We start from the raw sequence: 57378 nt of genomic DNA, 5'->3' as shown, positions 1-57378 counted from the left end.
ACTTTTTATCAAAAGATTATGGATGTCCTTTCTTTGTTAGGAGGAAAAAGGCATGACTTTTCGTCAGTTCGCATTTAATAATATTTTTCGCAATAAGCGTACATATGCTGCTCATTTTTTAAGTAGTGCATTTTCTATTATGATTTTCTTTACGTATGCTCTTTTATTATTTCATCCTGATTTACAAGGTGAGTTGAAATCGACAAGTGCAACAATAAGTGCATTTGGTACATTGGGATTTTCAGTTTCGCAAGGATTGATTTTTGTATTTTCATTTTTCTTCATTTTATATTCAGTTAGTTCGTTTTTAAAAACGCGTAAGAAAGAATTTGGCGTTTTAATGATGCAAGGTATGTCAATGAGACAGCTTAAAAAGTTATTGTTAATTGAAAATATGTTAATTGGTTTTGGTTCAATATGTATAGGTATTCTTATTGGACTCATATTTTCTAAACTAGTTTTATTAATAAGCGCAAGTGTATTAATGATTAGTAACGGCTTGCCTTTTTATATACCAGTACAGGCTGTATTATTAACAATCATTACATTTCTGTTCTTATTTTTAATTGTTTCGCTAGTAACATTTAAAATGATAAAAGTTACAGAGCTTGTGGAACTGATTCAAGCAGGAGAAAAGCCAAAACCTGAACCAAAATCGTCAATTTTATTATCAATTTTTTCTTTATTTAGTATAGGGTATGGCTATATTTTAGTATTTCGCTTTATCCCAAATCATAGTTTTATTGTGCTAGGAATAGGAGTATTCCTGGTGATTATTGGAACGTACTTTTTATATACACAGTGTAGCGTTTATATATTGCATCTTGCTAAAAGGAGAGAAACTTTCTTTTTAAAGAGAACAAATATACTAACATTTTCAGAATTAATTTATCGTATGAAAGATAATGCAACAATGTTTTTTATAGTATCTATTATATCAGCAGTTGCTTTTACAGCAATTGGCACGACAGCTGCTCTTGGAAATAAAGATTTAGTAAGGATGACGAATCCGTATACATTACTATACATGGCTCCTGAAAACAACAAAATAGCGGATAAACATCTCTCTATTATAAAAAACCATCTGGCTGATGCTAATATTCCGTATCGAATGGCTTCATCTTCATATATATATACAGAAAGTAATGTATATGTAATGAAATTAAGTGAATATAACGAACTTGCGAGAGCGCTAGGGTATCAACAAGAAACGATTGAAAAAGAAGATGAAATGTTATTAATTCCTGGAATGGTATCACAAAAACAAGAATTTAAAAATGGTGATTATAAGAAGAATATTGAAGTCATTCAAGGCGATTGGACAAAGACATTTCATGTGAAAAAAACTGTCGATAATTTAGTTTTGCCACATGATACGAAAGGGATATATATTGCTATTCAAGATCATGTATATGATGGAATTCCACTTAATAGTGGTCCAGATAATGAAGATATTATTCAATATCGTACTTACGGATTTGTTGTAGATGATTGGATAAAAACGAAAGAGGTTTCAAACCAATTAAATAATATATTTGATCAAGAACCTAGAGATATACATTTTGAATTTAGAGCACTAACAATAGAGTTGTTAAGTGCAAAACAAACGAATGGGTTATTACTTATGGCTAGTGTTTTAGTCGGAATCGTTTTCTTCACATTTGCTGCTAGTTTTATTTATTTCCGATTATATACTGATTTGAATCGTGATCAACAGCAGTATAAAATGATTTCGAAAATGGGGTTAAGTAAACGGGAGCTAAAGAAAGTTGTAACGAGACAGTTATTATTAATGTTTTTCTTACCAATTGTCGTTGCAGTAATACACACTGTAGTCGCTTATATGGCATTACAACAATTAGTCGATTTTTCTATTCTAAATAGCTCTATCGTCATTTTAATTTCATTTATATGTATACAAGTTTTATATTTCTTTATAACTCGTTGGCGTTATTTACAAAAGCTTCATAAGACAATGGAACAATAGAGAAAATCAGCAAGTAAGATTGCAGAAAAGCATGTAAAAAAACAATTTGAAGTTATGGAAGGAACTGTGATGAAAAAACAATTATCTATTTTCATATTAAGTATATTATTGTTATTAAGTGTAAGTGCATGCTCTAAAAACGAAAACAGATTTCCAGTTAACGGTGTGTTAATCATTGGAGATGAGAATCATACTGGAGCAATTATGAATCGTTATAAGGAAAACACGAAAGAACAGGAAGCTTTTGCAGTGAAAACAGGTAGATTTGACCAAAAAAGGGTTCTGATAATAAATGAATCTACTGCACAAGCGATGATGAATGCAAAGCTTTTTCGTAAACGTGATCAAGCATCCCTTTCTAAAACGTTAGATACGTTGCCGAACTTTCCAAAAGAAAGTTCCCTATTATTTATAAATGAAGAAGAAAAGAATATAAAAAGTATTGAAATAGAAGGAAACAAGATACCTGTTACATATGGTAGTGATGCTTGGCTTGGCAATAAACGTGACTATGGAGCACTATGGTATATCGTTGTGGCGAAAAATAGTGTGTATAAAGAAATAAAAGCAAATGAAACGAATATGCAACTTCTACACTTGAAAAAGTCATTAGGTGATGAAAACCCTAAAATATCGACAGATAATACGTTGATTAATGAAAAAGTAAAAGTAAGAAAGTTAATTGAAGGTTATAGAGATGAGGTATCAATTCAGTTTGTAACGATTGGAGAAAAATCTTAAAAAAGAGCTCGAGGTTGATGGATACTTTATCAACCTCGAGCTCTTTTTAATACCGTTTAAATAACTTACATTACTTCATTTAATCGAGTCTCACTCGTTTCTTCAATCGCATTTGAATTTTGAACTGAATTATTTTGTGCTTCTTTTTCTTTACGAGCCTTTTGTAGCATTTCAAGGATGATCCATAAGGGAACACCTTTATCCTTTAACATCTTCCATAAATCTAATTCATTAAATTTATGCTCAGGCTGTTTCATTTCTTTTTCAGATAAACGAATATCAAACTTGATAGGATCATTTATTTTCTTACTTTCAAGTTTAGTAGAAGAGATAGTATTATGCTCAAGAGTAGATGGAGTTATTTTAGTAGGTTGAGACAATGTATGAATATTTGATCCGATTTGCATGATTTTTCCTCCTTTTCAAGCAATGAGATTAGTTTTCTTATGGTTTTTAAATCTTTTTAACATGAGGAAACTATATCTAATTATAAATCTAAATAAATAGATTTACAAGTTATATTGTAAAAAGTAAATACTCACTTGAATTAATATTTATCAACATTTTTATATGTTTTCTATATATACAACGTATATAAAATACTTTACATTATGTTTAAGTTGTTAAATTATTCTGTTAATTTCTTAAAAAGAAAAATGTAAACGTTTTATTAGGGGGAGAAAGTATGGGGAAGTTATTTTTAAAAATATGTTTTTTTGCATTAGTGACCGTATGTTCATTCGCAGCGAAAATATCATACGCTGAAGAGAGGCAACAAAATAATTATCCTATCATATTGGTGAATGGATTTGCTGGATGGGGTAGAGAAGAAATGCTTGGCGTAAAATATTGGGGTGGTGTTCATGATATACAGGAAGATTTGAAACGAAATGGTTATACGGTACATACCGCAGCTGTTGGACCTGTTTCTAGTAACTGGGATCGTGCATGTGAATTGTATGCACAAATTAGCGGTGGGACAGTAGACTATGGTGCAGTCCATGCTGAGAAACATGGACATAATCGTTTTGGCAGAACTTATAGTGGTTTTGCGCCGAATTGGAGTGAAACAAATAAAGTTCATTTAGTTGGACATAGCATGGGTGGACAAACGATTAGAACATTAGTACAGCTATTAAAAGAAGGTAGTTTTGAAGAAAAGAATTATGTGAAAAATCACCCAGACACCAAAATATCACCACTATTTGAAGGCGGAAAATCATATGTTCATAGTGTTACAACATTAGCAACCCCTCACAACGGTACAACACTTGCGGATGGGAGTCTTCTACTGCCGTTCGTTAAAGATTTACTCATTACAGCTGCAAGCTTTGGAGGAAACAATAATTTATCATTATATGATTTTAAATTGGATCAATGGGGTATAAAGAAGAATGCTGGAGAGTCCTTTTTCCAATATAGTAATCGTATTCTAAATAGTTCACTTTGGAAAAATACAAAAGATATAAGTCAGTGGGATTTAAGTACAGATGGTGCAAAGGAGTTAAATAATTGGGTAAAGACGCAACCAGATGTGTATTATTTATCCTATAGTGGACATGCATCACAAGCAGCACCTATAACAGGTTTACATTTGCCTCATATAACGATGAATAAAGTGTTAATGGGAAATGCATTTTTCTTAGGTTCTTATGCGAGATATGAAGAAAACCGTCCGCTAGTTGATACTTCTTGGTGGCAAAATGATGGTGTAGTAAATACAAATTCCATGATTGCACCATCTTCTAATGTTGCTGTAAATAATAATGAGTCATTACAGGTTGGAAAATGGAATCATATCGAAACGAAAGCGAATTGGGACCATCTCGACATGGTAGGGTTAAGTGTTTCAGACTCGTTAGGTTTTTCTAGCATTCAAGAGTTTTATAGAACAATTGCTGAAAAGCTATCACGTTTACCGAAATAGGTAATAATAAAGCGCTCTCGATGGAATTCGAGAGCGCTTTATATTATATTGAAAGAGGGATTTGGTAGAAAAATATGGGGGGATATTATGAAAATTCAAGTTGTATTATCAGGATACGGAACAGTAGGCAGAGAGTTTATAAAATTATTAAATGAAAAATATTCATATATATATGAAACATATGGGATTCAATTAGTTGTAAGTGGCGTATTAGGGAGAAATATTGCAATACATAATGAAGAAGGCTTATCTCTTCATCATTTATTGATGTATGGTGGCGGTACCGCTGCAATTGAAAAATATTTAGAGTATCATCCGAAGGAACGTGCAACAACTAGCATAAGTGGTACTGTATTGGTAGAATCAACGGTTACAAATCTTAAAGATGGAAATCCAGGGAAACAATATATGAAACAAGCGATTGAGAAACAGATGGATATAGTAGCAATTTCTAAAGGTGCGCTCGTTACAAACTGGAGAGAAATAAATGAAGCAGCAAGAGGCGCAAATGTACGAATTCGATATAGCGGTGCAACAGCCGCTGCACTACCGACACTAGATATTGGACAATTTAGTTTAGCCGGTTGCAGTATTGATAAAATAGAAGGAATATTAAATGGAACAACTAATTATATTCTTACGAAAATGTATGAGGAAGATATGACATTTGAAGAAGCGCTGAAAGAAGCACAAAATAAAGGGATTGCTGAGACAAACCCTATATTAGATATAAGTGGTTCAGATAGTGCGTGTAAATTGTTACTTTTGACTAACAGCTTAATGGAAACAGAGAAAACACTTACTGATATACATATAAAAGGAATCGAGCACGTTACAAAACAGCAAATACAAAATGCTAAGAAACAACATAAAATTATTAAATTAATAGCATCAATATATAAGGATGAGGGTGGCAATGTGAATTTAAGTGTTGAACCGTGCGAAATAGAAAAAGATCATCCGTTAGCAAATGTAAATGGGACCGAAAAAGGAATTACATTCTTTACAGATACGATGGGACAAGTTACTACAATTGGTGGGGCTTCTAATCCACGAGGCGCTGCAGCTGCAGCTTTAAAAGATGTAATAAACTTATATCGAAAAGATTTGTAAGACCGTACCGCCCTTTATAAAAAATACATATGCCGTGGACCTTTTGAGAATGAAATAAATATGCAAAAATGATTGCAGGGGGTAAGAAATTGTTTAAGGATTTTAAAGTTGTTAAAGAACGTCCCGTTTATATTCAGTTGAAAGATTATTTGAAGAAGATGATTATGAAAGGGCATTTGCTCGGGGATCAAAAAATCCCATCAACAAGGGAACTAAGTGAATTATTAAGTGTGAGTAGAAACACTGTACTCGCTGCTTATGCAGATTTAGAGCAAGAAGGACTCATTTATGCAGTTAAAGGAAAAGGGAACTTTGTTGCGAAGGTGGATATATCTAACACTTCGTCTGTTGAAATAGATTGGAAAAAGAAACTTAATACAGTGACCGCATTAGCGGATGAATTAGATTTAATGAAACATGGTGTTCGTTGGGAAAAGGGAATGATTGTTTTTAATAGTATAGCCCCGGATGAGAAGCTATTTGATGTTGAAAATTTCAAAAGAGCTTTTCTTACTCGTATGTCCATTGAAGGAGACATCGTATTGAACTACGGATATGCAAAGGGATATAGACCGTTAATGAATTATTTACTTCATTACATGGAAATGAAAGGTGTAGACATTTCCAATAAAGATATTCTAATTACAAATGGATTTACAGAAGGATTGGATATTGTACTCTCTTCTTTATCAAAAAAATCCGGTCGTGTCATTTGTGAGAATCCAACTCACCACGCTGCACTTAAGCTTTTCCGTTTACATGGACTTGAAGTTCATGGGATTGATATGCATGAGGATGGTATTGATACGAATGAAGTTGAAAAAAGTTTGCGTGAAAAAGATTTTGATTTTGCTTATTTAATTCCTTCTTATCATAATCCAACCGGTATTGTTACGAGTTCAGAGAAAAGAACGGAATTGATGAGGTTATTCTCAAAATACAAGGTTCCTATTATAGAGGACGGATTTAATGAAGAATTACGTTATTCAGGTTCACATTTAGCTCCATTATTAACTTTTGCTGGAGCTGGCAATAATGTGATTTATATTAGTAGCTTTTCAAAGGTACTTTTCCCTGGTTTACGTGTAGGCTGGATTATTGCAGATAAAGAGCTGATTCATTATTTAGAAAGCGTAAAAAGAGCAAGAACGATCCACACATCTACGTTAGATCAAGCTGTTCTGTTTCAATATTTACATGAGGGATATTTTGAGAAATATTTAAAAAAGGCAAGATCTGTTTATAAGAAAAAATATGAGTTAGCTGTCGGGGCATGTAACCAGTACATTCCTTTTAAAAGAATGACTGGAGATGGTGGACTGCATTTATTTATAGAGCTAGAAGAGCATATGAATGCCCGCACACTTTTACAAAAGTGTTATGAGAAAGGCGTTACGTTTTCACCTGGAGATGTTTTTTACTCTGATGGAGAAGGAGCGAACACTTTCCGATTAGGGTTTTCGCGCTTGAAAGAAGAAGAAATAGTTCGGGGAATTAAAATAATTGGTGATACATTAAAAAATGAAATTTGGAGTTGAGAAAATGAAAATCGGTGTTATTATGGGCGGGGTATCGTCTGAAAAACAAGTTTCAATTATGACGGGGAATGAAATGATTGCTCATTTAGATAAAAATAAGTATGAAATAGTTCCAATTACATTAAATGAAAAAGTGGATTTAATTGAAAAAGCGAAAGACATTGACTTTGCGTTGCTCGCATTACACGGAAAATACGGAGAAGATGGGACAGTTCAAGGAACACTGGAGAGTTTAGGGATTCCTTATAGCGGAAGTAATATGTTATCTAGCAGTATATGTATGGATAAAAATATTTCGAAAAAGATTTTACGTTATGAAGGTGTAGAAACACCAGATTGGATTGAACTTACAAAAATGGAGGATCTAAATCTTGATGAGTTAGATAAGTTAGGATTTCCATTAGTAGTAAAACCAAACTCTGGCGGATCGAGTGTCGGAGTGAAAATCGTTTATAATAAAAATGAATTGATCTCAATGCTAGAAACTGTATTCGAATGGGATTCTGAAGTAGTAATTGAGAAGTATATAAAAGGTGATGAAATTACATGTTCAATTCTGAATGGAAAACAGTTACCTATAGTTTCAATTCGACATGCAGCCGAGTTCTTTGACTACAATGCAAAATATGATGATACTAGTACAGTTGAGGAAGTTATCGAACTTCCAGCAGAAATTAAGGAACGTGTAAATAAAGCGTCACTTGCTTGTTATAAAGCATTAAAATGTAGTGTTTATGCAAGAGTTGATATGATGGTGAAGGACGGAATTCCATATGTAATGGAAATTAATACATTACCAGGGATGACACAATCAAGTTTATTGCCAAAAAGTGCAGAAGCAGCGGGGATTAGTTATAGCAAACTATTAGATATGATTATTGAAACATCATTAAAAGTTAGAAAAGAAGAAGGGTTTTAAGGGAATTATATAACGAATTTTTTTGACAGTTTCACGAAGTATGCTATGATGAATACATTATAAAAACAAAATATTTATCCACTAGGGGGGCCTCTTATAGGCTGAGATCAAATGTGATTTTGAGACTCTTAGTACCTGATCTGGTTAATGCCAGCGTAGGGAAGTGGGAAAGACGTTGCTATTTAATGAGTAAATAAATACTGTCGATTTCACTTTCTTTACGCCTGTAAAGAAAGTTTTTTTATTTTACAGCTTTAATAATTGTGGATAAATACTTATATTTTATACATTATTGGAGGGATTTAAATGACTTTTTCACAATCATTACGTAAAGAAGTAGATTCAATTTGGGAAGCGAGTTTTAACCATCCTTTTGTAAAAAAACTTGGTGAAGGAACGTTAGATTTAGCTAGTTTTCGCTATTATGTGCTTCAAGATTCATATTATTTGAGTCATTTTGCTAGAGTACAAACATTAGGAGCTGCAAAAGCTCTTGAATTAGAAACGACAGCTCGTATGGCACACCATGCCCAAAATACATATGAGGCGGAATTATCATTACATGAGAATTTTGCGAAGAAATTAGGGATAACAAAAGAAGAAAAAGATAATTTTATCCCTGCTCCAACTGCATACGCATATACTTCACATATGTATCGTGCTGCGTACGAAGGACATTTAGGCGATATCATTGCAGCAATTTTACCTTGCTATTGGTTGTATTATGAAATTGGCGAACGCTTAAAAGAGTGCCAGCCGGAAGAGCAAATTTATGACGAATGGATTTTTGCTTATGGATCTGATTGGTTCCGTACGCTAGTTGAAGAGCAAATTACACGTTTAGATACTATCGCTGAAAAAGTAACAGAGGCAGACCGCAAACGTATGAAACAGCATTTTATTATTAGCAGTCAATATGAATATTCATTTTGGGAAATGGCTTATACATTAGAAAAGTGGCCAGTGGATACAGACGTAAAAGACGTAATTGGATAAAGAATAGAAGTAATGTTATAGATAGGTATGGATCATACCTATCTATATATTTTTTCTTGTCAAATTTGCGTAAAGTCATTAGTGCTACGGATATGGCGAAATAGAATATCGATAATTTAGCTCATTTACTTGTCTACGCATTAACTGGATAAACTTCTGTCACATTTATTTTACAATCAAAGAACGTAAATGTTGGTGGTATGAAGTTAAATAAGAAAAGAAACCCGAGCTGTTAGCTGTAACGGAGTTGTTTTTTCTTTGCAGGAATTTCTAAATTATCATGGAGTGTTGTTAATACGATATGCAAATATGCATATCGTATTTTTTTTGAGCTCTTTATGTGTTAAAATCAGATATAGAGATATGGAAATATAAAGAAGCAAAAGCAGGAATATCCAATGAATTTTGAGAGGTGTTATATGTTTACAAATAAGAAATTAATTCGATTTGGTTTATCGTTATTTGTATTTTTAGGGATAATTAATTTTACAATCAGCTATTTCCAAACATATCTTGAAACAGCAGCAGATATTAAATGGATAATTCCAGAAATTTGGAAAACCATTTTGCTAGATGTTCCTCAAGGGATACTTGTTCTTTTAGGCGCAATTGCTTTATATGATTTCACAAAAGAGGCATCACAAAAAGACGCATCAATCTAAGTGTGTCTTTTTTCTATTAGGAATTTCATAGAGAGTTTTACTGGAGAAATAGAATGAAAAGCCCTAATTAGGGCTTTTTTTGTTGGAATTTCTTATCCGTCATAGAAACCGGTCACTTGGAGGTGTTATAGCGAAAGCCATTTACAGTACAGAAAAATCTAAGCAGCAGACGGAAATATATAGGATATGGCATCATAATTATTGAGAAATTAATTGAACTTAGTAAGTATGAAGATATGACGCTAGAATTCATATTTTTTAATTTTTATTTATCCCGCTATTTGCCGGGCAGTAAGCCCCCCCCTCAAAATTCAGCGGAAGCAAAGAAGTTAGGTAGGGGATGAACAAAACCCCACTGATTAAAGTTTCACTTTATAAAAATGAGCCCATAGTAAAAATAGGTATATGAACAAGGTGCATCATCTAGTGATAAGTCATACTTTGTTGGTGTACGTATTGAACTTAGTTTATAGCGCTATTTCTACTTAGATGTAACGAACAGGAATATAGGGAAGTATCGATGAGGTTGTATTTTATAAACGGAGGTTATGAAAATGAATCAGTTTCAACAAGAACTACAAGCGTTAAGCCTTAATGATTACCGGTCTGGAAATATTGTCTATTGGGACCAGCAAAACCAATATCCATATTACTATATTGAAGATGCTGCTCGTCGCTGTGGCGGTTGTGGTCGTTGTGGCGGTTGTGGTGGAGGTCGTTGTGGCGGCTTCCGTTGTGGTGGCTTCCGTTGTATTGGTTGCTTCGGTTGTTTTGGTTGCGGAGGCTGTGGCGGTTGTGGCGGCTGTGGTGGTTGCTCTAACTGTTTTGATGGTTTTACTGATACTACCGGTACTATTGTAACGTATGAATATTGATAACATCTATCTTGCTAGTTGCGGGCAGTAACATCCCCAAAAAAATTCAGCGAGAGCAAAGAGAAGTTAGGTGGCGGACTGCCCATAAAAGCCCGATTGGTGAGAGCTGATTAAAGTTTCACTTTATCAATAAAAAAACATTAGTTATATGTACGTGCCGACAAAGAATATAGCCATTTTTAATGGATATATTCAATCATTCAAGTGAAAGAGTAACAATAAGATATATAGATGTAATCAAGATGTGATGGATAAAGCAATGACTAGATTTAAAATCTAATCATTGTTTTTTTCTTATGGTTTTGTCATTAAATATCTGTCTAGTTTAGGCATTGCTTCCTTCTAGCTAATGATTTTATTACAACCGTGTAAGGTTAATGTAATGTTAATCGATAGTAAATGAAGTTGCTTAAGTGTATTTTAAATAAGATTAAAAAGTACTGTTTATCTACAAAATAATAGGGTAAATACTATGTAATTAGGAAGTGTATGAATATGGTTGAACTAAAATCTATTTTCCATTCGTATAAACTAAAGAGAAAAATAGCTAAAGATTTATACGGAAAAAGAGATGAATTATCACTGTTATTAAATGAATTTAATAATATGAAATGTACAGTAACATCTGAAAAGAAGAAAAATAATATATTATCTCGTTTGCAACTAATTTATCAAAATATGAAATTAGATAAGCAGTATCCTCTATCAGTTGCTTTTGATAGTAAATTATTGGAGCGATTAGAAAAAGAACCTCTACATACTATTGAGGATGGTGTAACATGTTTACATCTAATGTTAGATGTGAATTATGAGAAAATAAAACAATATGGTTCGAGTACAAGTAGGTCATTTGTTCCATTATCGCAGTCTTCTATTTGTCTTGCTGATTGTATTTGTTTAACAGGAGTTGTAGTAGGTTTACTAGGAGCAATTTCATTTGGGGGATTACTGTTATCTATATGTTCAATTACATAAAGGTTGATATTTGTAAAAAGGGCACCGAATTAAGGTGTTCTTTTTTGGTTTTTTTGTAAAGATATTGTAAATGATAAGTACAATGCATTAAGTGTAATGTATAATTCGAATGTATCAAAATTAAAATATAGTAGAGGTGTTATACATGATAATTACTTTGAATTTTTAAAAGAGTTGGTTTGATAATAATTTATGTAGATAAACAGTTTTTACGTTTCTTTTAAATACTTGGTTTAAATGGATTAGATTAAGTAACTATTGTTCTAGCTTTTTGATAATCAAGACAACTGAAGAAAGGAAGGAATCATTTTATGAAAAAATTAAGGCTGCTAACATTTGAAAATATAGTAGAACCCCTTTTAAATGAAAAGGTATCATTTATATACTTTCCTATTGAATGGCTGGACATCGTAGAGATACATTATAAGACATTTTTATTAACGAGTAAGTTGAAACGTTTGAATGAAAGATTGTATGATATGTTTTCGGATATATTGTTTATTCAGCATAACCCATACGTATTAAATGAAAATACACCATGGATTGTATCGAAAGAACCTATTAGACAAGAGCAGCTCGATTATATTTTTCAAAGTTGGTATGAGATTATTCATGATTGGAAACCAAATAGATTAGTAGAACCACCAAAATATGAATGGCAATCCGATTTGATTTCTAATTTGCCAGTACTACATGATAATGAAACGTATTCTAAGTGGGTGCCCGCTTTAATCTCACATATTTTTTGTGAGCGTCCTATATATTTAAAAAATACAAATGAAGAAGAAATCTATTTTTCCCCTCTTAGATCACAAAATATTTGTGAGGCGATGTCAGGGCCGATAAAAGATGAAAAAACACAAGATTTTTTCTCCTATGTATATCGATTCGAATGCATAACCCGCGGTGGTGAGAACGCTCCATTATTAAATATTTCAATAGGGATTCGGAGATTTTATCAAGAATATAAGATGTTAGGTCAAACAAACCTTGATATGACAACGTTTGTTTGGCTTTTTTTGATAAAATGCAAACATTTTGCAAACATAGGTTATCCAAAGATACTTTTACCGAAGTTTTTAACAGCTTCTTCCTGCATATTCGGTAAAACATGAGAATAGACACTTAATGTCATTGAAATATCTGTATGACCTAATCGCTCACTGATGATTTTAGGGTTAACTCCTTGTTTCAATAGTAGAGTGGCGTGTGTATGTCTTAAATCATGGAATTTAATTTCTTTTATACCTACTTTGTGTGTCATCCTAATGAAACTTTTTCTGAAATGTGCTCTTTTTATTATTCTTCCAAACTCATTACAATTTATTAAATCTTGATCTAGATAAGCAGAACCAAACCTTAATTTCTCTTTATTGATTAAAATTTTATGCCTTTTTAAGGCTGCTATTGTTTCATTTGGTACAGGAATTGTACGTTTTGATGAATTTGTTTTTGCCGTTTTTTTGATTTTATTGTCATGACCGGATGTTTGATTTATTGTAACAGTATGTTTTTCAAAATCAATATCCTGCCATCGTAACCCTAGAACTTCTCCCAGACGCATACCTGTAGTTATTGCAAGTAGATACCCAATGTGATATCGTGATTCTTGTGAATGAGCTAAAAACTTTTTTACTTCTTCCTCTGTCCAAGTCTGGATAGGGGTTTTTTCTTTTTTAGGTATCTCAGCAAAATCTGTTGGATTTCGAGAAATAATATTTTGTTTTACGGCTAGGTTTAAAGCGCTCTTTAAAATTCTATGCATAAGCAGAATAGAATTGTTTGCAATCCCTTTATCTATCGCAGTCTTATAACATTTTTGAATGTGTATAACATTTAGTTTATGGAGCGCAACCATTCCTATACTAGGTATAACATGTTGGTTGATAAATGCCTTATAGCCAGCAAAGGTACTCTTTTCTATGCTCATACTTTTAATTTCTAGCCAATGATTTAGATAATCTTTTAACGTAACTTTAGATGGTTCTATAAAAGTTCCTTCATTCAACTCGGTAATCTTCTTTGCCACATCAGCCTGTGCTTCTTTTTTTGTCTTATATCCAGAAAACCACTTCTGTCTTCTTTTTCCTGTCTCTGGATCAGGACCGATATCAATAACGATACAGTATTTATTTCCTCTTTTTCGAATATGTCCTTTCACTTAAAACACTCCTTCATTTGTTTTGAATCATGTTGTATAAGTCTAGTTGTAATTTTGCTGCTATGAAAATTACATGTTTGGACATATCAGCGATGGATATATTTTACCATATATGAACAGAATTGATTATTTAATATATTTGTTGTTTTTTACAAAAATTAATTTTATAAAAGAATTTTGTATATTTAAGGAAATATTTTCATTTAGAATATTTTATTTGGAATAGTACATCTTATATATATCATATTTTGTACAATTAATATTTTCTTAATTGAGAAATGATTTTTATTTGGAGTGAGATATATGGAGAGGAAAAAAAAATGGGAAGGATTAAACTCTAAAAATCTATCTGCTAGTTCAATGGATTCGAGTTTAATAGGACCGACATTGCCACCGATTTCCTCATTTACTCTACCAACGGGAGCAACAGGTCCAACAGGTCCAACGGGAGCAAGTGGAGCAACAGGTCCAACAGGTCCAACGGGAACAAGTGGAGCAACAGGTCCAACGGGAACATGTGGAGCAACAGGTCCGACAGGCCCAACGGGAGCAACTGGAATAACAGGTCCAACAGGAGCAACTGGAGCAACTGGAATAACAGGCCCAACAGGTCCAACGGGAGCAACTGGAATAACAGGTCCAACAGGAGCAACTGGAGCAACTGGAATAACAGGCCCAACAGGTCCAACGGGAGCAACTGGAATAACAGGCTCAACAGGTCCAACGGGGGTAACCGGAATAACAGGCCCGACAGGTCCAACGGGAGTAACAGGAGTAACAGGTCCTTCAGGAGGCCCGGCAGGTCCAACAGGTCCAACAGGTCCAACAGGTCCTTCAGGAGGTCCAATAGGTCCAACGGGAGCAACTGGAATAACAGGCCCAACAGGTCCAACGGGAGCAACTGGAATAACAGGCCCAACAGGTCCAACGGGGGCAACTGGAATAACAGGCCCAACAGGTCCAACGGGAGCAACTGGAATAACAGGCCCAACAGGTCCAACGGGAGCAACTGGAATAACAGGCTCAACAGGTCCAACGGGAGTAACCGGAATAACAGGCCCGACAGGTCCAACGGGGGTAACCGGAATAACAGGCCCAACAGGTCCAACGGGATTTGAATCTGCATTCAGAGCTTTCAAATCTACTGATCAGTCCGTTACTGCTAATACACTGTCTATAGTAACATTTGAAACTACACAATTCGATTTAAATGGTGAATATGATGGTGTATCAACATTTATACCGCAACAAGATGGAGTATATTTAATTATTACTACTATAATTTTTAGTCCTACTGATGATACTCTAAATTATGTGACGGAAGTATTTATAACAGTTAACAGTGCTTTAATAGCAGGAGATGATAGCTTTTTTGGTGGAAATACTGGGCTTTTAAATGCGGTAACAGTTTCTACCATTGTACAATTGAATGCAGGGGATATGGTGCAAGTCCAAGCCGGTAGTACCATAGATGGCGTTATTGCATCTCCGCTTCTTACAAATTTTCAAGCTGCGAGGTTTCCATCACCAGTTCCAAATACACTTTTCTTGTTAAATAATGTATCTGCAGATTGGAGTAAAAGGCCGTTTAGCAGAAAATCATAATTATGTTCATTTTAAAAATAGCGTGAAGAAAATGATGAATTTAAATTAATATTGTTTATTAAGAATAAGAAAAGCCACTTAGGTGAGTGGCTTTTCTTATTTTTAAATTATGGGATATACATGTAAAACTAAGCAATCCTCTACATATAAAGTTTGAGTTAAAAGAAAAATGTAATTAGTGTGGTTACAACGAAAAGGATTATCAAATGCAATATTGCATAATTTATTTGAAAGGGTAAAAAACTAGGTGTTTATAACTATATTTAACTTTCTCAAGTTTTTTCAGAATATGAGAGAATAGCTGTTTGGGTTATTTGTGATAGAATATTCTTAATAATATAATTTGATGGAACGAAAAAGACCCATAGCGTGTGTAATTGTGCTGGGAACACTTTTACACCGTTTGCCCTAATTGTAGTAGGGAAAACATTTGCCATGAGCCTTTCAGTTACGACTATACGTAACATATACGGCTAGTATAACACAACTTTTAGATGTAATTCATCATTGAGGTGCGTTTTCAAGATAGGGAAGTGTGTCTTGTTCCAATAAGGGGGACAAAACATGTGGAAAGCTCTAAATCAAATTGAAAAAGAGTTATGTGCAGCTGGAATAAGGAAAAATAAACTAGCAGATTATTGGGGAGTTAAGCCTAGTACTGTTACAAAAATTTTTAAAGGTAACACAGACATGAGTTTTGGCTTTCTTTCCAAGACCATCATCCTATTAAACAAAGGCATACAGGTTCAAGAAAATTTATTAACAGATTATATACATATAACGAAACCAAAATCAGAAAACTTACGTGAGGCAATGGAGGATTTAGCTTTAAGAGGAAAGTTTAATCTATTAATTAATATTATAAATAGTGAATCACAATCAAAGGTAGCAGAAAATAGAGAATTCGCTAATGTGTATCGAATTATATATAGACGATATATAGGTGAAATTGATGCTACACAGTATCATAAGGCATTAAGCTTGGAAAGTAAATCAATAAAAACTTCAGAGATGGAGGTGTTAATTGAAATTTTATTATGCCAAGCGCAATATCAATCGGGTAACTTTACTTCTTTAAATGAGCGGTTAAAATCTCTTGAAATGAAAATAAATACAATAAGTAATAGGTACATTCGAGAATGTTATAAATTACGATATAAAGAGGCCATTGCCGTTACTTCGTTGCAGGGTGGTGAAGTCATTGAAGCAAGGCATGTTAGTAAGGAACTATTAGATGATCTTGAATGGGATAACTTTTTTTCTTTTCCAAAAGTAAATGCATATTTAAAGTTAGGAGAATCGTATATTTTTTCAGCGAATGAATATGAAAGGGCGAAATATTATTTGGAAAAGACCTTAGAAGTGATAGGGGATAGTAAGACTAATGGAATTGAGAGAAAAAGAAAAATGGTGCAACATACATTATCATTTCTAAAGATTCATCATGATAAAGAAATTAGTAGCTTAGATGTTGTTCATTCAGGTGAACTAGCATATTTAAGGATTAAACAAGGTAAGAAGATGGAAGCGAGAAAACTTTTGGATCAATTAAAAGAGAAGAATGGAAGATTAACAGACATACAGACTGCATATTTAGGTTTAACATATGAAGGTACTAAAAAAGAAGAGTTAATGAAACGATCTCTTTTGATGTGTCAAAAATCAGGTAATATATTTTATTCGAATTTACCAAAAATACACTTGGGTTTAATTTGAATAATTGGTATAATTGTCTTTGGAAAGAGGTGAAATAATGAAAAAAATAATTACAATCCTTCCTGCACTATTAATAGCTGCTACATTATTCATTAACACTGATTCTATTAAAGAAAAACCTAGTACAAATGATTTAAAACCTACAGTCCAACACATGATGGTTGACCCTGGTGGCGGTTGGTAAAATACATAATAAAGGTTTATATATATTACAAATGGCATCGTCTTAATTGACGGTGTCATTTGTAGTTTTAGGAGAAATTTCTTTTTTTGCTAAAAGAAGAAAAAAGAAATTTTTGTAAAAAAATACAAAAATACAAAGAGGGAGATCGTAGAAGATGAAGAGCAAAGAAGGGGAAGTTAATCTAATTAAACGAGCTTTATTACTTTTAAAAGAAGAGGATAATCCGAAAGAGAAATTATTTTCTATCTGTTTGAGTGAACCAAAAAAAGAAAAAATTATGTAAAAAAGACTATCTAACTTTTGGATAGTCTTTTTACACTACATATTTCCTTTAGATTTCTCGTAGTTCACAAACATCTCTAATTGTTCTAATGCTTTTTTTCGTTGTTCTTCAGGTAAGTCATTAATGATTTGAAGAATTTCGTGTGCTTCTTTTGTTAACTGTATATCCTCGCCGGCTGTTAAATCTGGTGAATCAGATAAATCTAACAAATAATCCGTTGTTACTTTTAAATAATTTGCTATCTTCTGAAGTGTACGTGTACCGGGTGCTTTTTTCCCCTCGACATAATTATAAACAGAAACGTGACTAACACCAATTGCATCAGCTAACTGTTGTTGGGTAATGCTCTTCTTTTCAATTAATGATTTCAACCTCTTATGACTAAACATAATAAAAAACACCCCAAGTTTATTTTATATGAAATTATTGTTTCTTAATTACTATTATGGTGTCACACTGTCATTATATATTAACTATCAGTTAAGTGGAAAGGTAATTTTTTTGGAAAAAGATTTGGGAAACACTTGAACTTAACCTTAGGTTAAGTTATTATGTAATTAACAACAAAAACGGAAGAGAGGAGTTGTTTATGAAAACTCTAAAGCAGCTACGTGTAGAGCAGGGGTATACATGTAGGGAAGTAGCTGAAGCCGTGGGTATTACTGAAGTTTATTATTGGTATATAGAAAACGGGAAGCGTCGACCTTATTATGATTTAATTGTGAAAATTGCTGAGTTTTTTAAAGTGAAGCTAGATGCAATTAAAATTTTTTGTCCTTAACTTAACTTAAAGTTAAGTTAAGGTTAGTTAAGTAAATAAGAAAGGAGCAAAACAAAATGGGATTAGATCAAATCATTAAAGAGTCAATCCGCGAAGTTGTTCGCGAAGAAATTCAAGCAGCTTTAGCGTCATTCCAACAACAATCACAACCAAACAAGGTAATGCGAGTGAAGGAAGCAGCAGCTTTCTTAAACATAGCGGTTTGTAGAATGTATGAATTAGCAAATCATCCTAAGTTTCCAGTAATAAGAGAAGGGCGTAAACTACTTTTTTTACAAAAGGATTTAGAAGCCTGGCTTGAAGCACAAAAGGAGGTGATTTAGTGGAAGATACAACATCATTAGCTATATTAGCGATATTAATTGCATGTGGTTCATTTTTATTTTACATAACTTATGAGCCAATAAAACAATGGGCTTGGAGTGATGTGAAGCAAAGTAAAAAGACCCATGGCAGTGGGTCCTTTTCAAAAAACAAGTTGTTATAAGTATACCACGGAAAGTAGGAAAATAGCACATTGGTTTTATTGAAAGGAGTGAAAGCTATGAACAACAAGGTATTACAAATAGGGCAAATAAATTTTCGTGGAAATGTTATAGATCATGGATGGTTTAAAACACTTACATTAGGTAATGGTAAACCTAATATTGTTGCAATTACTGTCTTAGGAGAAATTGTTTATTGGTATAAACCTACTGAAGTAAGAAGTGAAGAATCTAGTCAAGTTCAATATAAACAAAAGTTTAAGGCAGACACGCTTCAAAAGAGTTATCAACAATTAGCAGATTCATTTGGATTTACAAAAAGACAAGTAAAAGAAGCATGTGACTTTCTGAAAGAACGTGGACTTATAAAAATTGAATTTAGGACGATTCTTGTTAACGGAACTAGGTGTAATAACGTTATGTATGTTGAACCTGTACCTGAAATGATTCAGAAAATATCTATTATGTATTGGGGAAATGCTAACCCTCCTACAATGAAAAGTAATAGTCCTATTACTTTAGAAAGCAAGAGTGTCTTACATTCTAAAGCAATACCCTCCTACGATAAAACGGAAGAGTCTCTTACACTAGAACGTAAGACAAATACAGAGATTACTACAAATATTACTACAAAGATAAATGATGATGATGCTACTTCATCTCAGAAATTAATTGATCAAGAATTTAAAACTAGTTACAACTTTTTACTTGAAAAGGGGATTCCGTTAAGTGAAATTGCAATTCAAGAATTAGGTGAGTTTTGCGATAGATTCGGTAATGAATTAGTTATTCACGCTGTTAATAAAGCAATTGATGAAAATGTGCCAAAGTGGAGATATATTCGCAGTATTTTAAGTAGTTGGGAAAAGGAAAAAGTAAAAACATTAAATGATGTTGCTGCTTTAGATACTCGATTTGAAATGAGTAAGAAAAACAACAAACGTACTGGTAAAGGTTATTCCAAACGAACGGAAGTTGTACCAGATTGGTTACGTAAACAAGAAGAACAAGAGCCAATACAGCAGCCACACCAAACTCAAAGTGATGATCTTAAAGATAATAAGAAACGTTTGGATGAGATTCTAAATAAATATAAAAATACTAAAGGAGAGTAAGGTATGAAAAACACAGGCGTTGCAAGAAAAGTGGACGAGCTAGGTCGTGTAGTAATTCCAGTAGAGTTACGCAGAACTTTAGGGATTGTCGAAGGTACGGCACTAGATTTTCATGTCGATGGGGAAAACATTGTTCTAAGAAAATATGAAAAGTCATGCTTTGTAACGGGTGAAGTTTCTGAAACCAACATAGAGTTGCTAGGTGGCCGAATGTTTTTAAGCAAGGAAGGGGCAATTGAATTACTGGATCTTATTCAGAAGAGTGGGATGGCATATGCCTAAGCAACTAAACATTTTCGATGTAGAGCCAGCAATTTGTGAGTTCGATGTAATGAAGGCAAATGTGAAAAGAGGTACAGGACGCACTACATATGCTGATGTACGCGTCCAGGTTCCAACGAATGCAAAGTGTACGGATGAATTACCACGCACAACTAAACAAGATGATCGCTATGATATTTTTGAACAGTATGTAATGGCAATATGGAGATTTCAAAGAGCTGTAGATAAGTTTTTCAATTGGGATACAGCTGAAGAATTGTGTAAGGCAGCAAGGGATAAAAAAGAAATAATTCCGGTACGGGTTTATTTAGGAAGTGGTTTTAAACCTGATGTTGTCGAGTACATGCGGTAGTAAAAAGGAGAGGGACATATGAAAAAAATAGAAATCGATGTTAGTAGCAACAAACTTTTAATAGTGAAGGACGGAAATGTAACAGCAGTAAATCCGCCAATGAGTGGATTCGGTGAGCAAGTTGCGGTTTGGGTAAACGGTAAAGTTGATCGTGTAGATACTAAGTTTACTGAAAAGATAAAATAATTTTTTACTAGAAAGTAGGTTCGCTTATGAGTGTAGCGAGAAACCATGAAGTGATGAAGGAATCACGGTTAAAGGTATACATCGCTTTAGAAGAAGCTAACTTCATTTGGGATGAAAGAGATGTAATTCGTTTTCGTGAAATGTGGAGTCAGGGCATGAGCTTGCCAAAGATGGCAAAAACGTTAAGAAGGCATCAAGCGGAAGTTGCACTCCTTGTAATAGATCAGGCTGATAAGTATTTAATTGAAAATCGTCCGATAGGATTAGGGATTTGTTAAATAGGAAGGGGAAAATAAAATGAACACTATGGAAAACGGTGTATATGAAACAACTAAATTAGTTAGTGAATCAATGGAAGTACAAGTTGTAATGAATATCAATCAAATTTGTGAATTAGATCAATATCAAGAAGCGGCATTACGTACATGGAATACAAATAACGATTTTGGTGGACGTGTTTTAAATGCAGCATTAGGGCTTACGGGAGAAGCTGGTGAGGTTGCTGATGTTGTAAAAAAAGCAATTTTTCATGGTCATGGATTTGATCCAGCTCATTGTCCAGGAGAAGAAGAAGGAAATACACATAAAATCGCTTTAGAGCTAGGGGACATCTTGTACTACATTTCAATCATGTCTCATGAAATGGGATATACCCTAGAAGATATTGCTCAAATGAATATATCTAAATTGGCAACAAGATACCCAGACGGATTTAGCCGAGAAGCTAGTCAAAATCGTGTAGATATGAAATGAAAATTGTAATAAAAAAGAGCCATGAGTGGAAAGGCTCATAGCTCTTTTTATAAGGGTAATGATTTTATATATAAATATTATCATATAATCCCAAAAAATTCAATGTCAGTCAATTAATTGGTGTAAAATTTGAAAATTCTAGTAAAATGATAATTTATAAATACAAGGGGACTTTTGTTTATATAAAAAGTTTTAAAATATTTTTTGATGTATTAATGGTTAGGAAAACATAAATCAGGAAATAAAACCTGATATTCCTGGTTTAATCGCAGGTCAGTAGTTGAGTTTGTAAAGTGTATATAATTTTTTTCTAATGTATCTAGTGTTACCAGGTGATAAGTACCTAATCCATGCTGGATGCTATGTTTTGAAAGAGTAGGACCAATTTGTAATTTTCTATTTTTCATAGCTGTATTCCAGGGGCTGTAAAAGAATTTTAAAACGAAAGCGGGATACATGTAAATCATAAATGGATGCGGTGACCAATGTCGTCCTGCCCAATAACTACCATGAAAATAATTGTGGACTAATCTACCGCCATAGTATGGGGCAGGTGGATTAGGGGTGAGTATTTTCCCATGATAACGTTGTTTGACAAGGGGAATTCCGTATCTCGGATTGGTATAACCGTGAGTAGGATCATCTACCATTAGAATAGTCCTAATTGCGTACATGTTTTTCCCTAAAGTAGCAAGAGATGAGAAAAAGGCATGCTTATCAACACAGCAAAGAAATTCAGTGGTATTTAACACCATTTTCCATCCCGTAATTTCTTTCTCTATGTTCATTACTTCTTGATCAACTAATATGGCATCAAATTCTAATACTTTTGAATCGCGGATTTCCCAATTAGGTGCAAATAATTTGCATATTTCAACTGAACGATCAGTAGACCCACGATTAATAAGAATGCCGTGATCAAATAATTTTGTGTGGTGCATTAACCACCAAGGGAGCAGATACTCTTCATTATAGAAATGGGAAATTAAAGTTGCACTAATGAAAACCCCTCCTTTTAGACAAGGATAAAATACATCTTGCTCTAATATATTATGATGCTTATCCTTAAAAGCCTTTGTTAAAAATAACATAGAAAAAAAGGCACTATAAAATAGCGCCCACATTCAATTTGCAGAAGTATTATGAGGAAACTTAAGTAGGTGGCTTAAGTTTCTCTGTAATAAATATGAACCTATGATTATAAAAATGCCTATATTTTAGAGGGGGGTTAAGGAGTATTTGTATACAGTGAAATCCTTTTTGAAAATATCTTCAACTAATTGAATAGTTTCGGAGTCATAAAAACTTTCATATGTTGGGAGTCGTGGGAATAGAGGGTCAGTAATATCAGCATCTGCATAGTTACCTTTAAAAATGGTGATCCCACTTTGATGATGCCATGACTTAGTTAATATATCTAATGGGGACTTTTTTAAGTCATATATATTCTCTAAATTTGAGATTTCAGAGGAGAAATTTTCAAGGTGAATATAGTTTGTAACAAACTTTTCTTCATCTTGGACATATTGTTGCACATAGTGGGGGTTCACATCATCTAAATTATTCATATGTGCTTTTAAGTAATATAAAAAAAGTTTAAAGGAGATTTTTTTATTGCAGTTTTTATCATGATATAAAAAATGTCTAATTGGTTGCCATTCGGGATGTTCAATATTTGGTGGAGCGATTAGTGAGAGAAATGAACTTACTGCTCTTTTATAGGGGTTTCTTACAAGTTTATATGTCGGTTTTTCATTTGCGGATAATGCATTAGCAAGTCCAGTAAAGTAGTAAACTGAATTTTTGTAAATGTCGAATTCATAATTATGGATGAATGGGTTATATTTAATGGCTTCCTTAAACAAGTTGATTTGATAAAAAAACCAATGAGCAAGTGATGTACATCCGCTTTTTTGACTCCAAAATAATATTATTGGGAATTCTTGATGAAAATGGGGTCCTCGGGCGTATTTCATGATGAAGTCGTAAATATTTGAGTTAGTCATATGTTACCTCCCAGCATATTCTAGAAATCTCATCTTTGTATACGGTATGGAGAAAATTCTATATATATGATAAAAGGCTTGCAGGGCTATCAATTACTTTATAAAAGCGTTATTTTATAGTGATGCAAAAAGAGTACATATCGAATATGTACTCTTGAAAAAAGGAAGTGTATATAAGTGATGAAACACTATATTACAACATATGCTTGTCTCATTTAAAAGTGCAAGGAATATAACAAAATAGTTATTTTAATAAAAAGCGGGGAAATGAGGGGAGTGAAAGGAAAAGAACCCTTTATATAAAGAGTTCTTACGGTGATTTAATCTATTAGTTGCACTCGTGGTAATATTCATCACATGAATCGTTATTATTGTTACAGCAGATACAAAATGTTTTTTGAACAAATAAACTAACTGCACTAGCAGGACCTTCTTGCTTTGTAAGAGTAAGACTTTGAAAATCTTCAACTTGAAATATTTTTGTTTGAACGGGTTGTAATGTAGTAGTAATTGGTATGCTAGATCTTCTTGTTAGAATAGTTACTTGAACGGGTGCACTCATACCGACAACGAATAACTGAATTAATGTTTTATTGTGATTGTTGGTGAAATCTTCAAATACTGTTTGTGGAGTGGTATTTAGGAGGTCAATAGATATAGGTATATTTCCATTTAAATTTTCTCCTGAACCACTAATTGTATGAGTCTCAACAAAACAGTTATTTTTTTGGTGGTCCGTATGCGATTGGTTTTTATAATACTTTTTACCATCTTTATAAAAGTAATCAGCCATATGAATTTAAAGCTCCCTTCTTTTAGATGTCTATATAGTCTATTTAATAAAGCGAAGTAGTGCTTGTACAACATAATAAAATCCGCTCTCGTAATTATTTGAAAATTAAAGAGCGCCATTCAAGGCGCTCTCGGATAAAAAATATTGAAAAAGAATACCACATTATATTTTATGCATGTTCTGAATAAATGTGCAGTTTTTTAACAAAATTCTTATTGTATGAGCAAAAATAAAAGAACCCGTTTGTTATAAACGGATTCTTCCCACAAGGTGTGCAAGAAATTCAAGGTAACTGGACCAGAGCCACCTGTGGAATTCCTTGTGATAATACTGTATGCAAAGGAATCAATAAGGTTAATGAAATTTAAACAAAATCCTTATTTAATTAAAAAATATGTCTTGTCTGCTCTTTGCATTTTATGTTTATTATATGTAAAACATAATCCATCCAAATAAATTAAAAGAGCACTTTTAAAAGTGCTCTCTGACTAGAACTAATGTTGAAAAAGAATACCCAATATATTGTATGTATGTTTTTTAGATAGGTGTAATTAAAAATAAAATCTTTATTTAAATAAAAAGAGCGCTAATCGTGAGCGCTCCTTATACCTCATTATAACGACAGTGACGAACTCACATTATATAGAAAGGCACTATTATTGTATGTCAAAGTATGAGATTAGTGAATGGATTTAGATAAAATCTTTATTTAAAAATTAAAGAGCGGTTTTTAAGGGGCTCTCTGACTAAGAGTTATTTTAAATTTTTTATGGCTTTGAAGTATTTAAGCAATAATTTTGTTTAAGACTAAGATAATTTCTCATTAGTAATACCGATTTGCTTCAGTAGACATGGCAATCGCTTTTGTTTCATGAACTGTACCATAGGGATGCTCTGGAGGTGCATATATAGAGTAAATTTTAAGTGGTTTATTCCCCATATTGATTACATTATGCCATTTTCCAGCAGGTATCATAATTGCATAGTCATCATAGACCATTTCTTGAAAATCTAATTTATCTTTGTTATCACCCATTTGAACGAGTCCTTGGCCCTCTTCAATACGTATGAATTGATCAGTTGTAGGGTGTACTTCTAAACCTATGTCATCTCCAACATTAATACTCATTAAAGTTACTTGTAAGTTTTTTCCTGTCCAGATAGCGGTGCGATAAGTATTGTTTTGTTTAGTGGCTTGGTTAATATTCAATACAAATGGTCTAGCTCCATAATCTGTTAATCTAACATTTTCACAACAAGGATTCCGGTTGTGGTCCCAAGCATTATTGTTGTAACTGTAATAATAAGGATTCCAACCGTAAATCCAATTATTGTTATTCCAGATGTTATCCATTGAGCTTTGACATTGATAATAACGTGGATTATATTGCATATCCAAGCTCCTCTCATGATTTTATCATTTCCTGTTTATCCTATGCTGTTGTCTATTTATAGGAATGCAGAATAAGAGGAAATGGGCAGTAATAAAGGATGTACAATTTGTATAAAAAACTTAATAAAATCGTTATTTGATTAAAAAGAAAAAAGAGCACATGTTGATATGTACTCTAAGATAATCATTTTAATATCTATTCAATTGTTTCTTTTGTATCAGGTGTATCAAATTTATCAATCAGCTTAAATATTACTTCTAAAAGAATTGTAGATAAAATTGCAAAGGTTAATACAGCATGTGGTGATAATTGCACTGCTGTGAAATTAAGTTTTGCTAGCCAAAAATATCCGACATACATTGACAGGAATGTACTAACAATTGAAATTGTAAATCCTAAGAAACCTAATTCTTTTAGCTTTTCTTCAGATAGTTTAAATACGCGTAATAAGAAAGAGAAGATGATTCCAACTATGAAAAATCCAATACATAAAGTCAATAGTGACATTATACTTGGGTATTCAACGTCATCAGGCATCCATTGTTTCATTCCTACAATTATGGCTGTAGGTAGTACGATAGGCATTAATAGTGGTGATACTATTAGAAAAATTGCCAATACTCTATTGATGTTGTTTGTTTCATTGTTGTTTTGATTATTCATAAAGCCTCCAAAAATAATTTCAAAATAATATCCTAGTGGATTCTAGCACAAAAGTGTTAGTAAAGCCACAGTTAAAAAAGTGGATTTAAACAAAAACGCTATTTGGTATGTAAATGTAAGAGCACTTTGTAAAGTGCCCTTCTGTAACGACTATCCACTCTAAAAAGAAATGATGCAATATATCGTATGAAATTATGTAGATTGAGTTATGTGTATTTTGTATAAAAATTTCATTTTGTAGAAAAATGCCAAAGTAAAACGAGCACTTGTTCCAGAGTGCTCGCTTAAAAAGCATTCCATGTATTGGGGTTATGTTTGTAAGTCATGAAACAGTAAATGACTGAAAAATAAGGTTCAAGATAGTTTATTCATTTTAGAGTAAATGGGTACCTATACGAAAAAAAGAGCAGCTAGCAAAAGCTAACTGCTCCATTCCTAAAAAAGGTTCCGGGCTGCAAACACTGTTAAGAAAGCAGCTTATCAGTAGTATGTACAGAATTGTGAAGATTATTAGGATGAAAAAAAGAGCGCCTTCGAACAGCGCTATTCCTCAGAGTGTTTAGTACATGATATTTCATGAAGGTTTTTAAGAAATAAAATGAATGAGCTCACAACCGAAAAGATGCGACTACACAATAACATATGAAAATTCCGTAGTAGGGGTGAAAATAAAATTTAAAATACAAAGAGCAGCTAGCAAAAGCTAACTGCTCGGTCCTCCAAGGGGGAACAAGGAGAAAGTAACTTAATGGGTTGTCTACAGTATTAACGGAATATTGAGTTTTATTCAGGGGAGGAAAAAAGAAATGGGTAGTGCATGTCACATAGACAAAAATAAGTGTTTGTGGCGTAAAACTGGAGTTTATTGCAGCACGTTCGGATCAGAAAAATCTCGAGGAGCTTCAATGAATTTTCCTGACGGTAGAGTAATTAGGTTCCATACATCAAACATGGAAGAAGCTCATAATTTAGCGGATATGTTAGGTAATGTTGTAATTGGGATCGGAATGGAGAAAAAGAATGCTGAAAATCAGGCTTGGTATTGAAAAAGATGCATGGGGCGTTATGTTTGGGTATTACGCACCAGAAAGAACGTTAGGCATTTTAAATTAATGTGGAAAATACCATATGTAACCTAAAATAATTAAGCAAGAAATTCCAAGTGTAATTAATAAATATTTAAGGGTTGTGAGTACTGTTTTCATTGAATACCGCCTAAATTTTTAATTATTTTAGGCATTTAGTCCGGTATTTATGTATATAAAAATTTTATTTTGTAGAAAAGAGGAAGCTAAAAAAGAGCACTATCTATAGGTGCTCTTTTCGAGAGTGAGTATAAATTCCTATCATTCAAAACTAGTATATGCACTGTGTTATGTAGTTGCTACTAAAATTAATATCAGTTTTTTAAAATTAGGGGTTTCTTTTAATGAAACCCCTAAAAAGACAACTAAATTTACGTTATTGTAAATTCAATTGCGATAGGAGTACCTCCATCTAGTACGGCACCTCCTACAATAGTAGCAGCTGTAGTAGTCACACCAGTAATAGTATCACCTGTTTGAATAACACCATTAATATAAAGCGTTAAAAAAGCATAAGAAGCAGGGAAGGTTGTTACAGCACCAGTATCATCGGTGAAGTCTGTGTTAGCAAAAGTTAAATCCGCTCCAGCGACAGTCCCTGTAGCTGCTGTACTTACAAATCGTCTTCCAGCTATAAAAGGCTTAACGATAGGCATTTATGTTCACCCCTTTTTGAGAATAAACTTAGACAAGTTTTTTGAAAGTCTTGTCCTGTATTGTATTCTATGTTGTGATTCTTTTAAAAGATACGGCTTGTATACTAGTAAAAAAGTATAATTCGTATGTGTTTATAAGATGTAGTATAAATTTAAACAAAATAATCCTTTTGAAATTATATAGGTAAAACTTCCATTTGAGCAGTTTTTTGAATGTAATAAGGTATTAAAGTAATGAAAACGCCCCAAAATGGACAAAACTGTTTTACAAGAAGGAGTGAGAGGGTTGAATAATTTAAAGAAAAAGAAACTAAAAAAAGCAATTGCTCGTCGTACAAAGGTTATACAAAAATATGAGAAAGATAGAATAGATAAAGCTTGGAGGAATCTGTTTATACAGACAAGTATCATGAAATAAATATAGTCCGGCTAGAAAACTAGAGGACACCAATTCATTAAAGCAGCAATTAAGGCTGTTTTACGAATAGGTGTCCTTTTTATTTTGAAAAGGGAGATGGGGAAATGAAGGTGTTAAAGGATCAATTACTTGAATGGAAAAAGAAATCCAAGCAAGGAAAGAAGAAAAACAAGAAAAAACAAAAAGAGAAATTAAGCACTCGTGATATTGAAGATTTAATGGGGATGCATAGACCTTGCTATGAACGAAGACGTGGAGCAATAAGACAAAAGTAATTTAAAAATAAAAAGGAGTGGTCTTACATGACTAAACAATTATCTTTCTTATCAAAAATTGACAGAACGGCGACACAAGCGGAATTAGAAGGTGTGTTGGAAAGCATACGTATACATAGACAATTCGGGATGATGCGTAAAGAAATGAAAGTCACTCCTTCTTATGAAATACGTGAGCATGGTCCTACACATACAGTTGGAAAACCATTAGAAGATGTTGCTGTAGTAAATATTCAGCAAAGCAAAAGAGAAGAGTGGCTTGAAAAAATGTCATTACGTATTGATCAGTTTCTAAATCGATTAGGAAACGGACGTGCAGGAAGTATTCAAAGAGATATTATTTATAAACGTTATTTAGAAGAAGAGGATGTGTGTGACTACATGGTTTATAACGAGATAGGGATGTCAGAGCGCACTTATCGACGTTGGAAGTCTAAAGCGTTTTATAAACTTGCTTTTGCACTAGGATTAGAAGTTTATGAGACAGTAGAAACTGGAGGTAATAAATAATGAATTTTGTTCAACCGATACGTGATCCAGAGCAAATACAACAAATTAAAGAGTATTTAAAAGAAAAGAGTGAACGTAATTATATCTTGTTTGTAATGGGAATCAATACGGGCTTACGTATAAGTGACATTCTAAAATTGAAGGTTGGAGATTTAAAGGGAAGTCATATTTCCATGCGTGAAATGAAGACGGGGAAGCAGAAACGTATTCAGATTACTGCAGCATTAAGAAGAGAATTAAAGTGGTACATTGAAGATATGGAAGACCATGAGTATTTAATTAAGAGCAGGCAAGGAAAGAATCGACCAATTGGAAGAAGCATGGCGTATAAAATACTTAGTAGTACAGCAACAGAGTTTGGCATAGACGAGATTGGAACGCATACATTACGTAAGACGTTCGGTTATCATATGTACATGCAGACAAAGAACATAGCCTTGCTAATGGAGATATTCAATCATTCAAGTGAACGCGTAACTTTGAGATATATAGGAGTAAACCAAGATGCAATGGATAAAGCGATGAATAGGTTTAAAATCTAATCATTGCTTTTTTTATTCAAGGATAACAACACATGCTTATCGACTTAAGAACCGAAACTTACGCTTGAACATAAAATCAAATTTAGATGAGCAAAGCTATTTCAAGTGAATAGAATCCACTCTTTAAGAATACATAAAAAATATATATACAAGCGTAGTCTAATCACTACATCATTGGCGAAAGTAGAATTCTATAAATTTTGGAGGAAGAGATATGCAAAAAAAGGTTCTCCTGTTTACAGATTTAGGGATTGATGATGCATTTGCTATACTCTACACCTTTTTTCGTAAAGACATTCAACTTGTAGGAATCGTGGCCGATTATGGAAATGTATCAAGAGAAAATGTAATAAGAAATATTAACTATTTAAAGTACATTGCGGGAAGAGAAGAAATACCTGTATTCCTGGGTGCTTCTGTACCATTGACAGGTATATTGACTCAGTATTTCCCTGAGGTACATGGAAAAGTTGGATTAGGACCTATTATTCCACCTGAAATTTCATATCCAGTTTATCCTTTAAATGATATTTATCAAATTATAGAATCGAATTTAGAAGAACTTACAATTATCAATTTAGGAAGACTTTCTTCACTAGCTACAACTTTTGTATTGAATTTAGAAACAATGCGAAATGTAAGAGAATGCATTTGCATGGGGGGAGCTTTTTTCTATCCGGGTAACGTAACTGCTGTGGCTGAAGCTAATTTTTACGCAGACCCTTATGCAGCAAACTTAATTCTGCAACATGCAAAGAACTTGACAATTATTCCTTTAAATGTGACCCAACATGCGATTGTTACACCCGAAATGGTCCAGCAAATTGATGCATTTCATCGGAATACACAGGATCTTGCAGGGCTTATCATTAAACCTATGTTAGATTATTATTATAATTTTTACTCCAAGTCTAATCCAGGTATAAGTGGAAGTCCTATGCATGATTTTGTAACAGTGTGGTATTTGTTAAATAGGGAGGCTGTTAGCCTTTCGAGAGTACCCATTAAAGTAATTCCTGATCAAGGGGAAGGGTTTGGTCAAAGCATTGCAGACTTTCGTTTTGTTACTAATCCAGGCTATAAAACGCATAATGTAGCTTTTCAGTTTGATTATGAAAGGTTCAGGAAGGATATTATGGAAACGTTCTTAAAGAAGAGAGTGTAAAAGACTTTATTCATTTTATTTAACTCATAGGAATCCAACTTTTTAGGTTGAAATTCTCTTAGCATACAAAATTTTTGGAATTCTGGCAGTATTTCACCACTATCAAGCTAATAAAATAAAAATTCACTGACTATTTAAAGTAATTAAATGCAGTGGATTTTTATTTTTGGAGTACATTAAAATTTTAAATTGGTGGCCATGTTATTCTACCCCATTCTATACAGTTACTCATTTTTATTGTGTTGTGTAACTCAAAAGAGGAAGTGTTATGAAGCTATGGATATCAAAGGCTGTAGCATTTAGATTAGTTACACAAAATATAAGATATGGGTAAGTGAAGAGGAGAATTAAGTGAATATTCTTTCTAATGTGGTAAAATAGATATGAGAATATTAAAATATGGGAGTGATTAAAGTGATTATTTCAAATCAAGAAAGATTTAATGCAATGGACGTGATTTTCACAAAGGCTAGGAGTTTCATTGTAAATAAAGTGAAAGAAACATCGACCTATAAAGAATATGATCTGTTAACAATTAAAAATAATGAAAAAGAATTACATCTACTATTTGAGGAAATAAATGAACAATTAAGAAATAATGACAATACATTAGAACTTATGAAAAATCCTCATTATAATGACTTAATAAATAAAGCTGATAACTTGTCCAAGGAACAAATCTGTTTTGGAAAGATTAAAGCAGAAATGAATTTAGTAACAAATGAGATTGAAGTACTAGTAGAAACGGCAAAGGAAAATAAAATTTTTATCTATGATGAGCAAAGGTATATGGATGACTTAGTTCAATATATGGATGAAATTAATAGAATCGCTCAAAATGTATGGGATGAAAACAATTAATAAAAGTGTGGCAGAGTCGTGACCGCTTTTTGGCAGGAAATGTGCCGGTTGTTTTGGAATCAACGTGATATAGTTGTATTGTGAGAAGTGGCGGAAAACATAACTCATAAATTCCTTTATAAACTATATGTTGTCTAAACGGTTTCATAATGACGGCACATAAAATCCGAAACCAGCAGATGGTAATGATTGAATGATACTGTTATTAGGGAGAGCTTTTGCTCTTCTTCCAGTAACTTAATAACGTTGTGATAGTTAAACACAAACAAAATTAGGTGGTTGGAAGAAGAATAAAACTTCATTTACCGAATGTATAGTAATAACATAACAAATTGACGAAAGGGCAACTGATGCATGGTTACTCTTTTATTATGCGTTATATAAATAAATTTGATATTGGATAGATATGTGTAACTTTCTTATAGTATAATATTACAATGAATAGGAGGGATTAAAAGATGAATAAAGTGAAACTATTTGATTGTCCAAAGACATCGACATTAGAAGAAGAAATAAACAATTTTTTAGCAACAGAAGGAAAATCATCTTCATTCGAATTAATTGATATTAAATTTAACAGTTATACATACGGAGAAGATAGAACTGATTTCCATTCGGCTATGGTTATTTACAAGATTTAATACGTAATTGTCAAAGCATTCCTTAGGGAGTGCTTTTTATTTTGGAGGAGGAGTGAGAACAAATGAAACTAAGTAAACAAGAACAAACAGCTATTATAGGTAATTTAATAAATCATGCTATTGGTTTAAGGTTAGTAAAAGAACATATTGCACCTCAGAAATTAGAAAAAGCTGTAGATTTGTATAATGAGGCGAGTGATAATATGACACCAAAACAAACAAGAATATCGCTTATTAGTGCACTAGATAAAACGATTGATGAGTTTCTAAAACAGTAAACATAAAAAAGGAAAAGCAACTCGCATTGGGGTGCGAATCACTTTTCCTGATGGCAATGTTAACCTTATTATAACAACTTGTATTTATTTGGTAAATATATAATTGGAATATTCTTTTAAAAGAGGTGAGGATAATTGGATAGCGTTTTAAACGGTAAGATTGCTGCACTTGGTCTTATGTCTATTGATAAGAAAGCATATATCAAATATCTTAAGCCACATGAGAAAGCATATAAGAAGTCTGGGATTGATGTTAATCGATTCAAGTATTACAAACTGTATGGACAGAAGCCTATGTTTTATTCTGTAGAATATCTCATGCAAACACCAATAAAAGATTTATTGGAGAGGGATAAAGGTAATAAGGATTGTTTGGTAAAGACGAATGAAAGAGTATAAAACGAAACAACAGAAGCGTAAGTTCTATGATAGTGGTGAATGGAAACAGATACGAGAACAAGTAAAGAAGAGAGACAACTATGAATGCCAAGAGTGTAAGCGCAATGGTAGTGTTCGTGTGGACACCAATGAATACAGTGAGAGTGCAAAGCGTAAGAAGATTCAGCTCGTTGTCCATCATATAAAAGAACTAGAACATCATCCAGAGCTTGCATTAGAAATAGATAACTTAGAAACAGTCTGTGTGGATTGTCATAATAAAGAACACGGTAGAGTGTTCTTTAAGAAGGTAAACAAATGGCAAGACGATGAGAGGTGGTAACGTTGGATACTTATGAACAAGATGTAGCTCTATTAGTTAAAGCTTATAGACTTGAAGGTTATGTCATTACAAATGAACAGGCTGAAGATATTTGGTCAGAGTATTCGAATGAGTTATATGCTTCTTGGATGATGATGGGTAATAAAACGGATGGTTTATATGAAACAACTAAAAAGATTGCTGAGAAATTAAAAATAATACCCCCCCTTAAATAATTTCAACAAAATTGCTCTAAGGGGCACCGGAGGAGGGGGTCGATTTTTCAAATTTAGAACCAAATTCGCGCGTTATATCAAATTGGAAAACGATGTAAATCAGAAGGGAGGGATATTGTGGCTAGAGTGAAGCGTGAAACAATGAGAAAAAGGATTGAAAAGGATCTAACAAATCAATTAAAAGAAAAAAAGATTGTAGGTAATCATTATACTGACTTAATTCAAGACTATTTATCGTTGTGGGATTTAAAGTGTGTTCTTGTTGATGATATTGAAGAAACAGGAATAAAAGTATCTGGCATGCATGGTCCGAAATCCAATCCTTCTATTAATGATTTACATAAAACAAATGATCGAATGATAAAGATTTTAGATGCACTTGGATTAGAAGCATCGGCAGAAGAAAAGAAAGTTCCTTCAAAACCTGTGCGCTCAGTTAAAGATTTAACATGATTCAAAATAATTATGTCACTGAATATATTGAGATGTATCGCGCAGGGAAAATTAAGCTGAATAAAGAGCGCATAATGCTAATTGAGTACCTGGAGAAATACATTTTAATACGCGATGATTTGTATTTCGATAATGAAATGCATGAGGACTATATAAAATTCACTGAGAAATGGTACTTTGAATTGCAAGCATTTCAAAAGTTCCTAACAGCATTCGTTTTTCTTTTCTATAAAGAAGATGATTCTGTTTTTTACGAGCAATTTTTAATTATGATGGCTCGTGGTGGTGGTAAAAACGGTTTAATTTCATCATTATGCCATTTCTTTATTAGTCCGCTGCACGGAATAGATCGATACAATGTTTCAATTGTGGCGAACAACGAGAAACAGGCCAAAGTTTCTTTTCGTGAAGTCTATGATGCTATTAAAGGAAAAAAAATACTAGAAGATATGTTTTATCGAACCAAGGTAGAGATACTGAGTAACGATACGCAAAGCATTATTCAATATCATACATCTAATGCTGGTTCTAAGGATGGACTTCGTGACGGTTGTGTTATTTACGATGAAATACATCGATATGAAAACTTTGATGTAGTAAATGTATTTTCTAGTGGACTTGGAAAAGTGCCAAATGCTAGAGAATTTTTTATTGGTACAGATGGCTTTGTCCGCGATGGATTCCTGGACAAAACAAAAGAGCGGGCGATGAATATTCTAAAGGGGAAAGATTTAGAAGATCCATTATTTCCTTTCATTTGCAAGATAGATAATCCAGAAGAAATTGATAATCCTGATGTATGGGAAAAAGCGAATCCGATGTTTAGCGAGCCGAGAAGTTCTTATGCTAAACAATTATTTAAAAAGGTATTAACTCAATATAAACAATTAGAAAATAATCCTTCAAACCGTGAAGAATTCATAACAAAACGTATGAATTATCCTGAAACAGATTTAACAAAGTCTGTAGCTTCATGGGAAGAAATCATGCGTACTGGTTTTGAAGAAGATGGGGAAACGCTCAGAGAGGTTCCAGATTTAAAACATAAAGTAGCTGTAGGCGGACTCGACTTCGCCAGCATTAAAGACTTTGCTGCGGTTGGTCTACTCTTTAAACATGGTGAAGATTATATATGGAAAGGTCATTCATTTGTACGTAAAGGATTTTTGGACAAGGTGAAATTAAAAGCACCTATATATGAATGGGCTGAAAATGGCTTACTAACTATTGTGGATGAACCAGTTATTAATATCTCTCACATTGTAGATTGGTTTGTAAAAATGCGTGAGTTATACGGTGTTAATACGATTGTAGCCGATACATTCCGCCTTGATCTTGTCAAAACGGCACTTGAAGCTGAAGGATTTATATTGTTATATATCCGTAATCCAAAGGCAATACATTCTCTTTTAGCACCAAGAGTTGAAACGTTGTTTGCAAACAATCGCATTATTTTTGGAGATAATCCATTGATGCGTTGGTACACTAACAATGTCTACGTCCACATCAAAAAAGACGGCAACAAAGAGTATCTGAAAAAAGATGAATTTAAGCGTAAAACAGATGGATTTCAAGCTTTTATTCATGCGCTATGGCAAGCGGATAACATTCTTGTGGATGAATTCGACTTTATGCTAGATGGTATTAAATTCTAATAAAGGGGGTGATAATCATTGGATGGCTAGATGCAGTATTTAAAAGAAATAGTGAAGTAGGATTTATGTTTGATGTGGAAATGTTTATTGAGAAAGCCAATAGAGTACACATGAAGCGACTGGCGATTGATACCTGTATATCCTTTTTAGGGAGAACAATTAGTCAGTCAGAATTTAGAGTGAAAAATGGTGAAGAATTTGAAAAGGATGAGCTTTACTATCGATTAAATGTCAGACCGAATAAGAATATGACAGCAAGTACCTTTTGGGAGAGTTTCATTTACAAACTTATTTATGATAATGAAGCTTTGATTATACAAGCGGATGATGGTGATTTACTTATTGCTGATGACTTTGAACATAATGAATATGCTGTGTTTGAAGATACTTTTACAAATGTCACCGTAAAAGATTATCAGTTTAAGAGAAGTTTTAAACAAAGTGAAGTCATTCATTTAAGATACAGGAATGATAAGTTATCACCTCTTATCGATGGTTTGTTTACTGATTATGGTGATTTATTCGGTAGAATATTAAGTTCTCAAAAACGTAAGAATCAAATTCGCGGAACAGTTGATATGGATATGCTTGCTGCAAAGAGTGAAAAACATCAAGCCAAACTTCAAGAATTCATTGATAACATGTATAAAGCAATTGGAGAAAAAGACGTTGCTATTATTCCACAACAACCAGGTTTTAAGTATGCTGAAACATCTGGCGGAGGGAATTCTGGTCAGAGTGTGGAGGAAATCAATAAAGTAACGAATGGCTTCTTAAATCAAGTAGCAATGGCTTTTGGTATTCCAACTGCTTTGATATATGGCGAGATGGCTGATGTGGAGAAGCAAACGAAAAATTATATGCTTTTCACAGTGAAACCTTTATTAAAAAAGATTTCTGATGAAGCAAACGTTAAATTTTTTGAAGAAGAAGAGTATCTTTCAGGTCAAAAAATTGAAGTTAAAGCTGTTTCTTATCAAAGTATATTTGATCTTGCGACAAGCATCGATAAACTCATTTCTTCAAGTGCATTTACAGGGAATGAGATTCGATTAGAAGTAGGATATGAAGTTTCTGATGATCCTAACTTAAATACACATCATATTACGAAAAACTATACGAAACTAACTGAATCTGAAGGAGGTGAGAATACAAATGACGGTGAAAATTGACGTTAAAGGACCAATTATTTCGAATGATGAAGCTTGGATTTATGATTGGTTTGAAATGGATGCTACAAGCCCAGGTAAGATTACAAAACAACTGGATAACGCAAATAGTGAGGATTTAATTGTATCAATCAATAGTCCTGGTGGTTATGTAGATGAGGGTTCGGAAATTTACACAGCATTAAAAAATTATCCTGGTCATGTAGAAGTTCAAATTGTTGGTTTGGCAGCAAGTGCAGCTTCTGTAATTGCGATGGCTGGTGATAAAGTTCGAATTTCTCCAACAGCAAAAATCATGATTCACAACGCTGCTAAGTGGCATGGTGGAGATCATCGTGACATGGAAAAGGCAGCCGAGATGTTAAAAATAACAGATCGAGCAATTGTAAATGCCTATGTCATTAAAAGTGGTAAATCTGAGGAAGAACTACTTAACATGATGGCTGAAGAAACTTGGATGGGTCCGCAACAAGCATTAGAAAACAATTTCGCGGATGAAATCATGTTTATGGAGAATCCAGTTAAAATGACGGCTTCAACGGCTACTGCTGCCATGCTTCCGCAGAAAGTAATCGATGGCTTTAGAAATGGAACCATGAACAAAGGCCAAGGAATTACAAAAGAAGATTTAAATGCAGCATTATCAGGATTGAAAAATGAAATTCTGAATGATTTACAAAACAATATAGAAGAACAACCAAAGGAGCCGAATCCTAAACCTGTAAAAAACAGTGGGATTAAAGGGCTCCTTTTAAAATTATAAAAAACGGAGGAAACACATAATGGTTATTAAATTTAATAAATCTGAAGCATTTAATAAGGCAAAAGCAAAATTGACGGATACTTTAACTAACGCGGAAAGTACAGAACAAGAACAAACGTCAGCGTTTGAAGGTTTCTTTGATGCACTACAAACAGATGTAGCAAATACAGTTCGTGAACAAGTAAATAACGATATGCTTGATCGTTCAATTTTACAGCAACGTGGTCAAAATGTTTTAACTTCATCAGAAACAAAATTCTTTAATGCAGTTGTTAAAGAAGGTGGATTTACAGATGGCTCAATCCTTCCTGTAACGACGCAAGAGCGTGTGTTTGAAGATTTAGTTACAGAACATCCCTTATTAGCTGAAATTGGTTTGCAAGACTTAGGAGCAGTTACGAAGTTTATTTACTCTGATGCAACGAAGGCGTATGTATGGGGCGAATTATTCGGGGAAATCCGTGGGCAAATTGATGCTATCTTCAAACAAGAAAAAATTGGTCAACTTAAATTAACTGCATTTGCAGCAATTCCGAATGATATGAAGGAACTTGGGCCGGAATGGATTGAACGCTATGTTCGAACTGTTTTAGTAGAAACATATTCTGTTGGTCTAGAATTTGGTTTTATTAATGGTGGAGGATCTGTAGCACATCAACCAGTCGGTTTAATGAAAGATGTAAATCCAGAAACAGGCGCTGTTACTGATAAAAAATCTTCTGGCAAATTAACATTTGCTCCGTCTGATAAAGGGGAAATTGTAGCAGGCGAACTTTATGAAGTAGTAAAAGCATTATCTGTTGATGCGAAAGGGAAATCCAGAAAAGTATTAAATAAAATTGTAATGGTAGTTAACCCGATTGATGCGATTGGCGTACAAGCACGTAATACAATCCAGACCTTAACAGGTCAATGGGTAATGGCATTGCCTTATAACATTAAACCTGTAGAGTGTGAGGAAGTTCCTGTTGGTAAAGCATTATTCTTTGTAAAAGGACAATATATTGCTGCAATCGCAGGTGGATACAAGCTAAAAGAATTTGATCAAACATTAGCTTTCGAAGATGCTACTCTTTATACAATTAAACAATTTGCTAATGGGAAACCGAAAGATAATAAAGCGGCTCTTGTTTTCGATTTAGAAATTTCATTTACACCACCAACTCCACCAGCAACTAAATAAGGAATGATGTAAATGGAAACAGTAATTTCAAATGAAATATTACAGGAATTTAAAGATAGGATGCACTTAGGGGATGAGGAAGATGATAACCTAAAGCGCATCCTTTCTACGTCTAACAAGGCATTAATTAGGGTTTGTGGGAATTATGATATAAATAAAGACGAGGAGTTCAAAGAATTAGTCTTTGAACGTTCTCGTTATGTTTATAACGATGCATTAGAGTATTTTGACAAGAATTTTTTAAGTCAGATTAATAGTTTAGGTATCGATAAAGCATTAGAAGAAATTAAATTGGACGGTGATTAATATGCGTCCTTTTCAGTACAAGAAACCACTAAATACAGGTGATTGTAGAAATCGAATTATCATTGAGCAACCTGAAGTAATAAAAGATGATTTGAATCAAGAAGTTGAAACAGGTAATTGGCAAGAAGTAAAAAAAGCATGGGCAATGATAAAAACGGTAAAAGGTTCAGAGTACATTGAAGCTTCGGCTTCACAGTCTACACGAATTTATCGGCTTGTAATTCCCTATACAACAGGAATTACAGAATTAATGCGAATTAAAATGAAGGATCGTATCTTTGACATTATCGAACCGCCAATGAATGATGATGAATTGTATCAAACATTGACTATTATCGCAAAGGAGCATGTTTAATATGAATGATTTTGCGAGCGAACTTGCTAGAGAATTGCAAAGATATGCAAATGTTGTGAAAGAAGAATTACTGACAGCGCAGGAAGAAGTTGCTGATGTTGCTGTAGAAAAATTAAAGCAGAAAAGTCCTAAAAAAACAGGTGCATATCGTAAAGGTTGGCGTAAGAAAAAAGAAGGCAATGGTGTTGTTATCTATAATACTCAAGGACAATTAACACATCTTTTAGAAAAAGGACATGCGAAAGTTGGAGGGGGGCGTGTTCCGGCACAGGTGCATATCCGTCCAGTTGAAGAGTATGTCATTGATGAATTGCCAAGACGTATCGAAAGGGCGGTTCAACAATGACATTAGGTGAATTAACGAAATTTCTTGAAGCTACAGGTTACCCTGTGGCTTATTCGCATTTCGTAGCAACGCCAGGTAATCCTGTACCAAGTCCTCCGTATATTTGTTTTCTTGCAGATGGATCATCAAACCTAATGGCAGACAACAAAGTGTATCACAAAATAAATGATGTAATTATTGAACTTTACACAACAAGAAAAAACTTAGTTGCAGAAGCCAAACTTGAAAAAGTCCTAGACGATCATGAGATTCCTTATGACTCACCGATTGAAGGGATTATTGAATCAGAAAATATGTACCAGAAAATATACGAAATGAGGTTGATATAAATGAGTAAAGAAAATAAAGTTACGTTTGGTTTGAAGAATGTACATTATGTCCCATTTGATATTCAAGATTTTTTAGTAAAGTTTGCGACACCGATTCCATTACCTGGTGGGGTTGAACTAACATTTGAACCACGTGGTGATTTAATTGAATTCTATGCAGATGACATGCTTTATTACGCAGCAAGTAATAACCAAGGTTACGATGGAACATTGAACATCGCTACTATTCCAGAACAATTTGCCATTGACGCATTGGGTGAGCAGTTAGATGAAACCGACGGTGTATTAAATGAATTAGCTGATGCGAAAGGGAAACCATTTGCATTACTATTTGAATTCGATGGCGATGTAAACGCTACTCGACATGTTATGTATAACTGTGCAGCGAGTCGTCCAACAATTGCATCTAAAACAAAAACAAATTCAGCCGAACCAAATACAAATGAACTGAAGTTTGTTTCTAGTCCAATCGTTTTAGCTCCTGGTGGAAGACCAATGGTTAAAACAAAAACAACATCTAAAACAACTCAAGCAATTTATGATAATTGGTACAAAGAAGTATACGTTAAAAAACCAGCAGCACCAAAAGGAGCGTAATAGTAAATGGAAAAGACAATTACAGTAGATGGCCAAGACATTCGTTTAAAAAGTACAGGAGGGACACCAGTCCGATTTAAAGCGCAATTTGGAAAGGATTATTTCGCACAACTTCTCAAGTTAGCACCACTTGGAAAAATCGATATGGAAAATCTAGACCCAAGTAAGTTAGATAGTGTGGATTTCGAAGTATTCTATAATCTTGTTTGGACTATGGCAAAAACGGCCGATCCAAAGATACCAGAGCCAATGGTCTGGCTAGATTCATTTGATGAGTTTCCAATCATCGAAATCTTAGAAGATATTCAAGATATGATAGCTTCCACAATTCAATCTAAAAAAAAGTTGTAGATAGCAATAATAATAGTCAACAAGGAGCGAATCAGGGTGATGTGTTCACCACTGAGACGTTCCTTGTTTTGTGTTATAAATGCAAACTTACAAAAGCAGATTTAGAAGATATGACAATTGGTATGTGCCTTGATTATATCGATGAATATTTAGAAATGCAGAAGCCACCGCAAGAAAAAACGCGTAAAGCAACGCAAGCAGACTTTAATAGTTTCTAAAGAAGAGAGGTGAGAAAATGGCAGGAAAAATTAAAGGAATTACGATAGAAATTGGCGGGAATACAGAGCCGTTACAAAATGCTTTAAAAGATGTAAATAAACGAAGTAATGATTTAACCAAAGAATTAAAAGATGTTGAGCGTCTTTTAAAATTCAACCCTGGTAATGTCGAAGCGTTGGCTCAAAAGCAACAATTACTTACACAAGCAATTGAAAATACAACCCAAAAGCTAGATAAATTGAAAGCAGCAGAACAACAAGTGCAAGCTCAGTTTCAAAATGGAAAGATTTCTGAGGAACAATATCGTGCGTTTAGGCGTGAAATTGAATTTACAGAAGGGTCACTTAATGGTCTGAAAAATAAGCTTGGAAATATGAAAGCTGAACAAGACAACGTAGCGAGTTCAACAAGGCAATTAGAAACATTATTTAGAGCTACAGGGAAAAGTGTTGATGATTTTGCAGGAGCGTTAGGAAATCGTCTTGTGAATGCAATTAAAAGTGGTACGGCTACCAGTAGACAGTTAGATCAAGCGATTGGTCTTATTGGTCGTGAAGCATTGGGAGCAGAAGCTGATATTGAAAAGTTACAACGTGCGCTTCGTTCTGTTGATGATGGTAATTCAATACAACAAGTTCGAAATGATTTAAGGGACCTTTCACGTGAAGCTGAAAGAGCAGGGAAAAGCTTCAAAGAATTAGATATCGGTTTAGAAAATATGTTAGGCGGAGCAATGGCGGCTGGTGGTATCTCAGGTGTAGCTGAAAAAGCACTTGAAACTTCGAAATTAAAAACGAAAATTGATGTAACTTTTGAAGTCCCAGCATCATCTAAAAAATCAGTTGAACAAGCTGTTCGAGGAATCGAAGCGTATGGTGTAGATGTGGAAGAAGCACTGGAGGGTACACGTAGACAATGGGCTTTAAATAAAACCGTAAGCGATACAGCTAACACTTCGATTGTAAAAGGTGCAGCGGCTATTTCAACGGCTTATGCTGGTATTGATTTTACAGAATTAATTCAAGAATCAAATGAGATTGGGAATGAGTTAGGAGTAACTAACGAAAGTGCTCTAGCATTAACAAATTCTCTTTTAAAAATGGGTTTTCCACCGGAACAATTAGATATTATCGCCGAATATGGTGGTCAGCTGACGCGAGCAGGCTACAATGCTGAAGAGGTCCAAGCAATCATGGCAGCTGGTGTTGAAACTGGAACATGGAATTAGATTATAGTTCCCTTGTATGGCGACATACATTGAAAAACTCCTTTAATTCAGTGAAACTCTCAAATGAGACAATACTGAGCGAAGCCTTTTAATTAAGGAACGTGCAACGACTAGTCGGAAGACGTAGAGTGTAAGCAAATGACACTCGAAACGGGGAGCAACTCAAGTAGTTGAAGATATAGTCTAATCTATGCGGTGACGTATAGCAGTTCATAAGAGAACGGGCGTGACGTTGCGAATCACGTTGAATGTAAATGATTGATAATCTCTTAGATGGTTTAAAAGAAGGGCGTGTCAAAGCGGCTGAATTCGGCCAAGGTGTCGATAAAGCTATGAAAGAATCCCTTGAAGGCACAAAAATTTCAGCAGAACAAGTTGAAAAATGGGGTCAGGCAGTAGCTAAAGGTGGTAAAGATGGATCGGCAGCTATGACTGAAATTGCACAGGCTTTATCAGAAGTTGAGGATGAAACAAAGCGTAATGAATTAGGTGTGAAATTTTTCGGTAGATGATAAATTGTGCCGAAGTAAAATCGCGGTATAAAGCAAGAAGGGTGAGATTCCTAATTTGAACCGAAGGCTATACAAAGTATAGTCAGGGGCAGAGCATAGAGGGTGAAAAGATATAATCCCTCCACGAGACCGCGACACTTATTAGTGAAAACGTATGCCGAACTTACAGGAAATGAACTGTAAGAAGTAGAGGATAAAAAGCCTTTACGATAACAAAATGACAATGTATGAAGATCAAGGGCAAAACATTATAAATACTTTACTAGGCGCTAAAGATAAAGTTGTTGATCTAAATGTAAGCCAAGAACAACTCAACGAAATGATCAAAAAAATGGATGCGAGTCCAGCTGTGAAGTTCCAAAAAGCAATGGGAGATTTGAAAATGGCACTTGAGCCACTTTTAGGCATAGTAGCCAACATTATTGGAGCATTTGCAAGTTGGGTTTCAGCACACCCGGCATTAGCCGCAGCATTAACCACAATTACGGTTGCATTAGGAATATTAATCGGAGCTTGCATGGCTTTAGCCCCGGTATTTGTCACCTTATCCAGTATAGCTGGAATAGTAGGTGTAAGTATTGGGGCTGTTGCTGGTCCAGTTGCATTAGTGGTAGGAGGATTTATAGCCGCCACCGCAGCGATAGTAGGATTGGTAATCGGAATAAAAAATTTGTGGCAAACAAATGAAGGCTTTAAAAATAGTATTACTGGTGTGATAAGTGGAATACAAAGTTTTATCGATATCTTAGTATCATTAGGTAAATATCTATTCTATACGGCTGTTGATGGGGATTATTTAAATGATTGGATTACACACTTACCAAAAGGGTTTCAAGATGCAGCTGAAATGATAGGATTGGCAGTAAGTAAAATACGTGAAGCGTGTCTTCAACTTTTTGATGCTGTAAAAGCTGTTTTTTCAGGAGATTTTAGCCAATTAGGAGAGATTTTTAAGACAATTGGTCCTTCTATAGCAGGGGCGATTATTGGTGGGCTTCCCGGTGTACTTATCTCGGTATCACGTTATTTGCCAGCGATAGCAGAGTATTTGAATGCAAACTCAGGAATTATTCTTGAGACAATTACAAACATCTTTACTAATATAGCTAATTTTGTAACAACAGCTTTACCACAATTTCTTGAAGTGGGATCTCAAATGATTTCAAGTTTTGTGAATGGTTTGGTTGTAGCGGCTCCAATTATCCTTGAGGCCATTGTTGGAATCATTAATACAATTTCACAAATGATTGCAACTTATCTTCCTATGATTGTTCAAACGGGAATCCAAATTATTCAAACCTTAATTTCCGGAATTGTACAGGTCTTACCTACTCTTATCGAGACAGGACTTCAATTGATTATGACTTTAATTAATGGAATTATGCAGATGATTCCGCAATTAATACCAATAGCTGTAACGATTATAGAAACCATTATTAATGGAATTATGTCATTTTTACCACAGTTAATTGAAATAGGAATAAATTTATTAGTTTCGCTAATCACAGGTATTACACAAGCTTTACCTATGATCGGTTTAGCAATTATTACAGTCATTACAACTTTGATCGAAGCAATTACGTCAAATCTACCAATGATTATTGAAGCTGGTGTTAAAGTTTTAATTAGCTTAATAGATGGAATCATTAAAATGCTACCGCAATTAATCGATTTAGCGATAAATCTTATAACGAAAATAGCGGATACATTACTAGCAAACTTACCTAAAATAATTGAATCCGGTATAAAAATTCTAATGGCTATTATCGATGGGATTGTAAAAGTCTTACCGCAACTTATTAATGCAGCCTTAGATTTAATTGTTAAAATAGCATCCACATTAATTGCGAATTTACCAAAGATACTTGAAGCAGGTATCAAAATTTTGCTTATGTTAATTGCAGGGATTGTCAAAGTCTTACCACAGTTAGTAGGGGCAGCACTTAATCTTATTATCACGTTAGCAGGGGAATTAATTAAGAATTTACCTAAAATCCTTGAAGCTGGTGTTCAATTAATTTGGGCATTAATAAAAGGTATTGTAAGTATGGTGGGACAGTTAGGTTCTACAATTGTGACTGATATTATACCGAAGATTGTTGATACTTTAAGAAAAATCGACTTATTTAAGATAGGTAAAGATATAATAAGTGGATTGATAGACGGTTTAGGAAGTATGGCCGGAAAAGTGTTAGATAAGGTGAAATCCATCGGTAGCAGTATTTTAGATGGTTTTACTGGATTCTTTGACATTCACAGTCCATCAAGATTAATGAGAGATCAAGTTGGTAAGCATATTGGAGCTGGTCTTGCGATTGGTATGGAAAACTCAATCGGCATAATAAACCGTGCATCACAAGCAATGAGCGAAGCAGCAGTACCAACAGTTAATGTTGGAAATATAGGATTACAGGCTAACGGATTATACCAGGGGCAAGGTGTAAATGGTGAATTTGCAGTCCCAGGTGGTGGGCTAGCAATTGAAGTGCCTGTAATTTTAGAAGGAAGAGAAGTTGCACGGGGTACTTATCGATATACAACCGAGTATCAAGATAGAGAAGCAAAAAGAAACTCAGACTTTTAAGTTTGGGTTTCTTTTATTTTATAAAGAAATGAGGTGTCAAAATGAGCTCTTTCAAATTTAACAATGAACGTAAAAATTATATCCAAATTGCAAAAGGTTGGAAAAGACCAACTTGGGCACCATTGAAACGGAATTTTCTAAGTACTCCAGGATATCCAGGGGCAAGATTATTAAATACACAAACAGAAATGCGTGTTTTATCAATTCCTGTAGGGATTATAGTTCCTGATGATGCTGATTTAGAAATGTTAAAAGAAGAAATTGCAAGTTGGTTAATAACAGATCAACCAGTAGAGCTTATTTTTGATGTAGAACCCAATAGAACATATTTAGCAGTTGTGGATGACAGTTTTGATCCAGATGAGTTTGTAACACTTGGAATAGGTACACTTAAGTTCATTTGTCCAATGCCATATAAATTAGGTCCTGTACAAAGTAAAACGCTTGCTATTGAGAACGGTGACTTAAAGTCTAACTTTATTAATAAAGGATCTGTAGAGTCTAATCCAACTATTGATATAACTGTAGGGGCAAAGAGTCCTTTTCTGGATGTATGGAATGGGCTAGAATACTTCAGACTTGGGTATCCAGTACCGGTACAGACGGTTGTAGTGTCTAGAGAGGAACGTATTTTATGGGACGAAATGACTGACTTAACTAAATGGACACCGTACACTCAAAAAATCGGTTATATTCAGCCCGCAGGTAGTTTTAAAGTATGGCAAGGTTACGCATTCTATGCTGAAGATTATGGTAATGGTACCGCATGGCATGGGCCTGTAATGACTAGAGCAATTCCTCAAGATACTACTGATTTTATTTTAGATTGCCAATTTACAATACGTTCTAATAGAGTTGGTCAGATGGGTTCTGTAGCTGTATTCCTTCTAGGAGATAATGATGAAGTTATGACCATGCTAGATTTAACAGATTACTACAATACTATGCAGAACATTAATGCTAGAGTTGGTGTAGGTTGGATGGAATCCGAAGTCAATAAAGATAACTATAGAATTATCGAATCTACAGGTGGTATTCGTGAAGGATCGTTCAATGATTTTAGAGGTCATTTGTCAATGAAGCGCGAGGGCAACAAGTGGTTTGCTAAAGCATCTAAATACAGAACGAATACAGAGATTGATAACGATACTGAATTAGATTACTGGATAGACATAAGCAACACATCTAAATATACAAGTATGAAGCCCAAAAAAATTGCTGTAGCAGTTACTAAATACGGAAATAATGATGCGATGGAAGTCGCATTTATTGAAGATGTTAAGTTTTACAAGATTAATCATTTCGATAAAGATGTAACACCTTATATTTTTGATATAGGAGATAAAATTCAAATAGACACAGAAAGATCATTAGTAACAATCAATGGAACAAATGCAATTGCACTAAAAGATATATTTAGTTCATTCCCTGTTATAAAAAGAGGGAAAAATGAAGTTATAATACGTCCAGCAAATGTAGGAATAGCAAAGTTAACGTATAGGGAGCGATTTAGATGAGTGCACCAAGTGGAGACTTACATGTTGTTGATTTTAAAACAAATCAAATCGTTTCAGCTATACAACCTAAAGACTATTGGGATGACAAACGACATTGGGAAATTAAAAATAATATCGATACATTAGAATTTAGGGTATTCGAAAATACAGATCATGCAGCAACACTTGTACAGCAAAATTTAGTATTAAAAGAAGTACGTGGCGGTAGAATCGTTCCTTATGTCATTACAGAAACGGAAAAAGATTCTAAAGATAGATCATTAATGGTTTATGCATCTGGTGAATGGATTCAGCTTGCTAAAGCAGGAATTATCGAGCCGCAAAAAATAGAAAGTAAAACATTGAAACAATGTATGGAAATAGCTCTTAAAGGGACGAAGTGGAAAATAGGTAAAACCGAACATGATGGAGCGCATTCAATGGTAATTGAAGAATTTACTGATCCATTGGATTTACTTAAGAAAATTGCGGCTTCATTTGAATTAGAAATTCAATATCGTGCTGAAGTTGTTGGTTCTAAAATCGTTGGACGCTATGTGGATATGGTTCAGAAACGAGGAAGAGATACAAGAAAAGAAATAACCTTTGGTAAAGATTTAATAGGAATTAAACGTATTGAGAACTCTCAAAGTATTTGTACAGCCTTATTAGGTTTTGTAAAAAAAGAAAACGGAGAATTCATTACAATCTCATCCATAAATAAGGGAGTTCCTTATCTTGTAGATGATGCAGCTTATCAACGCTGGAATGAGAACGGAAAACATAAATTCGCTTTCTACACTCCACAAACAGACGACCAAAATATGTCTCCAGAGAGACTGTTGACTCTAATGAAAACAGAAATGGGTAAGCTTGTGAATGCTTCCGTTTCTTATGGAGTCGATGCGCAAAATATAGCAAGAATACCTGGTTTATCACATGAGGAAATCAATGAGGGAGATACAATTCGAATTATAGATGAAGGGTTTACACCTAAGCTGTATATTGAAGCGCGAGCTATTGCTGGTGATGAATCTTTTAAAGATCCTACACTAGATAACTATGTATTTGGTGATTATCGTGAAATCGTTGATCAAAATGATGAGTTGCGAAGGTTGTATCAAAAGATACTAAGCTCGTTGTATGACAAGGTTCCGCAAGAGTTATTTGATCAATTAAAAGATAAAGTAAAAGAACAAAACAAAGACATCATTGATGCTAAAGATAAAGCTGATCAGGCACAAAAAGAAAGTCAAACAGCAAAAGATTTAGCGGAAACAACACAGAAATATATAGAGCAGAACATGGTTGATATTATCGAACAACCAACAGCTCCTACTGAGAATTTACGTGATGGAAAAACTTTGTGGATAGATAGTTCTGATCCTGAAAATAAGGTCCAGAAACTTTGGAAAGGTGGTCAATGGCAAAGGGTTACTCCAGATACAGGCCCATTAAAGCAAAGTATTAAAGATGTTAAGGAAGATATTGAAACAGCAAAAACAGAATTGAATCAAAAGGTTCAAGAAGCACAAAATCAGGCGACAGGACAATTCAACGAAGTAAAGGAAAGTTTACAAGGTGTTAGTCGCACAATTTCTAATATCGAAAATAAACAAGGTGAAATTGATAAGAAAGTAACTAAGTTTGAACAGGATTCTAATGGATTTAAAACTTCTATTGAATCGTTAACAAAAAAAGATACTGAAATCAGTAATAAATTAAATACAGTCGAACAAACCGTAGAAGGCACAAAAAAGACGATTTCTGATGTGCAGCAAACAACAAGTGAGCTTAAGAAAATAACAACTGAAATTAAAGAAGAGGCTGGGAAAATCAGTGAGAAGTTAACGAGTGTAGAGACCAAAGTAAATAACACTAAAATAGGTGGACGAAATGTTGTTCTCGGCACATCAATTCCAGCTAGTTTAATTGGTAATAATACAGCGAATCAAACTTTAAGTATTTATAATTTTGCAGGTGGGGATTCTAGTTCAATTCTAAATAAGGAAATTTGTGTTTCTTTTGATTGGAAAGTTGAAGGTACAACGACACCATCGGGTTCTATGTATATGCAAGGGAGCAATCCGTGGCCTCTTATTGCATCCAAAATTACATTTTCCCCTCAAAATTTAAGCGGCAAATATTTGGGTGTAATAACGATTAGTGGTAGTGCTTTTAAGGCTGTAAACATGAGATTAGATAATTTCACAACTGGAGCAAAAATTACAGTATATAATTTTCAAATTGAAATAGGCAATAAAGCTACCGAATGGACACCAGCTCCAGAAGATCAAGTAACAACCGATGAATTCACCAAGAAAACAACAGAGATTGAAAAAAGTGTGGAGGGTGTTACAACTAAAATCTCAACCGTTCAAAAAGATCAAAATACAATGCAATCCACCTTGAATCAAGTTAAACAAACAACAGATTCTAATTCTCAAACCATTACAACGTTATCTCAAACGCAAGGTAAACAGGGAGAGGTTATTCAACAAAATACGAATGATATCACACAGTTGAATAATCAAATGAAATCTAAAGTGTCTGATACACAAATGCAGGAATATGTAGGTGGCTTAGGAAGCACGAACTTACTATTTAATGCTGCATTTGAAGACCGAGTAATAAACGCTTCCACAGGAGCTGTAACAAATACAACCCCAAGTACAACGAAATGGAGCATTGTAGGTACAGGTTCAGGGATTACTATAGTTCCTGAGAGTGCTAGGCATCATGAAGGTTACAATTCTGTCAAAATTACAGCTACAGGGCAAACTGCTAGTAAGTGGTCTGGTATCATGCAGCGTGTTCCAGCTGTACAAAATGGCGGTGATCATGTATTCTCCGCTTGGATATACGTCCAGGATAAGAATACACTTGATAATGGTGGAGCGATTAAACTTCAATTCTTTAATGGGGCAAATGCAGTTTCAACATTTGTACAAACCGAGTTTAAAGATTTATTAGTCAACAATTCTTGGGTACTAGTATCTGTTAAAATTACTTCTCCTAACGTAGCGGTAACGCATTTACAAGGTGACATATGGGTTAGACAGAACGGTACAATTTGGGTATCTCAACCCCAATTACAACAAGGATCTACTCGTTCTACATTCATGGAGAATCCAAAAGATTACGCCAACTATGACCAGCTTGTTGGTGAGATTGCTAAAAAAGTAGCTACTAGTGATTTCAATAATAAATTCACTCAAATGGAGACTACGATCAATCAGCAATCTCACCGAATTGACTTAAAGGCAGAAGCTACAAATGTTTACACGAAAATAGAAGCAGACGGTACATTTGGAAGCAAAGCTATTGTAGAATCTCATAGTTCTCAGTTATCTGTAATGAGTAATGAAATTAGCACAAGAATTAAAGCTGGTGAAATAGCTTCCGCAATTAACCAAACAGCTCAAGCTGTATTGATTCAGGCTAGGAAAATTTATCTTGACGGATACATTGAAGCAAAACACTTAAGAGCACAAGAATTAGTAGGAGTTACTATCAAAACAGCACCACAGGGTTCTAATAGTAACCACATCCGCTTAAATGCACAGGACATGACTTTATATGGAAGTGGCGCTAATCGTGCTTATCTTGGGTTTATGGAGACAACAGATGGAAGTATTCAACCTTCACTCGTCCTTGGTTCTGACAATATTAAATACAGGGGTGCAGGAGCTTTCTATATGTATCAAGCGACTCCGCGAATCAATGGATTCGAACAACCTTCTAAAGCTTGGGCTAAATTTGGAATCTCTAAAGGAGAAAACGCTGAAGGGAACAATATATGGTCATCATATATTCAAATGCAAAATGATGGTGGTCATATGGACATATATGCAGATGGGAAGTTACGTTTAAAATGTTTGAATAATATTGAGATAGAATCTGAAGGATGGACATCTGGAGCTGGTTCCTTCAGCGTGACCACAACGGAGCCTCATGCTTTTACAAATAACTGGGGACAGTTTACTTTCAAAAGAAAAGGCAGTGACTATAAAATACATTTCTTAAACGGCGCCACCGATCATGATTTAATCATGGGTAATGCAATGATAAGGTCAAGTTTTGTACAAGGTTATAACAATGGCTTGCAGATTAAAGATATGATGGGTCAGGGATGGAAAGATATAGAATTAAGAACGCTATATGCGCAAGAGGATGCGATAGCTACTCAAAATATGTGGGCAAAAGCCTTTAAGACTACATCGGCTAGAAATATGAAAGAAAATATAAAAGATATTCCTTTCTCAGCTCTTGATAAAATCATGAGTTTGGCTATAAAACAATACAACTTTAAAGACGATATGTATGATCTGTATCAAATGCGCGTGAACAAACCAGAGGAACAAACAGAACCATATACAACAAAAGAAATTGAAACCTATTTTGGTATGATTGCAGACGATACGGATGCTATTTTTACAGATAAAGAGAAGCGGGCCATTAATTTATATAATACTGTTTCTATTCTTATTGCAGCTTTCCAACAGCAGTATCATGAATTTAACGAAGGATTAACTACTGTTAAAGGTGAGAATAAACAACTAAAAGAGCAGGTTGCGACACTAACAAACGATGTGTCTACATTAACAGAATTAGTACAAAAATTAATAAACGGGAAACCAGAGCAGCTATAAGCTGGTCTTTTTTTATTATCTAAAAAAGGAGAGGAAAAGATGGATCGTATTGATGTATTATTAAAAACCTTTATCGCCACTTTTGGTGGCTTCTGTGGGTATTTCTTGGGAGGATGGGATGCAACATTGAAAGTCCTAGTAATCATGGCAACTATCGACTATATCACAGGAGTAGTCGCAGCGGGATATAACGGAGAGTTAAAAAGTAAAGTTGGTTTCAAAGGCATCGCCAAAAAGGTGGTGCTTTTTCTTTTGGTTGGAGCAGCTGCTCAACTAGATTCAGCACTTGGAAGTAACAGCGCAATTCGTGAAGCAACTATTTTCTTCTTCATGGGCAATGAGTTACTTTCACTGTTAGAAAACGCTGGTCGTATGGGAATCCCCTTACCTTCAGCATTAACAAATGCAGTTGAAATTTTAGGTGGAAAACAAAAACAAGAAGAGAAAAAGGGAGATGTTCAATAATGGAAATCAGAAAAAAATTAGTTGACCCAAGTAAATATGGTATAAAGTGTCCGTATACAATGAATCCAGAATTCATTACAGTTCACAATACTTATAATGATGCTACAGCAGAAAATGAAGTATCTTATATGATTCGCAATGATAACCAAGTATCGTTTCATATTGCGGTAGATGATAAAGAAGCTGTACAAGGAATTCCTTTAGAGCGTAACGCTTGGCATTGCGGTGATGGTGGTGGTAATGGTAATAGAAAGTCTATCGGAGTTGAGATTTGCTACTCTTTAAACGGTGGAAATCTATATTATAAAGCAGAAGGTAATGCAGCTATCGTTGTAGCCCAACTCATGAAACAGTACAATATTCCAATTAGTAAAGTTCGCACACACCAATCATGGAGTGGAAAGTACTGTCCTCATCGTATGTTAGCAGAAGGACGTTGGAATAGCTTTATTGAAAGAGTCCAAAATGCATACAATGGAGGTGGTAAAGTAACTCCTACACCTATTCCGCCGTCAACTAACGGGACAGGTATTGCGTATATTGAAGGGAATGGCGTTAACCTTCGTAAAGGTCCAGGTACTGGATACGGGATTATTCGTCAATTAGGTAAAGGTGAGTCCTACGAAGTATGGGGACAATCAAACGGATGGTTAAACCTTGGTGGCAATCAGTGGATTTATAATGATCCATCATACATTCGTTATACAGGAGGGGATGCACCGGCAACTTCTAAATCTACAAATGATGGTATTGGTGTAGTGACCATTACAGCTGATGTATTACGTGTTCGTACTGGTCCTGGAACTAACTATGGAGTCGTGAAAAATGTGTACCAAGGTGAAAAATATCAATCGTGGGGATATAGAGACGGTTGGTATAATGTTGGCGGCGACCAATGGATTTCTGGTGAATATGTGAAGTTTGAAAAGTAAAACATACTATGTAACAGCAAATGAAGCCTATGTTTATGTAAAGTAATTAAAAAGCTGAAAATAATTAGTCAGCTTTTTAATTACTATAATCTAGTATTTATCAGTCCAAAAGACAGGTTCTTTGCCTTTAAGTTGGCACTGAAAATCTTACCAATGTTTCTTGTTACAATGGCAACAAATAAAGAAACATTTACAACGACACTTATTTCGATTGAACTTCCAATCGTCATCACAATGGTGCTTGTTTTTAGATTTCCACCAATCGTCATCACAATGGTGCTTGTCTTTAGATTTCCACCAATCATCACAACAATGATTTTTCTTAGAACTCCAGCAATCATTATTCCAGGACATTCTTTTATACCTCCCTTCAATTAGGGTTAGTATTATTCTATGTTTTAGCAAAAAAACTGCTTGTTTATTAACCTATTATTATACTTTTATATGATAGAGAGCTTTCTAATAGATATAGAATTCATAAAAACTATGCTAATTTTCAAGGGAGAGTGGATAGAATTACTGATTATGAAATTAATCAACACACACTTATCAAAGAAAACATTCTAATTTAAAATAATTTCTTATTTGGGAGTATACTGTCTTGAATGTATATCTCAAAATTGAATAGGTAAAAGATTTTATGTAACAACAAATAAAACTTCAGTATATGTAAAGCGATTTTTTACGAATATATAGTTTGATAAAAAATAAAAATCTTTATTTGGTAACCGTGTTCATATCTTGATATCCAAAATTTAATTCAAGATAATCCATGTAATAAGGACTTCATAATTTTATCGAATTTGCGAGATACGTTGAAAACAGATAGTGTATCTCTATAAAAATGTTAATTTTCTGAATTTTCAATAAAAATGATTAGATTATACTAACTTAATGATAATGATTAAAAAGGCTACTATAGAACCCAAACGTTAATGGAAGAAAGACATATACAAGTATTATGAGTTTGAAATTTTAATAAACTCTAAAATCTTATAAAAAGAGGAGCATAAAACATGAGCGAACAATGTCCAATTAATGTACCATGTCAGGTAGCGGGGCAAACCCAAACACCATTAAGTGATGAGACTGCAACACCAATTGTTACTCCAGGAGCACCCATTGTAAAGATTCCAGTTGTATTAGCTGAAAGAACGCTTCAAATTGTTGTAGAGTCCGATATTTCATTAGAGCCTCCAGCAGTCGAAATTAAACGCATCTTAAAAAACGTATTTTTAACACAATGTAAGTTAGTGCCTGTAGCATTCGTACCAGTACCAGGTACACCTTACCGACGAGTTACAAGAGCCAAATTATTTGTACAAGGCTATATTCGTAAAAATATTGAATATGCAAATGAGGAGTGTAATGGAGTTCTATATGATCGTATTGCAAATGTTCCATTCTCTGGCTTTGCAGATCTGACAGAAGGTGATTTTCTATCATTAGCTTTAGTAGCTTCTTCTTCGGACACTACTTCTCATTTTATAAATCCTAAAAACGGTGATTTACCACGTCTAGACAAATATTTCTTTGAAAATGCAGTTTTTTATAACGAACAACCATATTGTGAATTAGTAAGCGCTCAATTTTTTGAATTAGACTTTTCACCTTGTCCTACAGACCTAAACGAACCATTTGATACGCTTCGTGAAAAAATTGTACTAGATCTTACTTTAAAAGTTTTACAAGTACAACAAGTACAAGTAGCACTATAAAAATAAAAAGAAATTGTCTTTGTTAAAAAGACAATTTCTTTTTTATTTTTATACAACATATATAATGATGAAATGGTCACATACAAAAATAAATTTTTTGAATTTCATTAGACGGGGGGATGGTGATGAAAAATCCATGGATTGGTAAGGGAAAATGGGATGAAATTTACAAGTATAAAAAACTGAATATACAAGATAATTCACACGAAAAAAGAGGGGGAAAAGAAGAAGTACCACCTGAATTAAAGGGAGAAGATGTAGCATCAAAATTAGAGAAAGAAGGTAAAGCGTCTGGATCACAAATAGGGCCTTTAATACGCTCACTGGTGGTCAAAACTCCATTTTCTATTTTTTCAGAAGTAACTAGTTTTAAAATATATCCAAAAATAAATGTGAAAAATCAAGAAGCATTTGTATTTAGGAATGAAAAAGGTATAGAAGGGCGTGAATTAGATTGTAAGTTATTAACTACAGTGCAACAATATTATTCGGATAGTTATTGTAAATTAGTTTCTTTAAATCTTCATGAGAAGAGAATTCATTTTGAATTATATAACCAAAAAAATAAAGGGAATAAAGAAGAGAATAAGGTAGAGGCATCTTCATGGATTCCTATTCACAGTATAATATTAGAGAGTGAAAATGGGGAAGACGTAAATAATTTTATTACAGCGAAACTACCAATAGAAATAGGAAGATATAAAGGTGAAATTAGTTTACGAGAAAAGGTTGTATTTAAAGAAAAAGTCATAGGAATAAAAGAGGTTGAACAGGAGATTATTTTGACAAAAACCGAATTTTTAATACCAAAGGTAAAAAAGAATGAGCAAAATACACTTACAGTTGAAAAAGGGAGCTTATTGGTAGAAGGGTATATATATCAATGTATTGAATACATATCAGAACAAAGTAAACTTCATGATAATGAGCATCAGTTAATACAAAATATTGTATTGGAGTTAATCATTCAAGTAATACAAGAACAAGAAGTACAAGTGCGAATTAATTAAAAATAATTATATTCCCTCGATTAGCTGACTATTTTTATTCGTAGTGTATCGATGGGTATTCTTTTGTAAATCATTCAGTGCTGCAAACTATTTGTTAAATTGTTTATCCTTAATAAATTCAATTTTACATTCTTACTAAATTGTATGAATCTCCTCTGGTTTATGTTTAAAAAAAGTGCTAACAAGTTTGCAAACAATCTTGCTAACACTTATACAGAATAGACATAAATTATCGCTGATATGTCGTTTTTAAAAATAGTCTTAATCAGTTAAATCACACTTATACGAAATGCTCATAAAAACCGTCTTAATATCAAGAATATAATCACCCAGATATTCCTTTACTTTTAAGACGGAAACGAGGCATGATATTGATTTCTACCTCAGAGTTTGCGTCAAATAATAAAAAAATACGGTTTGTAAAACTAAAAATACAACAAGCTACAACCGGCATGAAATGGATTAAGATATTTAGAAATTTAAAAGATGATTTTCAAATAGGGGGAGAGGTGGATTTAGACCATATTCTCCAATATCCGAAAGATTATATTGTAGGGGAAAATAAAAGGGTGTTATTTCCATACAATGAGAGAATTTATAAAGTTCGAGGTACTAAAATAGAACCGGGTATAACAGTAAAGGAAAGAGAGTATTTATTTAAAGAATTTCAGCGTAAATTCTCTTATTTCACAATACTTCCAGAATGTAAAAAGGTAGCAACAAATAACAAAAATGAATTATTTCCTTTATTTGCACCAAAAGGATTAGAGACATTAACATTAGAAGTTTGGTCTGAAAATATAGCGCTGGAAATAGAACAAGCATTACTTGATAGCAAAATTGTTTTGACTAAAGTTGGTGAAAATTCTTATGTATTGAATACAGATTTTCCGGTGTTATTAAAGATTGTGAGATACAATATTGAAAAGGTGTTACAAAATCCATATAAAATGCAATATTGCCAAAAATATAAAACAAATCTTGTAGATGATGTTAAGAAAGCTGTCTATGCTACCGCGGGTGAGCGCAGTGATGCGACATTAGCATTAATCGCAATGAAAAATTGTGATGGACGCGAAAAAATTGATCCAAAACAAATCATTAGAGAGGGATTTGCAAGAACAAACCGTATTTCAACATTTATTAATTTATTTATAGGACAAAATGTATCTCGTAAAACAATTGTAAATAGTGTT

67 protein-coding genes, 3 pseudogenes and 1 riboswitch (2 of these 71 running past the window's edge) are annotated in these 57378 nt (G+C 33.9%); of the genes and pseudogenes, 60 read left to right on the top strand and 10 right to left on the bottom strand.

Features of this window, described 5'->3' with window-relative positions; all coding sequences use genetic code 11:
- The 3 genes from ACZDYH_RS23460 to ACZDYH_RS23450 form a co-directional block, all read left to right on the top strand.
- Positions 1–78, top strand: partial view of an ABC transporter ATP-binding protein gene (locus ACZDYH_RS23460; protein WP_000404283.1) — the 3' end only. It extends 693 nt beyond the left edge of the window; the window shows 78 of its 771 coding nt (coding positions 694–771); the start codon falls outside the window, past its left edge; its stop codon occupies positions 76–78.
- Entirely contained in the window at positions 53–1987 is a 1935-nt protein-coding gene (locus ACZDYH_RS23455) for an ABC transporter permease (RefSeq protein ID WP_000144159.1), read from the top strand. Before ACZDYH_RS23460 ends, ACZDYH_RS23455 begins: the two co-directional genes overlap by 26 nt.
- Before the next feature lie 69 nt (positions 1988–2056).
- Positions 2057–2728, top strand: coding sequence for a lipoprotein BA_5634 family protein (locus ACZDYH_RS23450; RefSeq protein ID WP_139849668.1), 672 nt, complete (start codon positions 2057–2059; stop codon positions 2726–2728).
- A 65-nt stretch (positions 2729–2793) separates the two neighbouring features.
- Here the strand turns inward: ACZDYH_RS23450 and ACZDYH_RS23445 are convergent, their stop codons facing one another.
- Positions 2794–3135: a DUF3914 domain-containing protein gene (locus ACZDYH_RS23445; RefSeq protein ID WP_001165514.1), complete on the bottom strand. Its 342-nt coding sequence runs from the start codon at positions 3133–3135 to the stop codon at positions 2794–2796.
- Between the two features lie 278 nt (positions 3136–3413).
- Here ACZDYH_RS23445 and ACZDYH_RS23440 point away from each other — a divergent pair, with 278 nt between their 5' ends.
- From ACZDYH_RS23440 to ACZDYH_RS23395, 10 genes and pseudogenes are all read left to right on the top strand, one after another.
- The gene (locus ACZDYH_RS23440) at positions 3414–4655 is read left to right on the top strand and encodes an esterase/lipase family protein (RefSeq protein WP_017656678.1); all 1242 of its coding nucleotides are present in this window, start codon (positions 3414–3416) and stop codon (positions 4653–4655) included.
- A gap of 87 nt (positions 4656–4742) precedes the next feature.
- A complete protein-coding gene (locus ACZDYH_RS23435) occupies positions 4743–5768 on the top strand; it encodes a homoserine dehydrogenase (RefSeq protein WP_078404547.1) in 1026 nt (341 codons plus the stop codon).
- Between the two features lie 89 nt (positions 5769–5857).
- Positions 5858–7306 carry a MocR-like pyridoxine biosynthesis transcription factor PdxR gene (gene pdxR, locus ACZDYH_RS23430; RefSeq protein WP_458869518.1) on the top strand — a complete coding sequence of 483 codons (1449 nt, stop codon included), beginning with the start codon at positions 5858–5860 and terminating at the stop codon, positions 7304–7306.
- Positions 7307–7310: 4 nt separating this feature from the next.
- Positions 7311–8225 (top strand): D-alanine--D-alanine ligase, encoded by a 915-nt coding sequence (locus ACZDYH_RS23425; protein WP_016122576.1) that lies wholly within the window; start codon positions 7311–7313, stop codon positions 8223–8225.
- A 73-nt stretch (positions 8226–8298) separates the two neighbouring features.
- Positions 8299–8404, top strand: a riboswitch (TPP riboswitch).
- 127 nt (positions 8405–8531) lie between these two features.
- Positions 8532–9221, top strand: a complete 690-nt coding sequence (gene tenA, locus ACZDYH_RS23420; RefSeq protein WP_474887280.1) for a thiaminase II — start codon at positions 8532–8534, stop codon at positions 9219–9221.
- A gap of 398 nt (positions 9222–9619) precedes the next feature.
- On the top strand, positions 9620–9883 hold the full coding sequence (locus ACZDYH_RS23415; RefSeq protein WP_016122577.1) for a DUF3937 family protein: 264 nt from the start codon (positions 9620–9622) through the stop codon (positions 9881–9883).
- A 554-nt stretch (positions 9884–10437) separates the two neighbouring features.
- Positions 10438–10758 (top strand): heterocycloanthracin/sonorensin family bacteriocin, encoded by a 321-nt coding sequence (locus ACZDYH_RS23410; RefSeq protein ID WP_001071364.1) that lies wholly within the window; start codon positions 10438–10440, stop codon positions 10756–10758.
- A 145-nt stretch (positions 10759–10903) separates the two neighbouring features.
- A pseudogene (locus ACZDYH_RS23405) lies at positions 10904–11038 on the top strand (site-specific integrase); the annotation flags it as partial.
- 209 nt (positions 11039–11247) lie between these two features.
- Positions 11248–11733 carry a hypothetical protein gene (locus tag ACZDYH_RS23400; protein ID WP_025687515.1) on the top strand — a complete coding sequence of 162 codons (486 nt, stop codon included), beginning with the start codon at positions 11248–11250 and terminating at the stop codon, positions 11731–11733.
- 311 nt (positions 11734–12044) lie between these two features.
- A pseudogene (locus ACZDYH_RS23395) lies at positions 12045–12743 on the top strand (pPIWI_RE module domain-containing protein); the annotation flags it as partial.
- A 41-nt stretch (positions 12744–12784) separates the two neighbouring features.
- Here the strand turns inward: ACZDYH_RS23395 and ACZDYH_RS23390 are convergent.
- The gene (locus tag ACZDYH_RS23390) at positions 12785–13894 is read right to left on the bottom strand and encodes a site-specific integrase (protein WP_116344837.1); all 1110 of its coding nucleotides are present in this window, start codon (positions 13892–13894) and stop codon (positions 12785–12787) included.
- 303 nt (positions 13895–14197) lie between these two features.
- Here ACZDYH_RS23390 and ACZDYH_RS23385 point away from each other — a divergent pair, with 303 nt between their 5' ends.
- The 4 genes from ACZDYH_RS23385 (at position 14198) to ACZDYH_RS23370 (ending at position 17682) form a co-directional block, all read left to right on the top strand.
- Positions 14198–15499, top strand: coding sequence for an exosporium leader peptide-containing protein (locus tag ACZDYH_RS23385; protein ID WP_474887277.1), 1302 nt, complete (start codon positions 14198–14200; stop codon positions 15497–15499).
- Between the two features lie 564 nt (positions 15500–16063).
- Complete coding sequence (locus ACZDYH_RS23380; RefSeq protein WP_116344836.1) at positions 16064–17215, top strand: AimR family lysis-lysogeny pheromone receptor; 1152 nt, start codon at positions 16064–16066, stop codon at positions 17213–17215.
- Positions 17216–17252: 37 nt separating this feature from the next.
- Positions 17253–17399 carry a hypothetical protein gene (locus ACZDYH_RS23375; RefSeq protein ID WP_000720927.1) on the top strand — a complete coding sequence of 49 codons (147 nt, stop codon included), beginning with the start codon at positions 17253–17255 and terminating at the stop codon, positions 17397–17399.
- Between the two features lie 154 nt (positions 17400–17553).
- The gene (locus ACZDYH_RS23370; protein WP_255913732.1) at positions 17554–17682 is read left to right on the top strand and encodes a hypothetical protein; all 129 of its coding nucleotides are present in this window, start codon (positions 17554–17556) and stop codon (positions 17680–17682) included.
- A gap of 35 nt (positions 17683–17717) precedes the next feature.
- Here ACZDYH_RS23370 and ACZDYH_RS23365 read toward each other — a convergent pair whose 3' ends face one another.
- On the bottom strand, positions 17718–18071 hold the full coding sequence (locus ACZDYH_RS23365) for a helix-turn-helix domain-containing protein (protein ID WP_000491272.1): 354 nt from the start codon (positions 18069–18071) through the stop codon (positions 17718–17720).
- Between the two features lie 200 nt (positions 18072–18271).
- Here ACZDYH_RS23365 and ACZDYH_RS23360 point away from each other — a divergent pair, with 200 nt between their 5' ends.
- Genes ACZDYH_RS23360 through ACZDYH_RS23320 form a run of 9 tightly spaced genes read left to right on the top strand, consistent with a single transcriptional unit; the run spans position 18272 to position 21636 of the window.
- Complete coding sequence (locus ACZDYH_RS23360; protein WP_000854271.1) at positions 18272–18463, top strand: helix-turn-helix domain-containing protein; 192 nt, start codon at positions 18272–18274, stop codon at positions 18461–18463.
- 56 nt (positions 18464–18519) lie between these two features.
- Positions 18520–18786, top strand: a complete 267-nt coding sequence (locus ACZDYH_RS23355; RefSeq protein ID WP_000522028.1) for a helix-turn-helix domain-containing protein — start codon at positions 18520–18522, stop codon at positions 18784–18786.
- The gene (locus tag ACZDYH_RS23350) at positions 18786–18950 is read left to right on the top strand and encodes a hypothetical protein (protein ID WP_000390285.1); all 165 of its coding nucleotides are present in this window, start codon (positions 18786–18788) and stop codon (positions 18948–18950) included. The genes ACZDYH_RS23355 and ACZDYH_RS23350 overlap by 1 nt, the downstream gene beginning before the upstream one ends.
- Before the next feature lie 57 nt (positions 18951–19007).
- The gene (locus ACZDYH_RS23345) at positions 19008–20063 is read left to right on the top strand and encodes a DnaD domain-containing protein (RefSeq protein ID WP_116344835.1); all 1056 of its coding nucleotides are present in this window, start codon (positions 19008–19010) and stop codon (positions 20061–20063) included.
- Positions 20064–20066: 3 nt separating this feature from the next.
- Positions 20067–20345, top strand: coding sequence for an AbrB/MazE/SpoVT family DNA-binding domain-containing protein (locus ACZDYH_RS23340; RefSeq protein ID WP_063547383.1), 279 nt, complete (start codon positions 20067–20069; stop codon positions 20343–20345).
- Positions 20338–20697, top strand: a complete 360-nt coding sequence (locus ACZDYH_RS23335; protein WP_001125968.1) for a hypothetical protein — start codon at positions 20338–20340, stop codon at positions 20695–20697. The genes ACZDYH_RS23340 and ACZDYH_RS23335 overlap by 8 nt, the downstream gene beginning before the upstream one ends.
- An 18-nt stretch (positions 20698–20715) precedes the next feature.
- Positions 20716–20883: a DUF3954 domain-containing protein gene (locus ACZDYH_RS23330; protein WP_000717826.1), complete on the top strand. Its 168-nt coding sequence runs from the start codon at positions 20716–20718 to the stop codon at positions 20881–20883.
- Positions 20884–20909: 26 nt separating this feature from the next.
- On the top strand, positions 20910–21161 hold the full coding sequence (locus ACZDYH_RS23325; RefSeq protein WP_000109499.1) for a hypothetical protein: 252 nt from the start codon (positions 20910–20912) through the stop codon (positions 21159–21161).
- A gap of 19 nt (positions 21162–21180) precedes the next feature.
- Entirely contained in the window at positions 21181–21636 is a 456-nt protein-coding gene (locus tag ACZDYH_RS23320; RefSeq protein ID WP_001094973.1) for a nucleoside triphosphate pyrophosphohydrolase family protein, read from the top strand.
- Positions 21637–21848: 212 nt separating this feature from the next.
- On the opposite strand, the gene ACZDYH_RS23315 is transcribed toward ACZDYH_RS23320, so the two are convergent.
- The 5 genes from ACZDYH_RS23315 to ACZDYH_RS23295 form a co-directional block, all read right to left on the bottom strand.
- Entirely contained in the window at positions 21849–22577 is a 729-nt protein-coding gene (locus ACZDYH_RS23315) for a hypothetical protein (protein WP_033666571.1), read from the bottom strand.
- Between the two features lie 276 nt (positions 22578–22853).
- Positions 22854–23642: a sulfotransferase family 2 domain-containing protein gene (locus ACZDYH_RS23310; protein WP_116344834.1), complete on the bottom strand. Its 789-nt coding sequence runs from the start codon at positions 23640–23642 to the stop codon at positions 22854–22856.
- A 328-nt stretch (positions 23643–23970) separates the two neighbouring features.
- Entirely contained in the window at positions 23971–24435 is a 465-nt protein-coding gene (locus tag ACZDYH_RS23305; RefSeq protein ID WP_046392730.1) for a hypothetical protein, read from the bottom strand.
- Positions 24436–25258: 823 nt separating this feature from the next.
- Positions 25259–25828 (bottom strand): cupin domain-containing protein, encoded by a 570-nt coding sequence (locus tag ACZDYH_RS23300; protein ID WP_046392731.1) that lies wholly within the window; start codon positions 25826–25828, stop codon positions 25259–25261.
- Between the two features lie 196 nt (positions 25829–26024).
- Complete coding sequence (locus tag ACZDYH_RS23295; protein WP_046392732.1) at positions 26025–26492, bottom strand: hypothetical protein; 468 nt, start codon at positions 26490–26492, stop codon at positions 26025–26027.
- 806 nt (positions 26493–27298) lie between these two features.
- On the opposite strand from ACZDYH_RS23295, the gene ACZDYH_RS23290 reads away from it, so the two are divergent.
- The gene (locus ACZDYH_RS23290; protein WP_046392733.1) at positions 27299–27538 is read left to right on the top strand and encodes a hypothetical protein; all 240 of its coding nucleotides are present in this window, start codon (positions 27299–27301) and stop codon (positions 27536–27538) included.
- Positions 27539–27948: 410 nt separating this feature from the next.
- On the opposite strand, the gene ACZDYH_RS23285 is transcribed toward ACZDYH_RS23290, so the two are convergent.
- Positions 27949–28233: a DUF4183 domain-containing protein gene (locus ACZDYH_RS23285; protein ID WP_001123250.1), complete on the bottom strand. Its 285-nt coding sequence runs from the start codon at positions 28231–28233 to the stop codon at positions 27949–27951.
- 286 nt (positions 28234–28519) lie between these two features.
- Between ACZDYH_RS23285 and ACZDYH_RS23280 the strand changes: the two genes are divergently transcribed.
- The 30 genes and pseudogenes from ACZDYH_RS23280 (at position 28520) to ACZDYH_RS23135 (ending at position 53454) form a co-directional block, all read left to right on the top strand.
- The gene (locus ACZDYH_RS23280) at positions 28520–28651 is read left to right on the top strand and encodes a DUF3983 domain-containing protein (protein ID WP_116344833.1); all 132 of its coding nucleotides are present in this window, start codon (positions 28520–28522) and stop codon (positions 28649–28651) included.
- 104 nt (positions 28652–28755) lie between these two features.
- Positions 28756–28926, top strand: a complete 171-nt coding sequence (locus tag ACZDYH_RS23275; protein ID WP_033695145.1) for a hypothetical protein — start codon at positions 28756–28758, stop codon at positions 28924–28926.
- Positions 28927–28953: 27 nt separating this feature from the next.
- Positions 28954–29436 (top strand): ArpU family phage packaging/lysis transcriptional regulator, encoded by a 483-nt coding sequence (locus tag ACZDYH_RS23270; RefSeq protein WP_046392734.1) that lies wholly within the window; start codon positions 28954–28956, stop codon positions 29434–29436.
- Positions 29436–29978, top strand: coding sequence for a site-specific integrase (locus ACZDYH_RS23265; protein WP_046392735.1), 543 nt, complete (start codon positions 29436–29438; stop codon positions 29976–29978). Before ACZDYH_RS23270 ends, ACZDYH_RS23265 begins: the two co-directional genes overlap by 1 nt.
- 214 nt (positions 29979–30192) lie before the next feature.
- Positions 30193–31143, top strand: coding sequence for a nucleoside hydrolase (locus ACZDYH_RS23260; RefSeq protein ID WP_001170296.1), 951 nt, complete (start codon positions 30193–30195; stop codon positions 31141–31143).
- Between the two features lie 414 nt (positions 31144–31557).
- On the top strand, positions 31558–32004 hold the full coding sequence (locus ACZDYH_RS23255; RefSeq protein ID WP_406904007.1) for a hypothetical protein: 447 nt from the start codon (positions 31558–31560) through the stop codon (positions 32002–32004).
- A 458-nt stretch (positions 32005–32462) separates the two neighbouring features.
- Entirely contained in the window at positions 32463–32645 is a 183-nt protein-coding gene (locus ACZDYH_RS23250) for a sporulation protein Cse60 (protein WP_071714886.1), read from the top strand.
- A gap of 62 nt (positions 32646–32707) precedes the next feature.
- Complete coding sequence (locus ACZDYH_RS23245) at positions 32708–32923, top strand: hypothetical protein (protein WP_071714887.1); 216 nt, start codon at positions 32708–32710, stop codon at positions 32921–32923.
- A gap of 135 nt (positions 32924–33058) precedes the next feature.
- A complete protein-coding gene (locus ACZDYH_RS23240) occupies positions 33059–33322 on the top strand; it encodes a hydrolase (RefSeq protein ID WP_071714888.1) in 264 nt (87 codons plus the stop codon).
- Positions 33309–33644 carry an HNH endonuclease gene (locus tag ACZDYH_RS23235; protein ID WP_368968853.1) on the top strand — a complete coding sequence of 112 codons (336 nt, stop codon included), beginning with the start codon at positions 33309–33311 and terminating at the stop codon, positions 33642–33644. The genes ACZDYH_RS23240 and ACZDYH_RS23235 overlap by 14 nt, the downstream gene beginning before the upstream one ends.
- A 2-nt stretch (positions 33645–33646) precedes the next feature.
- Entirely contained in the window at positions 33647–33859 is a 213-nt protein-coding gene (locus tag ACZDYH_RS23230; protein ID WP_071714890.1) for a hypothetical protein, read from the top strand.
- 117 nt (positions 33860–33976) lie between these two features.
- A complete protein-coding gene (locus ACZDYH_RS23225; protein WP_000124848.1) occupies positions 33977–34312 on the top strand; it encodes a P27 family phage terminase small subunit in 336 nt (111 codons plus the stop codon).
- Positions 34309–35967, top strand: coding sequence for a terminase TerL endonuclease subunit (locus ACZDYH_RS23220; RefSeq protein ID WP_474887266.1), 1659 nt, complete (start codon positions 34309–34311; stop codon positions 35965–35967). Before ACZDYH_RS23225 ends, ACZDYH_RS23220 begins: the two co-directional genes overlap by 4 nt.
- Positions 35968–35975: 8 nt before the next feature.
- Positions 35976–37139 (top strand): phage portal protein, encoded by a 1164-nt coding sequence (locus ACZDYH_RS23215; protein ID WP_425592477.1) that lies wholly within the window; start codon positions 35976–35978, stop codon positions 37137–37139.
- Positions 37123–37899, top strand: coding sequence for a head maturation protease, ClpP-related (locus tag ACZDYH_RS23210; RefSeq protein ID WP_000216402.1), 777 nt, complete (start codon positions 37123–37125; stop codon positions 37897–37899). Before ACZDYH_RS23215 ends, ACZDYH_RS23210 begins: the two co-directional genes overlap by 17 nt.
- Before the next feature lie 19 nt (positions 37900–37918).
- On the top strand, positions 37919–39082 hold the full coding sequence (locus tag ACZDYH_RS23205; protein ID WP_474887263.1) for a phage major capsid protein: 1164 nt from the start codon (positions 37919–37921) through the stop codon (positions 39080–39082).
- A gap of 12 nt (positions 39083–39094) precedes the next feature.
- The gene (locus ACZDYH_RS23200; protein ID WP_406904004.1) at positions 39095–39388 is read left to right on the top strand and encodes a hypothetical protein; all 294 of its coding nucleotides are present in this window, start codon (positions 39095–39097) and stop codon (positions 39386–39388) included.
- A 1-nt stretch (position 39389) separates the two neighbouring features.
- On the top strand, positions 39390–39743 hold the full coding sequence (locus tag ACZDYH_RS23195; protein WP_474887262.1) for a phage head closure protein: 354 nt from the start codon (positions 39390–39392) through the stop codon (positions 39741–39743).
- A 1-nt stretch (position 39744) separates the two neighbouring features.
- Positions 39745–40089: an HK97 gp10 family phage protein gene (locus tag ACZDYH_RS23190; protein WP_406904003.1), complete on the top strand. Its 345-nt coding sequence runs from the start codon at positions 39745–39747 to the stop codon at positions 40087–40089.
- A complete protein-coding gene (locus ACZDYH_RS23185; RefSeq protein ID WP_326264522.1) occupies positions 40086–40418 on the top strand; it encodes a hypothetical protein in 333 nt (110 codons plus the stop codon). The genes ACZDYH_RS23190 and ACZDYH_RS23185 overlap by 4 nt, the downstream gene beginning before the upstream one ends.
- Positions 40419–41015 (top strand): major tail protein, encoded by a 597-nt coding sequence (locus ACZDYH_RS23180; protein WP_016125877.1) that lies wholly within the window; start codon positions 40419–40421, stop codon positions 41013–41015.
- Between the two features lie 6 nt (positions 41016–41021).
- A complete protein-coding gene (locus ACZDYH_RS23175) occupies positions 41022–41366 on the top strand; it encodes a hypothetical protein (protein WP_000415940.1) in 345 nt (114 codons plus the stop codon).
- A gap of 68 nt (positions 41367–41434) precedes the next feature.
- Positions 41435–41584, top strand: coding sequence for a hypothetical protein (locus ACZDYH_RS23170; RefSeq protein WP_000338227.1), 150 nt, complete (start codon positions 41435–41437; stop codon positions 41582–41584).
- A 17-nt stretch (positions 41585–41601) separates the two neighbouring features.
- A pseudogene (locus tag ACZDYH_RS23165) lies at positions 41602–42810 on the top strand (hypothetical protein); the annotation flags it as partial.
- A 257-nt stretch (positions 42811–43067) separates the two neighbouring features.
- Positions 43068–43325: a hypothetical protein gene (locus tag ACZDYH_RS23160; protein ID WP_015945795.1), complete on the top strand. Its 258-nt coding sequence runs from the start codon at positions 43068–43070 to the stop codon at positions 43323–43325.
- A 217-nt stretch (positions 43326–43542) separates the two neighbouring features.
- Positions 43543–45909: a phage tail protein gene (locus ACZDYH_RS23155; protein ID WP_474887261.1), complete on the top strand. Its 2367-nt coding sequence runs from the start codon at positions 43543–43545 to the stop codon at positions 45907–45909.
- A 41-nt stretch (positions 45910–45950) separates the two neighbouring features.
- A complete protein-coding gene (locus ACZDYH_RS23150) occupies positions 45951–47426 on the top strand; it encodes a distal tail protein Dit (protein WP_406904000.1) in 1476 nt (491 codons plus the stop codon).
- Entirely contained in the window at positions 47423–52057 is a 4635-nt protein-coding gene (locus tag ACZDYH_RS23145) for a phage tail spike protein (RefSeq protein ID WP_406903999.1), read from the top strand. Before ACZDYH_RS23150 ends, ACZDYH_RS23145 begins: the two co-directional genes overlap by 4 nt.
- Positions 52058–52096: 39 nt before the next feature.
- Entirely contained in the window at positions 52097–52522 is a 426-nt protein-coding gene (locus ACZDYH_RS23140; RefSeq protein WP_065212680.1) for a phage holin family protein, read from the top strand.
- Positions 52522–53454, top strand: coding sequence for an N-acetylmuramoyl-L-alanine amidase (locus tag ACZDYH_RS23135; RefSeq protein WP_065212679.1), 933 nt, complete (start codon positions 52522–52524; stop codon positions 53452–53454). The genes ACZDYH_RS23140 and ACZDYH_RS23135 overlap by 1 nt, the downstream gene beginning before the upstream one ends.
- Positions 53455–53537: 83 nt before the next feature.
- Here the strand turns inward: ACZDYH_RS23135 and ACZDYH_RS23130 are convergent, their stop codons facing one another.
- Positions 53538–53795: a hypothetical protein gene (locus ACZDYH_RS23130; protein ID WP_406903998.1), complete on the bottom strand. Its 258-nt coding sequence runs from the start codon at positions 53793–53795 to the stop codon at positions 53538–53540.
- A 675-nt stretch (positions 53796–54470) separates the two neighbouring features.
- On the opposite strand from ACZDYH_RS23130, the gene ACZDYH_RS23125 reads away from it, so the two are divergent.
- The 3 genes from ACZDYH_RS23125 to ACZDYH_RS23115 form a co-directional block, all read left to right on the top strand.
- Positions 54471–55172 (top strand): CsxC family protein, encoded by a 702-nt coding sequence (locus tag ACZDYH_RS23125; protein WP_065212677.1) that lies wholly within the window; start codon positions 54471–54473, stop codon positions 55170–55172.
- A 125-nt stretch (positions 55173–55297) separates the two neighbouring features.
- Complete coding sequence (locus ACZDYH_RS23120; RefSeq protein WP_139846786.1) at positions 55298–56182, top strand: BC_2427 family protein; 885 nt, start codon at positions 55298–55300, stop codon at positions 56180–56182.
- Positions 56183–56553: 371 nt separating this feature from the next.
- Positions 56554–57378, top strand: the 5' end (the start) of a protein-coding gene (locus tag ACZDYH_RS23115; protein WP_025710282.1) for an RNaseH domain-containing protein. 858 nt of this gene lie beyond the right edge of the window; only the first 825 of its 1683 coding nucleotides appear in the window; the start codon lies at positions 56554–56556; the stop codon falls past the right edge of the window.

The sequence above is a fragment of the Bacillus sp. EB V-12 genome (genome assembly GCF_056158125.1).
The sequence above is the reverse complement of the archived record's forward strand: the minus strand, read 5'-3'. Positions and strand labels throughout refer to the sequence as shown.

Coding starts and splice junctions, on each gene's coding strand:
- ACZDYH_RS23455 (WP_000144159.1), top strand. CDS start 53: ATGACTTTTCGTCAGTTCGCATTTAATAATATTTTTCGCAATAAGCGT.
- ACZDYH_RS23450 (WP_139849668.1), top strand. CDS start 2,057: ATGAAAAAACAATTATCTATTTTCATATTAAGTATATTATTGTTATTA.
- ACZDYH_RS23445 (WP_001165514.1), bottom strand. CDS start 3,135: ATGCAAATCGGATCAAATATTCATACATTGTCTCAACCTACTAAAATA.
- ACZDYH_RS23440 (WP_017656678.1), top strand. CDS start 3,414: ATGGGGAAGTTATTTTTAAAAATATGTTTTTTTGCATTAGTGACCGTA.
- ACZDYH_RS23435 (WP_078404547.1), top strand. CDS start 4,743: ATGAAAATTCAAGTTGTATTATCAGGATACGGAACAGTAGGCAGAGAG.
- ACZDYH_RS23425 (WP_016122576.1), top strand. CDS start 7,311: ATGAAAATCGGTGTTATTATGGGCGGGGTATCGTCTGAAAAACAAGTT.
- tenA (WP_474887280.1), top strand. CDS start 8,532: ATGACTTTTTCACAATCATTACGTAAAGAAGTAGATTCAATTTGGGAA.
- ACZDYH_RS23415 (WP_016122577.1), top strand. CDS start 9,620: ATGAATTTTGAGAGGTGTTATATGTTTACAAATAAGAAATTAATTCGA.
- ACZDYH_RS23410 (WP_001071364.1), top strand. CDS start 10,438: ATGAATCAGTTTCAACAAGAACTACAAGCGTTAAGCCTTAATGATTAC.
- ACZDYH_RS23400 (WP_025687515.1), top strand. CDS start 11,248: ATGAATATGGTTGAACTAAAATCTATTTTCCATTCGTATAAACTAAAG.
- ACZDYH_RS23385 (WP_474887277.1), top strand. CDS start 14,198: ATGGAGAGGAAAAAAAAATGGGAAGGATTAAACTCTAAAAATCTATCT.
- ACZDYH_RS23380 (WP_116344836.1), top strand. CDS start 16,064: ATGTGGAAAGCTCTAAATCAAATTGAAAAAGAGTTATGTGCAGCTGGA.
- ACZDYH_RS23375 (WP_000720927.1), top strand. CDS start 17,253: ATGAAAAAAATAATTACAATCCTTCCTGCACTATTAATAGCTGCTACA.
- ACZDYH_RS23370 (WP_255913732.1), top strand. CDS start 17,554: ATGAAGAGCAAAGAAGGGGAAGTTAATCTAATTAAACGAGCTTTATTA.
- ACZDYH_RS23365 (WP_000491272.1), bottom strand. CDS start 18,071: ATGTTTAGTCATAAGAGGTTGAAATCATTAATTGAAAAGAAGAGCATT.
- ACZDYH_RS23360 (WP_000854271.1), top strand. CDS start 18,272: ATGAAAACTCTAAAGCAGCTACGTGTAGAGCAGGGGTATACATGTAGG.
- ACZDYH_RS23355 (WP_000522028.1), top strand. CDS start 18,520: ATGGGATTAGATCAAATCATTAAAGAGTCAATCCGCGAAGTTGTTCGC.
- ACZDYH_RS23345 (WP_116344835.1), top strand. CDS start 19,008: ATGAACAACAAGGTATTACAAATAGGGCAAATAAATTTTCGTGGAAAT.
- ACZDYH_RS23340 (WP_063547383.1), top strand. CDS start 20,067: ATGAAAAACACAGGCGTTGCAAGAAAAGTGGACGAGCTAGGTCGTGTA.
- ACZDYH_RS23335 (WP_001125968.1), top strand. CDS start 20,338: ATGCCTAAGCAACTAAACATTTTCGATGTAGAGCCAGCAATTTGTGAG.
- ACZDYH_RS23330 (WP_000717826.1), top strand. CDS start 20,716: ATGAAAAAAATAGAAATCGATGTTAGTAGCAACAAACTTTTAATAGTG.
- ACZDYH_RS23325 (WP_000109499.1), top strand. CDS start 20,910: ATGAGTGTAGCGAGAAACCATGAAGTGATGAAGGAATCACGGTTAAAG.
- ACZDYH_RS23320 (WP_001094973.1), top strand. CDS start 21,181: ATGAACACTATGGAAAACGGTGTATATGAAACAACTAAATTAGTTAGT.
- ACZDYH_RS23315 (WP_033666571.1), bottom strand. CDS start 22,577: ATGCACCACACAAAATTATTTGATCACGGCATTCTTATTAATCGTGGG.
- ACZDYH_RS23310 (WP_116344834.1), bottom strand. CDS start 23,642: ATGACTAACTCAAATATTTACGACTTCATCATGAAATACGCCCGAGGA.
- ACZDYH_RS23305 (WP_046392730.1), bottom strand. CDS start 24,435: ATGGCTGATTACTTTTATAAAGATGGTAAAAAGTATTATAAAAACCAA.
- ACZDYH_RS23300 (WP_046392731.1), bottom strand. CDS start 25,828: ATGCAATATAATCCACGTTATTATCAATGTCAAAGCTCAATGGATAAC.
- ACZDYH_RS23295 (WP_046392732.1), bottom strand. CDS start 26,492: ATGAATAATCAAAACAACAATGAAACAAACAACATCAATAGAGTATTG.
- ACZDYH_RS23290 (WP_046392733.1), top strand. CDS start 27,299: ATGGGTAGTGCATGTCACATAGACAAAAATAAGTGTTTGTGGCGTAAA.
- ACZDYH_RS23285 (WP_001123250.1), bottom strand. CDS start 28,233: ATGCCTATCGTTAAGCCTTTTATAGCTGGAAGACGATTTGTAAGTACA.
- ACZDYH_RS23275 (WP_033695145.1), top strand. CDS start 28,756: ATGAAGGTGTTAAAGGATCAATTACTTGAATGGAAAAAGAAATCCAAG.
- ACZDYH_RS23270 (WP_046392734.1), top strand. CDS start 28,954: ATGACTAAACAATTATCTTTCTTATCAAAAATTGACAGAACGGCGACA.
- ACZDYH_RS23265 (WP_046392735.1), top strand. CDS start 29,436: ATGAATTTTGTTCAACCGATACGTGATCCAGAGCAAATACAACAAATT.
- ACZDYH_RS23260 (WP_001170296.1), top strand. CDS start 30,193: ATGCAAAAAAAGGTTCTCCTGTTTACAGATTTAGGGATTGATGATGCA.
- ACZDYH_RS23250 (WP_071714886.1), top strand. CDS start 32,463: ATGAATAAAGTGAAACTATTTGATTGTCCAAAGACATCGACATTAGAA.
- ACZDYH_RS23245 (WP_071714887.1), top strand. CDS start 32,708: ATGAAACTAAGTAAACAAGAACAAACAGCTATTATAGGTAATTTAATA.
- ACZDYH_RS23235 (WP_368968853.1), top strand. CDS start 33,309: ATGAAAGAGTATAAAACGAAACAACAGAAGCGTAAGTTCTATGATAGT.
- ACZDYH_RS23220 (WP_474887266.1), top strand. CDS start 34,309: ATGATTCAAAATAATTATGTCACTGAATATATTGAGATGTATCGCGCA.
- ACZDYH_RS23210 (WP_000216402.1), top strand. CDS start 37,123: ATGACGGTGAAAATTGACGTTAAAGGACCAATTATTTCGAATGATGAA.
- ACZDYH_RS23205 (WP_474887263.1), top strand. CDS start 37,919: ATGGTTATTAAATTTAATAAATCTGAAGCATTTAATAAGGCAAAAGCA.
- ACZDYH_RS23200 (WP_406904004.1), top strand. CDS start 39,095: ATGGAAACAGTAATTTCAAATGAAATATTACAGGAATTTAAAGATAGG.
- ACZDYH_RS23195 (WP_474887262.1), top strand. CDS start 39,390: ATGCGTCCTTTTCAGTACAAGAAACCACTAAATACAGGTGATTGTAGA.
- ACZDYH_RS23190 (WP_406904003.1), top strand. CDS start 39,745: ATGAATGATTTTGCGAGCGAACTTGCTAGAGAATTGCAAAGATATGCA.
- ACZDYH_RS23185 (WP_326264522.1), top strand. CDS start 40,086: ATGACATTAGGTGAATTAACGAAATTTCTTGAAGCTACAGGTTACCCT.
- ACZDYH_RS23180 (WP_016125877.1), top strand. CDS start 40,419: ATGAGTAAAGAAAATAAAGTTACGTTTGGTTTGAAGAATGTACATTAT.
- ACZDYH_RS23175 (WP_000415940.1), top strand. CDS start 41,022: ATGGAAAAGACAATTACAGTAGATGGCCAAGACATTCGTTTAAAAAGT.
- ACZDYH_RS23160 (WP_015945795.1), top strand. CDS start 43,068: ATGATTGATAATCTCTTAGATGGTTTAAAAGAAGGGCGTGTCAAAGCG.
- ACZDYH_RS23155 (WP_474887261.1), top strand. CDS start 43,543: ATGACAATGTATGAAGATCAAGGGCAAAACATTATAAATACTTTACTA.
- ACZDYH_RS23150 (WP_406904000.1), top strand. CDS start 45,951: ATGAGCTCTTTCAAATTTAACAATGAACGTAAAAATTATATCCAAATT.
- ACZDYH_RS23145 (WP_406903999.1), top strand. CDS start 47,423: ATGAGTGCACCAAGTGGAGACTTACATGTTGTTGATTTTAAAACAAAT.
- ACZDYH_RS23140 (WP_065212680.1), top strand. CDS start 52,097: ATGGATCGTATTGATGTATTATTAAAAACCTTTATCGCCACTTTTGGT.
- ACZDYH_RS23135 (WP_065212679.1), top strand. CDS start 52,522: ATGGAAATCAGAAAAAAATTAGTTGACCCAAGTAAATATGGTATAAAG.
- ACZDYH_RS23130 (WP_406903998.1), bottom strand. CDS start 53,795: ATGATTGCTGGAGTTCTAAGAAAAATCATTGTTGTGATGATTGGTGGA.
- ACZDYH_RS23125 (WP_065212677.1), top strand. CDS start 54,471: ATGAGCGAACAATGTCCAATTAATGTACCATGTCAGGTAGCGGGGCAA.
- ACZDYH_RS23120 (WP_139846786.1), top strand. CDS start 55,298: ATGAAAAATCCATGGATTGGTAAGGGAAAATGGGATGAAATTTACAAG.